This window comes from Roseateles amylovorans (assembly GCF_025398155.2).
Taxonomy (GTDB): domain Bacteria; phylum Pseudomonadota; class Gammaproteobacteria; order Burkholderiales; family Burkholderiaceae_C; genus Roseateles; species Roseateles amylovorans.
In genome coordinates this window covers 2,927,434-2,984,823 of the sequence record NZ_CP104562.2, presented here as the reverse complement: position 1 = coordinate 2,984,823, position 57,390 = coordinate 2,927,434, and the positions used below count along the sequence as shown (strand labels likewise).

Below are 57,390 nucleotides of genomic sequence, written 5' to 3'. Positions count from 1 at the left end.
CGCGCTGAAGTTGTCCTGATTCGGCAGGTCGCGCGCCTCGATGGCCAGGCGCATCGCGTCCAGCCACGCCTCGGGATTCGGGGCCAGGCGCAGCGTGTCGGGAATCACCGTTTCGCCGGCCGTGGCCCACCAGCCGTCACTGCACAGCAGGAAGACATCGCCATCCTCCAGCGGCTCCACCCGGCTGGTGTGCGGCTCAAGATCGTCGTCGATGCCCAGCGCCGCCACCAGGTGGTTCTTGTGCGGATGGTCCTCCGCCTGCGCGGGCGTGATCAGGCCGGCATCGATCAGGCGCTGAACGACGCTGTCGTCGTTCGTCACCATGTCGATGCCGCCGCGCCGCAAGCGGTACAGCCGTGAATCGCCGACATGGGTCCAGAGCGCAAAGTTCCGCTGCGCATCCACGCACAGTGCCACCAGCGTGGTGTGCATGCGGTCCCGACCTGCGGCGTCGATGCCACGGCGCACATCGTCATGCGCCGCCAGCACCGCGTCGGTCAGCAGCTCCGGGCGCCAGGGCAAGGTCGCGTCGCCCAGGCTGAGCTGCATGCGGTGGATCGCGCGACGCGCGGCCTCCGCGCCATTGCGGTGGCCGCCCGCGCCGTCGGCGAGCACGGCATACCAGCCCGGGCCGTTCTCATGGGCGACCAGGGCATCTTCATTGGTGGCCCGTTGGCCACGCTCGCTGCAGGCCGCAACGCGGATCTTGAGCATGTTCTTTTGAGGACCGGGCGCGTCAGGCCGCGCTCTTGCGTTGATTCAATCGTTCGAGCTGTTCTTCATAGGCCTCCAGGAAAGCCTTGCCGAACAGGTTGTGGAAGTCTTCCTGGGCCTCTTCGCGGATCGATTCGAAGTGCGTCAGGTAAAGCTCCCAGAGCTTGGCCTTTCGGTTGAGCGTGAGCACGCTGTCCAGCATGGAACGGCTGGTCAGCTTGGATTCCAGCATCTCCGGCTTGAAGCGCGACAGCACGCCCTCCAGCGCCGCACGGGTGCCGGCCATGGTACCGATGGTGTGGCCCACCAGGTCATGCATCGCATCCGCCATCGCCGCCGGTCCCGGCAGGAAACCCCGCACCGGAGGCTGCAACAGCTGCTCCATCGCCGATTGCGCATCGGGCGAGAACTTCAGCGGATTGTTGTCCCGCGAACGAATCACGGTGACCTGGGCCCGCAGCTCATGCTTGGTGGCCGCACGCACCGCCATCATCTGCAGCGCACCATCCACCGACGAATGCAGCAGTTGCCCGATCACCCGCATCAGGTCCGGATTCAGACCCTGCGGCGGCTCGAAACGCAGCCCCGCGCCTTCGCAGAATGCATTCCACAGCGCGGCAGTGTCGGCCTGCGCGCCGGCAGCGGCGGACGGCACCGCGGCGGTGGCGGCCGGCGGCGCCACCATCGGCGGCGGCGCAACTGCTGCGGAGGCGGGAGGAACGAACGCAGCCGGCGCAGCCACCGCAGCGGCCACCGGAGGCGCCACCGGCGCGACCGGTGGCGTCGCCACGGCCGGAGACGGCATCACCATCGCCGGCTCCAGCGGTGGCGGCACGGTGGCCACAAAGTCAGCCAGCGGATCGTGTGCGGGAATCGCCGCCGCCGGGGCGGTCATGGCCGGCACCGTGGGCGCGACCGGCGCCTCGGCCGGTGGCGAGGGCCGCCGCACCTCTGGCGGACGGAAGGACGCATTCAGCGCCGAAGTGTGGTCCGGCAGCGCGGGCGTGCTGGGCTCGCTGTGCGTCGGCGCCGTACCGGGCAGGCCGAACAGAGCCAGCGGGTCCGACGGCATGGTCTGGTTGGCGCTGTCCCGCACCGATTTCGCGGCTTCCGCCATGAAACCGGCCAGCGGATCGCCACCGCTGCCGGCGCCGGGCTTCAGCCCGAACAGATCGTCAATGGAGCCGCCCCCCGAGCCTTCGCTCGGGATTAGATCGGCAAATGCCCCGCCACCGCCCAGACCCAAATCGCCGAAAGCGCCCTGTTGCGCAGGTCGCGGTGCGGGCGCCGAGCGGGGCGCGTCGAACGGATGCTGGAACGGCGCGCCAGCCGGCGAGGCCGCGCCCACCGGTGTGCCGAACGAGGCGCCGAAGGGATCGGCGCTCGGCGTCGCCGCGCTGGATGGCCGATCGAACGGCGATGGCGCGGGGCCCGTTGACCGGGCGGACGCAGGCGCCGGGGGCGGTGCAAACGGATCGAAATCATCCGGCAGCAGCCCCATGCCCGGATTCGTTGCCGGCGCGGGCGGCGGTGCGGCGAGATGAGTCTGGCCGAAGGCGGACATCGCCGGCGCGGCAGTCGGGGCGGAGACCGGTGCACCGCCCAGCAGGTCGGCAAAGGGATTGCTGCCCGTCATGCCGGACGAGGAATTGGCGCTCACGCCGCCGCCGCCCGGCCCCAGGCCGAAGCCGGCCAGGCCGTCGAAGGGATTGCCGGCCAGCGGATCGAAGCCGCCGGGTGCGGGCGCCGGGCCGCGACCTTGCATGCCGGGGGCGACGGAAGGCGCCGGCGGCGCAACGGGTCGTGATCCGGCGCCAATGTTCGTGTCGGCCTCCTGGCCGTCATCGCTGACCTGTAACAGGTAGCCGCCGATGCGCACTTCGTCGCGGTGGCGCAACGGTAGGGTCTGGCCTTGATGCAGCGGTTGGCCCGCCACGGTGATCGGATTGGCGCTGCCGATGTTGCTGATCAGGTAGCCGGCGCCCCCCACTCGGATCTCCGCCTGCTGGCGCGAAATGTGGCGCTCCGGGTCGGGCAGCGCGAGCGTGTTCTGGTCGGCGCGGCCGATCGTGCCGCCTTGCGCGCCGAATTGCGCGGTGATGGGCTGCGTGAGTGGCAGGTCGTTGAGCGACACCGCGCGCAGGGTGAGAGACATGTTTTCGGCCTTTGGCGTGCCTTGGCGGGGGAGAATGAGCCCCAGCATGGTTGCGCCTCGGCGGGCAGGCTTCAATGAACGAAAGTCATCTGCCGGTCGCTTCCTTATGTCTCATACTGCGACGGCTCGAATCGAGTCTGCCTGTTGATGCCGATGTCGAAATTTCCCCTGCGCACTGCTGCCCCCCTTCTCTTGACACTGCTGATCGCCGCTTGCGCGCCTCAGCCGGTCAAGCCGCCCCCCGCTCCGCCGGAACCGCCCGCGTCCGAGCCGGTGGCGCCGCCGCCCGAACCGCCGCCTCCGCCGCCGCCCACGCCGGCCCAGCAAGTGCAGGCGCAGAAGATGGCGATGTCATCGATCGACATGCTGGAAGCCGGCCAGGAAGACCAGGCCCGTGCCGAACTGCAGCGCGCCCTGGCCCTGGATCCGGCCAACAAGCTGGCCAACAGCCTGATGCGCCAGATCACCGGCGACCCGGTGGCCATGCTCGGCCGTGAATCCTTCGCCTACACGGTGCGCCCGAACGACACGCTCTCGCGCATCGCCGGCCGCTTCATGGGCGACATCTACTCGTTCTACATCCTGGCGCGCTACAACGACATCAAGGTGCCGCGCCAAGTCGCCGGCGGCCAGGTGCTGCGCGTGCCGGGCAAGGCGCCCCCACCCGGTTCGCTGGACCCGGCACCCCCGCGCACCCCGGCCCGCGGTGCGGACAAGACCCCGCCCCCCGTTGCCCAGCCGCCCGTCGCCACGCCGACGCCCCCAGTGGCCACGCCGCCCGCGCCCCCGCCCGCCGTCGAGCTGAGCCCGGCCGAGCGTGCAATGAAAAACGGTGAAGCCAACGAGAAGGCCGGTCGCCTGGATCGCGCCCTGGACGACTACCGCCGTGCCGCAGCCACCGACCATCCCGGGGCGCAAGCCAAGGTGGATGCCGTGCGCAAGCGCCTGATGGACCGCTACACGGTGCAGGCCCGCACCTCCTTCGCCAAGCAGGACCTGGCCGGCTCGATCCGCGCCTGGGACAACGTGCTGGAGTTGGATCCGAACAACGAAGTGGCCAAGCTCGAGCGCCAGAAGGCCATTCAGTTGAAACAGCGGATGGATCAGCTGAAGTGACCGGCTAATCGCCTGAACCCGCTGGCGGCCCCCGCCAGCTCACCGGATTGGCGCCTCGCGCGCCGGTTTCGTGCCCACGCCGACCTGTCGTCAGACGGTCGGCGTTTTGTTTTGGTGCATTCGTGCACGGCCCTGGCCGAATGCCGGGATCGGCCGCCACCACAGCGTTGTGGCAATTTAACGAAGCCGTTTGGGCGGCCCCACTTTAGAGGGCTTTCCTACTGGTCGGTCTTCGCACTCCCCAGTACATTCGCGCCTGCTTACGTGGCACACACCTGCACACGACTGCTCACGCCGTGGGCACGGGCACGGGGCCGACCCCGCCGATGGGTCAAAGAAGAAACAGCTTGGGGGAGGCCGATACGGCCCTGGAGGACAGCACATGAACAACCTGCAGCCCTGGATGGCCATCGCCGGCTCGCTGGCCGGTGTGGCGTTGGGCATTGCCGGCGCCAGTTGGCAGTGGTCACGACGGCTTTCGGTCGTGCAGCGGGCCGCTGACCGCATCCGCGCCTCTCGCGACCTGCTGGATCAGCAAAACACCCAGGCTCGGCGCCAGATCGAGCAGATGCAGGTGGAGATGGCCACCCTGCGCCTGACCGCCGACCGCGTCCGCCGCCGGGAGCCGTTCATCCCCGTGGTACCGGAACCAGCTGCGCCGCCCGCGGCCCGCCCCAGCGTGCTGGAGGTGGAGAGGATGCTGGCGCAAAACGATCAGCGCCAGCCCGCCATGGCGCTGGACGACGGCGATGCCGGTGACCACGGTTTCGCGCCCACCCAGGTCGATCCGCCGGAAACGCCCTGAGCCTCCGGCCGATGGCCGGCTCGGCGACTTGACCGCTCGGCGAATTGGCGACTCCGGCGACTCGGCCGCGTTGTGGCTTTGCCGCCCGGCCGTTCTGCCGCCTGGCCGCCGGACCTCAGCGCTTGTTCTGTTTGGTCGTCGCCACGCCCGTGCCGCCGCCACCGCTGGCGGTGGCCGGCCCGGCGGACGCATCGATCCACTGCCGCATCAGCGTGGTGGCCCGCGCATGCTTGGGATCGATCTTCAGGCACTTCTGCAGCCAGTTGATGCCGCCGGTCCGATCGGTCGTCGCGACCCGCTCGGCCTTGCGCACATAGAGGTCGGCCAGCAGGCGACGGGCGGATGGATCGCGCTTGTCCTGCGCGGACCGCTTTTCCAGTTGCGCGATCGCCTCATCCACTTCGCCCTGGGCCGAGAGCATCGCGATGTGCTCCAGCTCATTGCGATCGGCGCCCGCCGCCGCGGGCGCGACGGTCGATGGGGTGGCCGCCGCAGCGCCTGCCGCCACCTTGGCGCCGGCCTTCGGCGCGGCCGCGGCCTTGGGCGCTGCTCCGTCCGTGGTGCCGCGCCGCAAGGTGATGCGCGACGGCGTCCCGAGGTAGGTGCGGCGGTTGCGCTCTTTCTCGATGGCCCGCAGCGCCTCGGCGGCGGGGGCGTTGTCGGGCTGCAGGGCCAGTGCCGTCAGGTACTGGTTGCTGGCGCCTTCCAGGTCGCCCTTCTTCTGGGCCTGCTGGCCGCGTTGCAGCCGATCGGCCACCGCGGTCTCGATCTGCTTGCGCAGCGCGGCCTGGCTGTCACGGTAGCTGGCGTTGTCGGGACGCAGCAGGGTCAGCACCTCCCAGCTCAGCGCAGCCTCGGCCAGTTGGCCCTGCTTCTCCATGTCCTGCGCACGTTGCAGGTGGGCGGCCTCGAAGGCACCCACCGGCCCCTTGGCCACGGGCGCGGTATCGCGCGCTGTGCCGTCCGCATTCGGGGGCGGCAATGTGCTGCAGCCGGCCAGCACCATCGCTACCACCAGCGTAGCCGCTGGGGTGAACCAACGGCCCGGCGTCATCGTTGCCTGACGGGTCATGGCGTGGGTCCGATGCGGCGGCTGCTTTGCAGACGGGCCTTGAAGGCCTCGAGATCGTGGTCGCCAAAAATCATGGTGCGGCGCAGCATCAGCGGCTGCGCAAAGAAGGCGTTGCCGCCAGGGTTGACAGTGACCGCCAAGCTGTATTTCTGACGCGTGAGCGTGTCCAGCACCTGCTCATTCGCATCACCGTAGGGGTAAGCGTAGTGCCGCACCTGCACCGGCAGCCGCTTCTCCAGCAGGTCCCGCGGGCCGGCGGTTTCCAGCTCCAGGTTCTTGGCGTAGCGCTCATCGCCCTCGCCCGCCGCGCGCTCGATCAGGTTGCGGTGGCTCTTGGAATGCGACTGGATGTCCATGACGCCGGAAGACGCCATCTCCTGCAGCTGTGACCAGCTCAGCGCATCACCGGCACCGATGAAGTCGGTGTAGACGAACATCGTCGCCGGCAGGCCGAGCTTGCGCAGCACCGGGAAGGCGTAGCGGTAGACCGATTCATAACCATCGTCGAAGGTCACCACCACCGACCGCGGCGGCAGCGGCTCGCGCCCCTCCAGATAGCCGCTGAGTTGCCCCAGCCGCAGCACCCGGTAGTTGTTGCGAGCCAGCCATTCCATCTGCGCGGTGAAGTTGGCCGGCGAGACCGCCATCTTCCCGCCTACGGTGCCCACCCGGTGATAGCAGAGGATGGTGACCGTCTGATAGCTGCCGGGCACCACCCCCATCGGATTGAGCGGCTTGAGCGGAATGACCAGCGGCTGGCCGGGATCGACCCGGCTCAGCCCGCCATTGGCATCACTGATCTGCCACTCGTGGTCCTCGTTGCCGAGCAACCGGGCGGCAATGCCCCGCAGCGACTCGCCATTGGCCGGCACATAGATCAGCAGCCGCTCATTGCGCGCAACCACCTCGCCTTGCAGCTTCGGCTCGGTCGGCGCGACCGGCGTGGGCTCCGGCGGCGGCGCGGCCGGCGTGGTGCAACCGGCCATCACCACCAGCGCCGCCAGGGCGATGGCGCTCCAGCCGCCGCGTGCGGCGGATCTCGTCATGGCAGCGTTCACGACCCCTTGCCCTCATGCTTGTCGGACTTGCCGGCCCGCTCGGACTTGTCGGACTTGTCCGCCGACTTGTCCGCCGACTTGTCCGCCTTGGCATCCTTGTCCCGGCTGGACCGGCGCGACTTGTCGTCCCCCGACGTCGTCTTGTCGCGGGAGGCGGCCGTCAGCGCGGCAGTGGTGCGGATGGTGTCGGGCCGGGCCTGACCGGCGGCCAGGGCCTGACGATCCTGCAGGGCCTGGGCCATCTGGTCAAAGGTGGCATAGAGCAGGCCGAACTCATCCTTGCGCTGCTCGCGGATGCGGAAGCCATAGCGGCCGCGCGCGATCTCGCCCAGCGCCTCGTTCATCAACTTGATGGGCCGAGAGAACCAGTTGCCGACGACATACATCGCAATCGCCACCGCCAGCACGGTGATCACCGCCAAGGCGGCCATCAGGGTGCGGGACAGGCGCGCCACGGTTTCGAGCGGTCGCTCACGCAGAGCCAGCGCGAGATGCCCCACCACCTTGTCCTGATAGAGGATGTTGGACTCGAAGCCCAGCACCGGCTCGCCGTTGGCGACATAGCGGGTGCGCTTGACCCCGCCTTGATCGCCAAGCACTTCGCCGGCGGGCGTCTGGTAGGTGCGCCCCACGGTTTCCGGCACGCTGGAAGCGCGCACCACACCGCCACGGTCGGAGATGGTCAGGCTCTGGAAGTCGCCCGTCTTCATGATCTCCTGCAGCGACACGTCCACCGTGACCCAGTCTTCGCCCAGGGCGGGTGTCGCGTTCTGCACGCCGATGAAGCGCGACAGCGCGGCGCCGGTGTCGGCCACCTGCTGCATCATCGCGGCGTATTGGCGCTGGATGATCATGGTGCAGGTCACCGCCATGACCACCGCGACGATGGTCGCCATCATCGCGGTCCACTTCACCCGCAGCGGGATGATGCGCGGACGGTTGGCCGCGCCGGCCTCTTCGTCGAGCTCGGCCAGCACGCGGGTGAGCGCATCGGCCAGATCGGCGCCGGAGGGGAAGCGGTCGTCCGGCGCCTTGGCCAGGCAACGGTCGACCACCCGGCGCAACGATGCCGGCAGGCCGGGACGCAGCTTGTTGAGCGGCGTCGGGTCTTCCTTGGCGATCTTCAAGGCCAGGTTCACCACGCTGTCGCCGCTGAACGGGCGCTGGCCGGTGAGCATCTGGTAGAGCACGATGCCGACCGAGAACAGGTCGGAGCGGCCGTCGATCTTCTCGCCGTTCATCTGCTCGGGCGACATGTACTGCGGCGTGCCCAGCACATCGCCGACCCGGGTGCGTTGCTCTCCCTTGGTCGACTCCATGTGGGCGATGCCGAAGTCCATCACCTTGATGTCGAGCGTGCCGCGCGAGCGGGCGATGTTGCCGGGCTTGATGTCCCGGTGGACGATGCCCCGCTTGTGCGAGTAGTCCAGTGCCCGGGCCAGCTGGATGGCCATGACCACGGTGTCGCGCACCGGCAGCGGCTTGCCGGGCTCGAGCACATCGGCCAGGGATTCGCCGTCCAGCAGCTCCATGGCCATGTAGGGACGGCCGTCGATCTCGCCCACGTCATGCACGGTGACGATGTTGGGATGCGACAGGCCGCCGGACGCGCGCGCCTCGCGCAGGAAGCGGGCGCGGTATTCCTCGTCCTCGCACAGCGAGGCATGCAGGAACTTGATGGCCACGTCCCGCGCGATGCCGGGGTCATGGGCCTTGAACACGCTGGCCATGCCGCCGCGGCCCAGCCGCTCACGGATCTCGTACCGACCAACCTGGCGCACCGGCATGTCCGCCGACGGCGCCCGGCCCGGTCCGACCGAGGTGGTCGAGCCCGGACCCGCGGGTCCGATCAGCGGGCCACCCGGCAAGGTGCCGGCGCCGCGCCAGGCGGCTTCGGCCTGGGCTTGCAGCTCGGGATCGAAGCGGGTTTCGGCGAATTCGGAGTCCTCGCCTTCGGACGTCGGCGCCGCGGCAGCCGCAGCCAGGGCGGCCGCAGAGAGGCCGCTGCGGGCGCTGATGGTCACCGGCGCGGAAATGATGGGCGACGATTCACCCGCCGATGCCGAGGCCGGTGCCACCGCCACCGGCGGCGCCGCCGGGCGAGGCGCCGCTGGCGGAACAGGTTGGGAGGCGGGTTGGGGAGCGGGCTGGGGGACGGGCGTCGGACTGGGCTGCGCCGCCTGCGGTGCGACGGGCGCCGCGCTGACAGCGGCCGGCGCGGCAGGCGCCTGGACGGGTGCCGCCACGGGTGCAACGGCCGGCGTGGGCGTGGCCGCAGCGACCGGGTTGGGGGCCACCGGGGCGGCTGGGGGCGGCGCCTTGAAGACGGCGCTGGAGACCACCACCGTGGCGTCATCCATCGGCACCGGCATGGCGGTCGCCGGCGGCGCGGGAGGTGTCACCGGGGCGGGTGCCGCCGCCGTGGGCGCTGCCACAGGCGCTTCGGCGACCGGTGCCACGGGAGCAACCGGCGCAACCGGCTCCACTGGGGAGGCCGGGGCGACCGGCACCGCCGAGGCCTCCGGCAAGGTCGCGGCCGCCGCATCGGCGGCCGGAACCGGCTCGGGCTCAGACACGGGCAGGGTCGCCGGAGCGCCCTGCTCGGCCTGGGCCGCCTGCTGGGCTGCGAGCGCGGCCGCTTCCGCGGCCTTGCGGGCGCGAAGCGGATGGGTGTTGGGATAGTTGGGGTCGTGGATTTCCGCGACCTCGATCGCTTCCTGCGGCTCGGCCGCGGGCGTGGGGGGGGTGTCGGGCACGGCGGCGCGAGCCGGGGGCGCCGTCAACGGCTCCCGGCGGTTGGCCGCAGTGTCCGCGGGCATGCGGTCCAGCGGGGTGCCGGCCGGCACGATCCGGGTGGCATCCGGATCCATCATCGGGTCAGATTCCGGGACCGCCGGGTCGGTTCCCGGCGTGGCCGGGCGAGAAAATCCATCGGGTCGTGACATCAAACGCCTCGCCGCGGCGAAATGCGCCGCCTACCCCGATCGTCGGCGTCCCTGGCTTTGGGGGCAATGAACGAAAGTCACGAGAACCTAGGTCAGCGGTTACGGAGACGGGGGAAATGGATCCAGACGTAACGAAAAGCCGATCCATCGGCGCAGCGCCGACGGGATGACCCCAATGCAGGTGGCCGAGACACCTGTGACCGGTGACTAAGGTCACTGGCTGGCAGAGAGCGGCGCCGCAGAATCGTCGCTCATGAACAGCTGGAACGACCTGCCTGTCGACGAACACCCTCTGACGTCGCGGACCCCGGTGAGCGGTCCGCCCGGCGCGCTGGCGGGCGTGCCTGCCCGGGGTGGCGCGGTGATCGCCGGCCCTGATCAGGCCGACCTTCCGCCTGTCGCGCCCGGACATGACCCGCTCGACCAGACGCCGCTGGCGGACGAACCGGACTACCGCAGCGTGCTGGTGGGTCGGCTGCTCGGGCTGGTGGACAAGGGACGCACACCGCTGGTGGTGCTGCCACCGCCCCTGTCCACCGCGGGGCGCCTCGCCCGGAGCATCGTGGATCTTCATCACGATCACATCGGCGCCGAGGTGCTGTTGACCTTCGAACAAGCTGACCCCATGCGACCCATCGTGATGGGTGTGCTGCGGGCCGTACCGGCCACCGATACCCCCACCGCAGCGGCGCTGGAGGTGCGCATGGACGGCGGCCGGGTGCTGCTGGACGCGCAGCACGCGCTGGTCCTGCGCTGCGGAAAGTCTCACCTCACGCTGCACGAGGACGGGCGGGTGGAGGTGCACGGCGAAACCATCGTCACCCGCGCGGCTGGAGCGAACAAGGTGCAAGGCGGCTCGGTCCAACTCAACTGAAGCTGCCATGCACAATGGTTTCAGTCCTGCGGAAATCTCCGCGCTGCAGAACGCACCGGTCCTGAACCAGCATGCGGAGGAGGCGGCCTTCCTTTGGATCGCGCGTGAACAGGCCGGCCTGGGGCCCCATTACCGCTTCGACCAACTCGCCACCCTCGATGAGCGCCTGCTGGCGCATCTGGAAGGCTTGCTGCTGTCAGGTTCTACCGGCCTTCAACTGGCGCTGCGGGCTTTAGGTGAGGTGGACGCGGGCACGCTCTTCGTGGCGGCTCACCAGGCCTTCGTCCGCCGCGATGCCGAAGCCATGGGCCACGTCGTGGCGGTCGCACTCAGCGCACCGGCATGGCGCGCGCCGGTCATTGCCGCGCTGTCGTGGGTCCCGCCGAGTACCTTGGAGCCGGTGCTCCCCCGCCTTCAATCCTCGGCGGTGAGTGCGCACCGTGCGCTGGCCTTGTCGGTGCAGATCGAGCGTCGAGTGCATCCCCGGCAGGCCTTGGTCGCGGCCATGGAGGACCCCGATCCGCTGTTGCGGGCCGAAGGTTTTCGCGCGGTCGGCGAACTGGGGCTGACCGGCCATCGCGACCGCCTGCAGGCCGCCGAGCACGACGCCGATCCGGGCTGCCGGTTCTGGTCGGCGTGGTCGCTCGCCCTCGGCGGCGACGAAGGTGCGGCCGAGTCGGCCTACGACGTGAGCCATCAGGCTGGTCAGACCGCGGCCGGCCTTGACATCGCCATGCGAGCCGGTCGCCCGGACTGGGCCAGGGAGACCATCCGTCGACTTGCCACGGAGGGCCGCAGCCAGCGGCTGGCGGTGGTGGGCGCCGGCGTGCTGGGCGATCCGGCCGCGGTGCCGTGGCTGCTGGAACTGTGCGATGAGCCCACCCTGGCGCAGGCGGCCGGCGAGGCGATGGCCTCGATCACCGGACTGGATCTGGAGGATCCGCAATGGCGGCACGATGCGATTGCGCTGGACGAGGTCCATCCTGACGATGTGCATGCGCCGTGGGCCGATCCCGATGCCCTGCGGCGCTGGTGGCAGGCGGAGTTGGCGCGCTTTCGACGCGGGGTGCGCCATCTCGGCGGCCGACCGATCAGCGAAGAGGCGGCCTTGCTCGTCCTGCGCCACGGCACGCAGCGGCAGCGGCGCAGCGCAGCGATCGAGGCGGCCCGGTTGCGCCCCGGCACCGCTGTGTTTCCGACCACCGGACGCGCTGACTGGCAGCACCAGCGTTGGGCGGTGGCATGAAGTTCACCAACGCCACGCCCTATTCCGCCGGTTGGACGCTCGGCTTTCAGCGCGACGGGCGCGAGCGGCTGGTCGCCATCGTGAAGGCCACCTTCCGGATGCCTCGAGATGCCACCGAGCCGGTGCTGCAGCACGAGACACAGCGCGAGCTGATCCGGGAGGACCAGTTCATCGGGGAGCCCGGCTTGAGCGCGCCCACCCGGGAGACGGATTTCGCTCATGCCAAGCCGGCCTGCGATGTGCTGGTGCTCGGCCATGCCCACGCGCCGGCGGGCACGCGGGTCAGGCGTCTGGTGGCAGGCATGCGGGTGGGTGACATGACCAAGCAGATCGCGGTGGTGGGCGATCGGCACTGGCACCAATCCCTGGTGGGTGGGGTGAATGCGAGCGACCCTCAGCCTTTCCGCGAGATGTCGCTCGGCTACGAGCGCGCATTTGGCGGCACCGACAGCACCGCCCTGCCCCGCACGGGGCAGTGCCACAGTCTGCCGACGAATCCGGTCGGACGCGGCTACTGGCGCTTCACCGACCACCTCGAGGGTCAGCCGTTGCCGAATCTGGAAGAGGTCGGGCAGCCCGTGACCCGCCACGACGGTGCCTATCGACCCATGGCCTTCACGCCGGTCGGCCGCCAATGGGCGCCGCGACACGGCTTGGCCGGCACCTATGACGCCCGCTGGCTGGAAGAACAGGCGCCGTTCTGGCCCAACGACTTCGATGAGCGCTACTTCCAGGCGGCCCCTCTGGATCAGCAGATCCCGTATCCGCAGGGTGGTGAACCCGTGGTGCTGCAACACCTGACCCCGGACGGCCGCCGGGCCTTTGCCTTGCCGCGGCTGTCGATGCCGGTCACCTTCATTCCCTACCGCTGCCGCGATATCACGCGCCAGGCGGTGCTCGACACACTGGTGTTCGAGCCCGACGAGGACTGCTTCACCGCGACCTGGCGCGCCGGCCTGGCGCTGGGCAAGAGCGTGTTCGATGTGAAGGAAATCCTCACCGGCGACATGAGCGAAGCCTGGTACCGCGCGCGGCGCTTTCCCAACAAGACCTATCACCGCAGCCTCGCCGAGGCGGTGGCGGCGCGGCGCGGAGGACGGTCATGAGCGGGCTCTGGCTGCGCGCCAGCGGCATGGTGACAGCGCTGGGCTACAACGCACCGGCCTCGTTGGCGGCGCTGCGGGCTGGCGTCAGTGGTGTGCGCACCCGCCTGTGGGCCGACGAAGAAGGCGGCGAGCCCTATGCCTGCGCGCAGGTCAGTCTGCCGCAGCGCTGGGCGGGCGTGGCCTTGCTGGCCGACCTGCTCAGCCCGGCGGTGCTGGAATGCCTACAGGCGATGGAAGGGGTCTCGCTGACCGACATCCCTTTGTTGGTCGGGGTGTCCGAGCCCGATCGTCCCGGCCGCCCGGGCAGGCTGGAGCAGGAACTTCTGGGCGCGGTGGCCGACCGCCTGGAGGCCCGGCTGCACCCGGACTCCGCGGTGTTCCCGTTCGGGCAGGCCGGCGCGGCGCAGGCCATCGCCCTGGGGCAGGCGCTCATCCAAGCGGGCCGCGCGGATCACATTCTGGTCGCCGGCGTGGACAGCTATCTGCACCGAGACACCCTGAGCCGCTATGACCAGCAGCGTCGGCTGCTGTGCACAGGCAATTCGAATGGCTTTCTCCCGGGCGAGGCGGCGTCCGCCGTGCTGCTGTCCCGATCGGCTGGCGATGACGCGCGCACGCTGCGGATTGTGGGCCTGGGCCAGTCCATGGAGCACGCCACCATCGACAGCACCGAGCCGCTTCTCGGACAAGGGCTGACACAGGCGGTGAGAACGGCGCTCGCGGCGGCAGGCATGAGCTTGAGCGAGATCGCTTTCCGGCTCACCGACCTGTCGGGCGAGCACTACAAGTTCAAGGAAGCCATGTTCATTCCGATGCGACTGGACCGCGGCGAGCGATCCACGCCATTGGCGCTGTGGCATCCGATCGAGTATCTGGGGGAGATCGGCGCTGCGATCCTGCCCTGCCTGCTGTCCTGGGCGGACCATGCGATTCGGTGGGGTTACGCCCCTGGACCGCGCGCGTTGTGCCATGTCGGCAGTGATCACGGCCACCGTGCCGCCTTGGTGCTTCAGCATGGATAGCCTTCCGTACGCCCGCCCGCCATCCGCCTCACGCGGCGCGTCGGCGGAACCGCCCTGCCCGTTTGCAAGGAGTTCGTTCGCATGAGCGCCAATGTCTTCGCCAATGGCCGTGAAGTCTCCGCAGAGAAGGACACCACCCACATCTCGGGGGCCATGCCCGATGTCTGCCTGTCGCCTCCCGGACCACCGGCGGGGCCCATTCCCATTCCCTATCCCAACTTCGCCCAGGCCAGCGACACGGCCAAGGGGGCGCGCTCGGTCAAGATCAAGGGAGGCCAGGTGGGCATCAAGAGCGAATCCCACTATGCGACCTGCAAGGGCGATGAAGCCGCGACCCGGTCCTTCGGCATGAATGTCATCGAGCATTGCATCCAGGGCAAGACGGTGTCGCAGGCCTGGTCCTTCAATGTGAAGTTCGAGGGCAAGAACGCCAAGCGTCTGCTCGATCTGTCCACCAACAACAACCGCTGAATGGCGCCATGAACACGTCGATGATGGTGTATGCCGGCAATGTCGCCGACGGACTGGGAAAACCACTGGACTGCAGCGCCCTTCAGCAGCGCAATCTGGAGGAGCGCAAGAAGTTCGTCACCAACAGCCCGAAGCGGGTGCGCACCAAGCTGGACGCCTCAGGCAACCCCACCGGGCCAAAGCCGCCGTGGGAGATGGCGGCGGGCACCGGCATGACCTATTCATCGGCTTACAGCACGATCCCGGGCGCTTCGGGGGTGCGCACCTTCTCCAGCAACAAGCTGTCCGACACCTACATCGACAAGACCGCGCGGGGCGGCACGGCGGCGCAACGTCGGGGGCTCAACAAGGCGATCCGCGAGGACACCTCGTCCACCCACGCCGCGGCCAAGAAGAAGGCCGGCGCGCTTTGCAATGAATATGTGCATCCCGGCGGCGGGAAAGGTGCCCACGCTGAATGCAAGATCTTCAATCAGCTCTCCAACATGATGAAGAGCGGCGCAAAGCTTCAGGGCGGCTCGGTGTTGCTCAACATCGATTGGCGATCCAATGGCAGCGGTGGGCCGCAGTACTCCGGGATGCCGTGCCCGGACTGCTATGCCATGCTTTGCAATGCGGCCAACCAATGTGATATCCAGATCCTGATCTGCAACTTCATGAACCAGCCGGTGGCCTTGCACAAGGCGGACTGCAACCGACAAGGCGGTTACCGCCGGCTGGCCAAGATGGTGGACGGACGCGCCACCAATGGCCGCATGGATCCTCCGCCCGACATCGAGCGAACTGCCCTCCTTCTCTGAACCTCATGACACTCATCGATCATCTCAACGCCTCAGGCGTGGCCCGATTGGGCATCGACTACCAGTGGACCGTGCGAACCGCCGACAAGTTCATGGCCGCACGCTCCGAGGACAAGCCCAAGCTGGCCGACGCGTTCCGGGCCATCAACGACCGTGCCTTGTTCGGCCTGATCATTGCGAACACCGAATGGGTGGTGGCGCGGGTGGCGCAACAGGCAGACCCCATGAAGGTGGGGGACGCGCTGCGCCGCATTGAAGCCGCGTGGGTGGCGCTGGTGGATCCCCGATACGCACAGCTGCCGGAGCCGGATGATGCGGAGGAAGCGGACGGCAACATGGCGGCCGATGGTCCGATCTGGGCCGCCACAACGATGATGGGGGATGCCTTTGCCGAAGGCCTGGAACCGGGCGACCCCGAGTCCATCTTCAACGTGGCCCTGGGCTTGTCCATGCTGGCCGAGCATGTCTGCGGACGGTCTCCCGCTTTCAAATCCTGGTTGCCGGAGCTGCTCAAGCGCTTGCAGCAGACCCATCCTGCCGAACGTGTGCCCATGAGCGCGCAGAAGCCGGCCAGCATCGCCGACTTCCGCCCCGCCGGTGCGCCGTCGATCTTCGATGGCTTGCTGCCCGAGCAGAACCCCTATCTGCGGCCGGCCGCGGAGCTGCTCAAGGCCGGCATGGCAGCGCCCTACCGCCACCAGCCGTGACGCCGCTGCCGCCCAGCGCATTGACCTGTCCGGCGTGGGTGCAGCTGGACGCGAATGCGCGCCGAAGCCTGCGCTTTGTCTGGGACGACGCCCGGGTGGACGCCGACTTTCGGGCGGATGCCGTGCCGCTGCTGGACCAATCCGCGCGCCTGTCGGTCCGTGCCCGCATGGCACTGGCCGTGGCGCTGTATGAATGGCTGGTGTGGCGTTTCGACGGCTTGCAGGACCGGCCCGATCCGGTCCAGGTGCTGGAAGCGAGCTGGTGCGCCACCGTCGATCCGCGCTACCTGGTCTATTTCGAGCTGGAACGCGATGAATGGGTGGGGCCCATTGACGGACCGCTCTGGTGTGGAATGACCCACCTCAGCTTCGGGCTCAACAACGGTGTCCGGCACGAGGGAGATCTGTACGGCGCCTTGAGCTTCCTGTACCGGCTCGTCATGCATGTCCTGCCGCAGCGGGACGGGTTTCAGCAGTGGCTCGATCACACCCTGAAGCGGCTGGCCGCGGTTGCGCCACCCATCCCGTCGGATCCGTTGGACGACCTGTTCGATCAGCGCGTCGGTGAACAGCTCGGGCCGCTGTTCGGCCGCCCGACATTTGATCCCGGCTTGCCTCGGGATGAATCGCAGGATCGGGCGTTTCTCGCCGGGTGTTTCACCGAGTCACTGGCCACCGCCAATCCCTACCTGGCCACACCAGGCGACCTGCGTGATCTGGACTTCGAGGGGGAGCCCTACCGATTGCCTTGACGGACCGCCCGCAACGAGCATCAGCTGTTCTGATTGATGTTGGGCGAGCCCTTCAGGTTCAGGTCTCCGCCCGCCTTGATGTTGATCTTGCCGCTGCCTTGCACATTGATCTGCGCGCCCTTGAGGGTGATGTCCCCGTTGCTCTTCATGATCAACTGCGCGGAGCCGACCTTGAGGACCAGCTCGGTCTCGGCTTCGATGGCCACCTTGGCGCCGCTCTTGACGCCGTAATCGTCGCCCGACTTGAAGCCCATCGTCGAGCCTGCGTCGACGGTGTAGGACGCCCCAGCCTTGTGGCTGATCTTCGCCCCGGCCTGCTCGCTGATGTTGGTGCCGGCGGAGACTGACTTGCTCACCCCGATCTGTTCCGAACTCAGCCCGCCCACGGCCACCACCTTCGCGCCGCCAACCTCCTGCATCAGCGCCGCGCCGACTGCATGGTTCATCGCCGCGCCGACGGTGAGCGCATAGACCGCGCCGATGGTCTCGGTCTTCATCAGCGCCACGGTGACAGTCTGCACATTGCCGAAGCTCTGCGTGTCCGACCCCGCCACCGACAGCGAACGGGTGGCCCCGACGCTCTCGACCTGGTTGGCGCCGATGGTCAGCGTCTCGTTGGCGCCCACCGTCTTGGTCCGGTTGGCGCCGACGGTGAGGTCCTGATTCGATCCGATGCTGATCGTCTGATTCACCCCCACCGTCTGGGTCTGGTTGTTGCCGACCGTCTCGGCATCGTCGACATCGACCTTGTCGGTCCGGTTGTTGTGGATGGTCGAGGTCTGATCGTGCTCGATCGTGGTGGCCATGTCGTACTGGCCGTGGATGGTGATCTTTTCCTTGCCGGCGGTGTCGTCCATCGACAGCTCGTTGTAGCCGGTGGCCTTGTGGCTCTTGGACTTCATCCCGCTCACCACGCCCCCGGCGGGCAGCTCGAACGGCGGCATCTGCTCGGCGTTGTAGACCCGGCCGGTGATCAGCGGCTGATCCGGATCGCCCTCGACGAAATCCACCACCACTTCCTGGCCGATGCGCGGAATCGACACCCCGCCCCAGCCCTTGCCCGCCCACGGCTGGGAGACGCGAATCCAGCAAGAGCTCTTCTCATTGCGTGCGCCGCGGCGGTCCCAATGGAACTGGACCTTCACCCGGCCGTATTTGTCGGTGAAGATCTCTTCGCCCGAAGGCCCGGTGACGATCGCCGTCTGCGGTCCCGGCACCATGGGCTTCGGCGTTCGGCGCAACGGCCGGAATTGCTGGGTGGACGGGATGGATTGAAAAGCGCAGCGCAGATCGGACTCGCCCGAACCCGATTCGCTGGCGGCCTGCCGCAAATGCAGCGTGGTGCCGATCACCAGGTACTTGGCATTCTGGTCGTCACGCGGGTGGCGAGTGAGCGACAGCAAATGGCCAGTGCATACGCCCTGGGCATTGGTGGACGCCTCGAAGCGATCGTGCACCGTCTGGATCTCGTCCAACCGATCCTCGGCGTACTGGGCGCCATCGGCGCCTTGCAGGTAGCCGCCGGGGAAATCGAAGATCTCGCCGTCGGACAGGTCGTAGTTGCGGGTGCGGGCCTGGCTGGTCAGCAGCGAGGTGGATGGCCGTTCGAAATCGAAATCGGTGATCACCACCTTGCCGGCCTTGAGGCTCTGGACCGAGGTCCACTGGTCGATGAAGGCGAGTTGCGGCGGCGTCTGCGCGCCCCCCGCATAAAACGGCAGCGACTCACAGCCCGGCGCGCAATCATGCGCGCTGGCCGAATCGGCCAGCACCAGGGTGTGGCCGGACTCGTCGTGCGTCAGGTACCAGTAGATGCCCTCGTTCTCCAGCAGCCGGGCGACGAAATTGAAGTCGGTCTCGCGGTACTGGACACAGTAGTTCCAGCGGCGATAGGGCCGCTGCAGCTTGAACTCGAAGCGGGCCACGGGATGGTCGTCAAACACCGCCTTGACGATGTCCGGGACCGTCATCTCCTGAAAGATGCGGCAATCGGCGGTGCGCGTCAGCAGCCAGAGCCAGGGCACCATCGTCATTTGATAGACGCTGTGGCGGCCCTCGAAACCGGTCTGCGCGAATCGGGTCACATAGCCGCTGAGATGACGCGGCGTCTCATCGGTCAGTGCGATCGTCAGCGTGGCGGCCTTGCCGAGCAGGTCGCTGGCCTGAATGTCCTTGCGATCGCTGAGCAGGGTCAGCGTGGTCTCACCGAGCTCACTCAAGCCCTCGCGCGACGCGCAGGCGTGCACTCGGAGCGTGTCGTCGGGCAGCGGCGTCTTGAGGCGGAAAGGAGATGGCATGGCGGGGCCGGGCGGGGGCGATAGGCGACCAAACCCCACGGTAGGCCTCGGCCCAAGGGCGGGGAAGCGACCAAAGTCACTCCGACGCCTCAGGAATGCCCTACCCCAGGGCGGCGCCACCGCCCCACTGTCCCGCATGTGCGGGACGTCCGGCCCCTGCGGCCCGACCGACCGCCGCCATCGACCGTCAGAACACCATCGGCAAGGACACGGTCAGGGTGACGACCTGTTCATCGTCGTCGTAATCGGCCGTCAGTTCGAGACCTTGCACATGCCACTGTTCCCATTCGACGACGTCGTCGCCATCGGGATCTTCCTCTTCGCCGTCGGACGGCTCGCCGTAGGCGGCGAGCGCGTCCTCGCGGGTGAGCACCCGGCCGGCGGCCAGGGGCGCGACGCCTTCGTACGGATCGACCTCTTCACTGCCCATCGGGTAGTAGAACAAGCCGCTGAGCACCCGCGGACCGTCGCCACGGGGCGGACCGAAGTCGCTGGTGTGGGTCTCGCGGGTGGAGAAGGACATCACCAGGCCGGCCTGGCGCAGCATGACGAAGTCCGCCTTCAGGTCCTGAATGCGCTTGGGCGTGAGCTTGGCGTCGCCGGAGGCGTTGGCCATGATCGCGGCGATCAGGGCCTCGTCGGTGTTGGTGAGGCCGAGAAGCTGAGGGAGATGGTCGGGGGTCATGGTGCGCGGGGGCGATGCCGTGAGACGAGATGACCGGGATCATAGGCGCGCAGAACCGACCTGCAGCATGAGACGAGGAGACCCGCGAGCCCGGCAAGCCCCGCGAACCCCGCGCGGCATCGACAGGTCCGCCGTCACTGCAGCGCGCGCTGTCGCCATTCCCATGGCGCAGCGGCAGAGGCGTCGCCCCTCAGCGGCCTTTGTCGACCGACGGCTTGCCGGCGCGAGGACCAGCCCGCCGGCGGCCGGGCTTGGGCGCGCTCGGCGGCGGGACCAGCGAGGCCAGGATCTCTTTCCGGCAGGCGGCCAGGATCTCGTCGGCCAAGGGCGAGTCATCCGGGCAGGCGCGTGACATCACCACGGCGCCCACCACATGCGCCAGCACGCTGAGGCCTTTGGCGCGGGCCTCCTGGGCATCGTCCGAATCGAGTGCGGTGCCTTCGAGATTCAGACCCGCCAGGATGCCCTCGATGCCGCCGGCGAAGGTGGCGCGCACCGCCTCTGACTGCCGCGAGGCATCGCCGCCGAGCGCGGCCATGGTGCAGCCCTTTGCGGGCGCATCACGGTGTTCGCGGGAGAGATAGGCCGACACGAAGTTGGCAGCGGTGGCGCCTTCGGACAGGGCCACGGTCTGCGCAATGCCGCAGGCGGCCGACTCCGCCATCAATTCGGCCTTCGATTCGAACTGCTTGTAGAAGCCGCCGTGGGTGAAACCGGCGGCGGCCATCAGATCGGCCACGCCCACGCCGTCATAGCCCCGCTCCCGAAACAGGGCGGAGGCCGTCTGGACCACGTGCTCTCGATTGGCTTGCGCCTGGGCTTTGCTGACCTTCATGTCGGGCTGATCGGCGGTTGCGTGAACAGCGCTCACTATACATAGATGTCGACCATCATCCAAATCTTGACTTTTTGGATGACGGTCATCATCATTGAGCCCATCGACCCAGCCGACGTCCCCGCCCCGTCCAGACGTCAAACCCCGTTCAGGACGGCGGTGCCGTCGGCCAGATCGACCATTTCACAGGCTCCGGTGGGCACTCCCCGCCCTGCGCCCTTCTCACCTACCCATCACGAGTACGTCCATGACCACACGCCCCACCGTTCTCATCACCGGCGCCTCCAGCGGCATTGGCGCCACCTATGCCGAGCGCTTTGCCCAACGCGGCCACGACCTGGTGCTGGTGGCCCGCGACAAGGCCCGCCTGGAAGCCCTGGCCGCCCGTCTTCGCGCCGAGGCCAAGGTCGCTGTCGACGTGCTGCCCGCCGATCTGACCCAGGAGGCCGATCTGGCAGCGGTCGAGGCACGCCTGCGCGACGATGCCCGCATCGACATCCTGATCAACAACGCCGGCATCGCGCAGACGGGCGGCCTGCTGCAGCAGACGCCGCAACGCATCGAGCAACTGATCGCGCTCAACACGACTGCCCCGACCCGCCTGGCGGCCGCCGTGGCACCGCGCTTCGCCGAGACGGGTACGGGCTCGATCGTCAACATCGGCTCGGTGGTGGGCTTTGCGCCCGAGTTCGGCATGTCGATCTACGGTGCCACCAAGGCATTCGTGCTGTTCCTGTCGCAGGGGCTGCATGTCGAGCTGGGATCGAAGGGGGTCTATGTGCAGGCGGTGCTGCCGGCGTCCACGCGCACCGAGATCTGGGAGCGTGCCGGTATGGACATCAATGCGTTGCCTGAAGTCATGCCGGTCGAGGAACTGGTCGATGCCGCTCTGATCGGCTTCGATCGCCGCGAGCTCGTCACGGTCCCGCCCCTGACCGAGGCCGGCCGCTGGGATGCGCTGGATGGCGCGCGCCAATTGCTGCTGTCGGACATCCGGCAGGCCCATGCCGCTGAGCGCTATCACCCGCAGCGCTGATCGCCAACGCGTTCTCGATCCCCTACCCGCCAGCGGAGACACCGTGTGCCCTCTTTCCCGATCCCTCCTGGGCCTGATGGCCCTTTCCGCTGGGCTGTTGACGGCCTGCGCGGCTGTTGACTCGACCGTCCCGCCCGCGGGCGCCCCGGTGGCCACCGTCACCGCCGAGCAGACGACGTGGAAGAACGTTCCCACGCAGGTGCTCACCGCCGGCGGCGTTGACTTCGCTTACCGCGAACTGGGTCAGCCGCATGGCGGGACGCCGGTGGTCTTCCTCGGCCACCTGGCCGCGGTGCTGGACAACTGGGATCCGCGCGTGATGGACGGCTTTGCCGCGCGGCATCACCTGGTCGCGTTCGATAACCGCGGCGTGGGCGCCTCGACCGGATCGCCGGCCAACACCGTGGAACAGATGGCGGACGATGCCATCACCTTCATCAAGGCCAAGGGCTTCCAGCAGGTGGACCTGTTCGGCTTTTCCATGGGCGGCATGATTGCCCAGGAGATCGCGCTGAAGGAGCCGCAATTGGTCCGCAAGCTGATCCTGACCGGCACCGGCCCGGCGGGCGGTCCGGGCATCAGCACCGTGGCCGGCGTGGCGAATCTCGACCTGCTGCGCGCCACCTTCACCGGTCAGGACCCGAAGCAATACCTCTTCTTCACCCGCACGCCCGGGGGGATCGAGGCGGGCAAAGCCTTCCTCAACCGCTTGCAGGAACGGACAGCGCCAAGGGACAAGGCCATCGCGCTCGGGGCCTATGTGGCGCAATTGCAGGCACTGAGCGCATGGGGCCAGAAACCGCCTGCCGACCTGTCGTTGATCCGACAGCCGGTCCTTGTGGCCAACGGCAGCGATGATCGGATGGTGCCGACCCGCAACAGCTACGACCTGGCCGCGCGCCTGCCCCATAGCGAACTCATCGTCTATCCCGATGCCGGCCACGGCGGCATCTTCCAGTATCACGAGGACTTCGTGCCGAGGGCACTGGCCTTCCTCGCGAAGTGACGCCGCAGCGCCAGGAATCAGGACGCAGAGCAACCAGGACCAGGAACCAGGAACCAGCACGACCATGAAAGCTTTTGTTCTTGAGCGCTACGGCAAGACCAGCACGCTCACATCGACAGAGAGGCCGACCCCTGAGATTCGAGACGACGAAGTCTTGATCGAGGTCCATGCGGCCGGCGTGAACTTGCTGGATTCCAAGATCCGGGACGGCGAGTTCAAGTTGATCCTGCCCTATCGCCTGCCCGTGGTGCTTGGCCACGATGTGGCGGGCGTCGTCGTCAAAACGGGCGCCAGGGTGCGCCGCTTCCAGCCCGGTGATGAGGTCTATGCGCGGGCGGACGACTTCCGGATCGGCACCTTCGCGCAGTACGTCCCGGTCAGGGAAGCGTCGCTCGCGCTCAAACCCAGGAATCTGACGATGGAAGAAGCCGCGGCGATGCCGCTGGTGGGGCTGACCGCCTGGCAGGCACTGGTCGAAAGGGCCGGATTGAAGCGCGGGCAGAAGGTCTTTATCCAGGCAGGCTCGGGCGGTGTCGGCACATTCGCGATCCAGTTGGCCAAGCATCTGGGCGCGACGGTCGCGACCACGACGAGCACCACGAACGTCGCGCTGGTGAAGGGGTTGGGCGCCGATGTGGTCATCGACTACAAGAAGCAGGACTTCGCCGAGGTGCTCCGTGACTACGACGTCGTGCTCAACAGCCAGGACGGCAAAACGCTGGAGAAGTCTCTGGGCGTGCTCCAGCGCGGTGGGCAGGTGGTCTCGATCTCTGGGCCGCCGGATCCGGAGTTCGGCCAGGCGATCGGCGCCTCCGGTTTCGTGCGGCTGGTGATGCGCCTGCTGAGCGCCGGGATCCGCCGAAAGGCAAGCCGCCAAGGCAAGCGCTTTTCGTTCCTGTTCATGAAGGCGGACGGCGGTCAGTTGGGAGAGATCACAGCGCTCATCGAGGCTGGCGTGATCCGGCCTGTCATCGATCGGGTCTTCCCCTTTGCGTCGACCAACGAGGCGCTCGACTTTGTGCGCGCCGGCCGGGCGAAGGGCAAGGTGGTGATCAAGGTGAAGTAGGCGCGGATTGCGATCGGGCTTGTTCGTGGCCGGTCGCGACGCCGCCGAAGCTTGTCACGTTGGTTGGCGCCGCGTCGGCTCGCAGGGTTTTCTGCCACCAGCCGACGTCGTGCCAAGCGCCATGCTTGTAGCCGACGCCCCGGTACACGCCGATCGGTTCGAAGCCGAGGGCTTGATGCAGCGCGACGCTGCCCGCATTCGGCAAGGCGATGCCTGCAAAGGCCTGGCAGTAGCCGAGCTCACGAAGAATCGCCAACAGACGCTCGTACAACGCCCTGCCGATGCCGAGGCCGCGCTGGTCGGCCCGGATGTAGACGGTGGTGTCTACCGACCATTGATAGGCCGGACGCTCCCGGTGCTTGCCCGCATAGGCGTAGCCACAGACCTCTCCGGCGGCATCTTCTGCGACCAGCCAAGGCAGCGCAGGCAGCGTGCGGTCGAGCGAGCAACTGCCAATAGAACCCGGCATCTTCCGCGTGCCGTCGCACCAAAGGCAGCACGACGGGCCGCTCTTCCGATGCTGGAAAGCGCGGTCTCGGGGGCGCTTGGACTGACATTCAGCAGCTCCGGACAGCAGAGACGATCACAGCAGACGGTGCCATTCGTTTCCGTCGTGGATGGCGGCCCCATTAAGGCCCGCCACCATCAGGATGCCGTCAGCTGTCGACAGATTTCCGGAGCAGGCAGAAGCCAATGCGGGCACATCCGCATCGACCAACTTGCCATCCTTGCCGACGGTCCACAGGCCGTACTCCGAAGTGCACCAGAGTTGCTCCTGGTACCAGACGATGTCTTTGAAGGGGACGCTCATGTTGTCTTGGTGGATGACTTCCCATTCATCCTCCCGGCCGCGCATGAGGCCACCGGATTGCAGCCCTACATACACATGGCCATCACCGGCGCAGCATAGAGTTTCCATCATCATATTGGTGGGAACTTGGCATTGACGCCAAAACCGGCCGTCAAAGCGCCAGAGATCCCCCTCACCTCCAGCGGCATAAATGTCATTAGCATTGAAGCCAGCGATTGCGTCAAAACCAAATCGGCTGGCCTTCTTGGGATTTGGTGGATCCGGCAGGTTGTGGCGGATGGATTCCCACTCCCTCGCATCGTTCAGAAAGCACACATGACGCCAACCTCCGCCAACATAAAGTCGACCGTTAATTGTGGCCATACAGTCGGCGCCCGTTCGGAGTGGCCCGTTGGGAGATTCCGCGATATCGGGCCACTTCTCATCGCCTGCGTCACCGTGAACGGCCACACCACTGATACGGCCCAACATCACAGAGGTTTTTCCCAGGTTCGGCGCCACACCGAGCATTGGAAGGACAAAACCTGCATATCTGCGTGCTTTCCAAGAACCCTCTTCGCCGAAGCGGACTGTCCCGAGCACGCGGTTTCCATCGTCCTCGCTAACGCGATTGAATAAGATGAAGCTGCATGTATTTCTATCAATGACTGCACAGTCATAGAACCAGCGATCCTTGAAAGATCTTTGAATGTAAGAATCTTCAAGTTGATAAAAACTCATTCTTCATCTCCTTCAACGTCGGAATGCAGACTCAATCGCTGTCGGGCTCACCATCGAATAGCAGGTGCCATTGGCGACCGTCATACAGACTGGCGCCAGACATCCCGGCGACCAAGAGCCGACCGCCATCCGGCGAGACATCAAGCCGATGCGCGTGCAATGCGCATCGGACCGGCATCGGGTCGTGCGCCGTTCGGTGGGCAGCCACCATGCGGCCTTCCTCCAACACAAAGCAGCCGGCCAGATCATTGGTGCAGTACAGGCGCCCTTTGAACCAGACCGAGTCCTGATATGGAAGTGAGAGATCCGCTTCCACCAACTGAGTCCACTCGCTGTCCTTTCCCTTCCAGACGCAGCCGCGATGATCGGTCACGTACGCTGTGCCGTCAGGGGCAACGGCGACCGTGTGGAGATCCCGTGTGCTTGGAAAGCGCGCGCGGCCCCAGCGGCCTTGGTGGCGCCGCCACAATGCGCCACGGCTTCCCACGGCGTACATATCCTCTTCCGAGAGACCAGCCAAGTCTTCGAACGACGAAGCGTTGATGGCTGCCAAAGCCGTTTCACGGTCGCTGCTGCCAAGCTCCGCGGGAATGGGAATCTCTGAATGTTCCTGCCATTCCTGCGGGCCGATCCGCTGGAAGATTCTGAACGGTCCGCCCACCGCAAAGACCGTCATTCCCACCCTGACTGTCTTGAGGATTGCGCAGCCGCACTCGCTGTAAGCGGATGGTGCAAGTCTGCGCACCTCAAACGGGATGTCTTCCTCTCGGCCCTTGTGGCTTTTTGGCCGATACCCATAGACATGCCGTCCTATCCCGACGGCGACGAATTCACCCAGCGGAGACCAAGCGGAAGACAGATTCGCGCCGACACTCAGCGCATTGGCCGACAGAGAAAAGAAACGCGTCTCCAACGGATTGCCGACCTTCACCGCCAGCAGACGAATCTGAAACCCGTCCTCCATCTGGGCGTCCGGGGCGAGCTCCTCGAAAAGCAGAAATCCCAAGCGGCCATCTTCGAATCCGATGGTGCAGTCGCGAACCATGTAGCCGGCCATGAACCGGTTCCAGTTGGGGCGATCGAACAGAGGGGGGTGAACAGTCATGCTCATGGGTGGGTTGCATCCTCATCTTCGTCAGGTGCCGCACTACAACTGGCATCGCCCGCACAGCGGCATCGTCGGCGTCTCACCGATGACCAGGCTCAATGCTTCAGAACATAACGTCTTGACGCTTCACAACTAGGCCAGGCGGTTTTCCCGCCAGACTTCGATAGAGGGCCTTGTCGTCGTAGATCAGGACAAGGCCGTGACGTCATCGTCCTCGATCTCGCTCGTGCGAGCATTCATCAGAGCTTTGTGAGGGTCGCGCTCGAATACAGGTCTTCTTCCAGCGGTGTGAGGACGGCTTCGAATCCTGTGGGAATCCAACCAAGCATCGAAATCGCCCGCGGACGGTGAACGTCCGACGAATGTCATGAGCTCCTGCGTTGAAAGACTCATCGCCGCGCCCCCATTCAGCGCTCAAGTGGCGCGACATGTTCGCGATTACAGGTTGTAAAGCTCTTTGGCGTGAATATCGATCACCGTAATGCCGATCGACTTGAGTTTGCTCATCGCATCGTCTTCAAATCGGCAGGTGACCCGCAAGCCGGAATGAAAGAAGGTGGCATTGTGATTCTTGGCCTTCCGCGATTCGCCAAGCGCGGCACGCACCTTGGCAATATCCATGTCCCAAAACAAGCCGAATGGGAGTTTATGCGGCGCGCCGGCATAGGCGTCGAACCCGGCGAGCAAATAGGCCTCATCGGACTTTGCCGGCATAGTACGGTCTTCCTTGAAGCTGACATTGGCGGCGAATTCAAGAGCGAGCTGTTCGTCGGGCGTGCGGACGAAGACGGTGGCATCTGGCCCCTTGGGTCGGCTCTTGATCTGGAGCTCCTGCATAACGTCATCAAAGGCGTCATTGACAGGAGAATCAGCAAAGAAGGGAATGAGCTTTTCCAGGTTCATGACGGTCAACTAAAATGAGTGATTACAGATGTGGCTTCACGGAATGGTGACTTCGCACCGCGTCCTTCACGTACTGGTCAAAGTCAAAAGCTTCAAGTTCCTTGACCGCTTCAGCATATTTCTCACTGCAGCCATGGTCCTTCGTATCCATTGAATTCTGAATGGATTCGGCATCCTTCTTGAAGGCTGCCTTGAGGCCCTTGGAATCGTCAGAAACTTGGGGCTGATTGTTCTTGTGCCTCAGGTTCGACCTTCCTTGTGAACATCTTCAGGGACCGTGATCGTCTTGGCATTGTTATAGACACGGTTCAGAACGGATTCCCGTTGCTTATCGTTCAGTTCAGACCAGACGTCGATCTTCTTCAGATAGTCCTCGGCTGCCTTCTTCAATGCAGCGCCGGATGGGACATGGTCGGCATTCAATTCACCTAGGGAAGGTCTGGAAAAACTCAGCGGCGACTCGCTCTCGATGGCCGAGTGAAACTTGGACGCGTTGCTCAGATGGAACGTGGCAACCGTGAGGCTAGCCATAAACACCCAAGGCCACATGCACCATAGAAGGTGGCTAGAAGCGCATGCCCAGAGGCAATGCCGAACAACTTAGCTGCGATGAGTGCCAGTCCGCAAAATACTCGGCAGCCAAGTCCCTGCGGGAGGGAAGGATCGAGTGCGAAAATCATGTTAGTGCTAGCCACGAAGGCTCCGACGCCTATTACGAGGAGCAGCCAGGCAAACCACTTGTATTGACGGTCCATCATGCGATGGTAGCTCCCGTTGTCGCTGTAAGTCGCGACTTCGCTGCCACACACACCAACCGTCATGCAACGTTCGTTGTAGCGGATGGACACCCACGCGCGCATCATTCAAAAAGCAAACATGGCGCCGGGGAACTAAGAGGCTGAGCGAGCAGCGGCAGGTCGAAGGGTGCCACAAAGACTCCCGTCTGTGCTCGACCTTTGAATGCACTCGGCCTATTTAAGAGGCCCACGGAGCGTGAGTGATTTCATTCACTCGTAGAGATCGCCGTTGAAGAGGATGGACCACGTCCTGCCATCAAACATCGTAGCGCCGTACATTCCCGCCACAAGCAATCGGTTTTCATCGGGCGACACATCGAGTCGATGGGCGTGTATGGCGGTTTCAGCTGGCATCGGTTCACGCTTTGCCCGATGGGCCGCAATCATCTCCCCGTCTTCAAGGACGAAGCATCCGTAGGCGTCATTGGCGCAATACAGTCGCCCCTTGAACCAGACCGAATCCTGGTAGGGCAGCATTTGATCGGCCTGAACAATTCGTTCCCATTGGTGATCATTTCCCTGCCAGACCGACCCACGTGCATCGGTGATGTGACCTGCCCGGTTTCTCCGAGACGTTGATTTCCAGAGAAGATGGCTCTATCCCAAGAGGAGCCCATGAGAAAGAGTCGATTCACGGAAGAACAGATGGTGGCGATCCTGCGCGAGGCGGACCGCACCACGGTGGCGGAAGCGGCCAAGAAGCACAAGGTCAGCGAGCCCACGATCTACGCTTGGCGCAAGCACTTCGGCCAGCTTGAAGTGGCTGACGTCAAGCGCCTGAAGGCCCTGGAGCTGGAGAACAGCCGGCTCAAGAAGCTGCTGGCTGAGCGTGATCTGGACATCGAGGTCCTGAAGGAGATCAACGCAAAAAAATGGTGAGCCCGCCGGCTCGACGCGCCCAGGTCGCCTTCGCTCGCGAGCGCGGCCTGAGTCTGCGTCGGGCTTGCGGGCTCGTCGGCATGTCCCGGGCCACGCCCAGCTACAAGCCGCGCATGCTGGCCAAGGATGCGCCAGTGATCGAGGCGATGAAGGAGTTGTCGGCCCAGTACCCACGCTACGGTTACCGGCGCATCCGCATCTTCCTGCGTCGGCGCGGCTTCGAGCTGAGTTGGTCGCGCACGCATCGGCTGTGGCGACAGGCGGGTCTGCTGGTGCCCAGGAAGCGTTCGCGCAAACGCATTGCGTCCCAGCGGCCGCGCGTGCACACGCCCTTCAAGGCCAACATGGTCTGGGCCTACGACTTCGTCTTTGACACGACGGCCACGGGCCAGCAGCTCAAGTGCCTGACCGTCATCGACGAGTACACCCGCGAGTGCCTGGCCATCGACGTGGCCGGCTCCATCCGTTCCAAGCGCGTGATCGAGGTGCTGTCACGCCTAGTGAGCGTGCACGGAGCGCCGCTGTTCATGCGTTCGGACAACGGGCCGGAGTTCGTTAGCCTGGCCATCCTGGAATGGATCGCCGGCGCCGGAATCGCGACCGTGCTCAACGACCCGGGCAAGCCCTGGCAGAACGGTACCGACGAGAGCTTCAACGGCAAGCTCCGCGACGAATGTCTGTCCGTTGAATGGTTCCGCTCGCGCCGCGAGGCCAAGGTCGTCATCGAGTCCTGGCGTCAGCACTACAACGAGGTCAGGCCGCACAGCAGCCTGCAATACTTGACCCCGACGGAGTTCAAGCAGCAACTCCATCAAGTCCTGCAACCCGCCGTCTTCTAGGAACTACTGTCTCGAAATTCCCGAGCAGGTCAGATGTATGTCGTACCATTTGGCTCGACTGCCACCGTATGAAGCGATAAATCTCCAGGAAACTTCATCCGTTTCCAGGCCTCACCTTGACGTCGCCAGACCGTACCTTCGCCGCCTACTGCGTACATATCCTGAGGGGAAGTTCCAGCCAGATCTTGAAATGTGCTGTTCGTCACCGCGTCCATCATGGTCTCGCGATCAGAACTGCCTATTTCGGGAGGGATGGCAATGTCATCGTGCTCCTTCCAGCGCTGAGCGTCCATTCTTTCAAAAATGCGAAATGGGACGCCGACAGCGAAGACCGTGCACCCCACCCGAACCGTTTTTGTGATCGCTGCATCAAACTCGTGATAAGCATCCGCCGAAAGCTTTCGGCCTTCAAATGGAATAGTTTCCTCTCGACCTTTATAGGCCTTGGGCTTGTACGAATATGTTTCACGTCCGATGCCGACGGCTACAAACTCTTCGTTTTGAGGTGCCCACGCGCTCGCCAAGCGAGCTCCCACCCCTAAGCCATTGGCAGACATGGAGAAGAAGCGCTTATCCATGTCATTGGACAGTTTGACCGACAGGATGCGAATCTTGAAGCCGTTCTCCAGTGAGGCACCTTCTTCAAGCTCTTCATAGAGCAGGAACCCCAAGCGGCCCTCTTCAAAGCCGATGGTGCAGTCCTTGACGACATAGCCTTTCAGAAATTCAGTCCAGCGAACTTCGTCAATCATCATTTCAAATCCTCAAATTAAAGATGATCCGCGTCGCATGGGCGCGACCAGTAAGCCACAGTGTCTCCCACCGAGGGGCCAACGGCGCTCGCATCGTCTGCCGCGCAGCGGTGTCGTTCATCGAGCAGTCGACTGGCGGGCCAGTTCGCCGATGCTGAAGAGCCGCGACCAGGATCCACCGTCATGCAGGGCCGCGCCGTGCGGGCCAGCCATCAGCATGACACCGTCGGCCACGGACAGGTTTCCTGCGCAGTTGGTGATCTCGATCGGTGCGGCGCTTGGGCGAACCTGGCCGTCCTGGATCTCCCATAGACCGTAATCGTTGGTGGCATAGACACGATCGTTGAACCAGACCATGTCACGGAATGGCAGGCTCAGATTGCCTTGATGAATCAACTCCCACTGATCGCCGCGGCCACGGAAAACGCTTCCGGACTCTGCGCCGATATACACATGGCCGTCTGCGCCGCAGCACAGCGACTCGATCCATTGGTTGGAGGGGAAGGCAACCTGGTGCCACGCGCGGCCGTCATAGCGCCAGACATCTCCCTGGCCGCCGCCGGCGTACAGGTCCGACTCGCTGAATCCATCGAAATCATGGAAACCGATTTCTCCGCGACCTTCCGGCGGAAGCGGTCCCACCTCTATCCACAGACCAGGGCCGTTTCGATAAAACACGCTGCGGCCCCCTCCGCAGCCATACAGGCGTCCTGCGAACGGCTTGATCTTGGCAATGTTTCCCCGGCAAGGACCATGACCTTTCCCGCCAGGAACGTCCCGTTCGTCGTTCGAGCCCTGCAGCATTTTGGCCAGCACCTTGCCTCGGCCATCAACGGCCACGCAGACGATCTCCGCTTCTCTGGGGCCCGAACACATCAGGCCGGAATACCCATCCATGAAAGTCGTGATCCAGCGCTTCTCGGCATTGAGCTCAAGCTTCGTCAGGCGCGTTTGGAGTTCTTCAGCAAAGGGACGAGGCTTGTGGTCGTCCCAATCCTGCAGGCTGATGAAGAAAAACAGGCCGCGATCGATGACGGCGCAGTCCCGGATACTGCTGCCTTCAAAGCGCTTTGCGTAGTCATCTGGGGACAAGATATCCATCAGCTGGGTCATTGCTCGTTCACGCGTTGATGGTCGATATGGCGCCCTTGCCGAAGCCAACGGACGGGATTGCCCGAGGACTTTTCGTCTGAACCAGGTTTTGAGTGCCGCGACGCTGGTCAAGCCGACGGAGTGGTTCAGCCCGAAGGGATCGAACACGGCTGCGGTCGTAGAGATGAAAGCCGGGCTGAGTCTTGAATCCGTCCTTTAAATGCCCCAAGCGCTTTGCCACGATGAATTCATCGTTCATCTCAACGGTAGTCGAAAGCGCTGAACAAGCGCGTCCAGGTCTCGCCGTCGTAGAGGCAGGCCCCGTGCGGTCCAGCGGTCAACAGGTGATTGCCGTCTGGGCTGATGTCGATACGCCCCGTCACCATCGAGCTGGGTACTCCCTCTTCGACGTCACCAAGCGGTACCACTTGCTTGTTTCTGTTGATGACGTACAGCCCCTCCTGCGCGCCGAACAGCATGCGGCCTTTGAACCAGAACGCGTCGACGGGTTGCGATCCCCAGCTGAGTTCGCTCGTCGCGACTTGGGTCCAACTTTCTTCGCGGCCCGCCCACACGTTGCCGTGCAGGTCGGTGACGTAGACCTTGCCATCGCCGGCGCAGCAGACTGTCTCCAGTTGGGCATTGGTCGGCAACGGACATTGTTGCCAAGTCTTGCCATCAAAGCGCCACAAGTCACCTGCCCCGCCTGCGGCGTAGAAGTCGGTCTCGCTGAAGGCGCTTAGGTCTTTGAACCCAAGTACTCGTCCCCAATCCGTACGGGAGGTCGTGTAGTCGGCCGGCATAGGGGCTCCACGACCTTCGGCATGAAGATCAACCCACTTTTCAATTCCTTCCCGACGGTAGAGACAACGATCGCTGCCGATTGCGTAAATCTTTCCCGAAACCCTGGCTACACGATTAATCACCACAGTGTCGCCCGCCTCATTGGAGAGGCTGATCAAACTTTCAATTGCCGACTCTTCACCTCGACGCTTAGAGTCAGAGGAGTAGACCCTACTCCTTGAATCGACAGCCACATATTCCTCTGGATTGAAACCACGAGCAATAGACGAAAATGTCATTTCCCCTGTGTCGTAATAGCCAATTCTTGGGGCAGTCGGACCATCAAGACCCAAAACCAAAAAACGCGTACGAGGGTAAACATCTCGCGAACTTTTCTGCTCCACGAGAAGAAAACAAAACCGATCGGCATTATTAAATGCACAGTCGAAAATCGAATAACCCTTAACATTCGCCTCAAAAGTCGCTTTTGAGAAAATTTTCATGGATTATTCCAAATTTCCATTTTTATACCATACCCTCCGCCAGGATCACCTGACTCGACTCCTCACCGGATCACTTCTTTTCGCCCCAATGCTGAGCACCTGACGGAAGCCGGACCACCGAGGGGGCCAAGGGCGCTCGCATCGTCTGCCGCGCAGCGGCGTAGTTCATCGAGTTGTCGACTCACGGCCCAGTTCGGCGATGCTGAAGAGCCGCGACCAGGATCCACCGTCATGCAGGGCCGCACCGTGCGGGCCAGCCATCAGCATGACACCGTCGGCCACGGACAGGTTTCCTGCGCAGTTGGTGATCTCGATCGGTGCGGCGCTTGGGCGAACCTGGCCGTCCTGGATCTCCCATAGACCGTAATCGTTGGTGGCATAGACACGATCGTTGAACCAGACCATGTCAAGGAATGGGAGGCTCAGATCGCCTTGATGAATCAACTCCCACTGATCGCCGCGGCCACGGAAAACGGTTCCGGACTCTGCGCCGATATACACATGGCCGTCTGCGCCGCAGCACACCGACTCGATCCATTGGTTGCACGGGAAGGCAACCTGGTGCCACGCACGGCCGTCATAGCGCCAGACATCTCCCTGGCCGCCGGCGGCGTACAGGTCCGACTCGCTGAATCCATCGAAATCATGGAAGCCAACTTCGCCCGGCCCCTCTGGTGGCAACGGGCCGATTTCTTCCCAGCGGTCCGGGCCGACTCGTCGGAACAGGCTTCGGGCGCCGCCGCATCCGTACAACCACCCCGCGATTTGCTTGATGTTGCGAACACTCCCTCGCTTGGGGCCGTGCCCCATGCCGCCGGGGATCTTCTTTTCGACGGCCGTCACTCCGCTTCCCTTCACATAGACCTGTCCAGACCGGTCGACGCAAATGTTCTGACACAACGGCTTCACGCTGGCGCCCACCATCATTCCTGCAAATCCTTCCAGATGATCGGCGCCCCAGCGATCCTCATCGCGGAAGTAGCAGATGTATCGAGTCTTCAGTTCCTCCTCGAACGGCTGCGGTTTGGTGTCGTCCCAATCTTGCAGTGCAATGAACACCAGAATATTTCGGTCCCGAAGGACGGCATCACGAATGCCAAATCCCTCGAAATAGGCCTTGTAGTCCTGAAGTCGCAGCAATCATTTCTCCTCAAGGAATGTCCGCCAAATAGCCGGAATTTTGCTGACCATTGCAACCGCTCCGATTCCGCGCCTTCACCATCAGGCCCCTGGAGGCGTTCCGGTGCTGGGATGGGCAAGCGCGTGAGGGGTGGTCGAGCTGAGCCGCCAACCAAGACACGACCAATTCCACGTCTGTCTGAAGGCTGAAGGTTTCCAAGCGATCCGGCGTGAGCTGCGACGACTGCAGCGAACCATCCAGTTGCCTCCAGTAGAAGGCCGCATTGTCAAGCGACATCGAGAACTGCCCCCCTAACGACATTCAGAATTGACCCCCTGGGTTGATGATCAGATCACTGCGGCGGGAGCGGTGTTGTCTCTCACGAGGCCGGACTTGCGTTTGGCCTTGAGCCGGTAGCTGTCGCCGCGGATCGTGACGACGTGGCTGTGGTGCAGCAGGCGGTCCAGGATGGCGGTGGCGACCACCGCGTCGCCGAACACGCCACCCCACTCCGCCACGGATCGGTTGCTCGTCATCAGCGTGGCACCGCGCTCATAGCGACGGCTCACGAGTTGGAAGAACAGGTGCGCCGCGTTGGCCTCGAACGGCAGGTAGCCGAGTTCGTCGATGACCAGTAGCTTTGGCTTGGCGAAGTGCGTCAGCTTCTCCTCCAGGCGGCCTTCGTCGTGCGCGCGCACGAGCTGCGTTACGACGCTGGTCGCCGAAGCGAACAGGGTTGAGTAGCCGCGCAGGAAGGATGGCCTCCCGGCCGAGCGAGACCGCCAGATGCGTCTTGCCGACGCCAGGGGGGCCCAGAAGCAGCACGGTGTCCCCGTTGGCGACCCAGCGTGAGGTCGCTAGTTCGCGCACCAGCTTCGGGTCGATGGACGGCTGCGCATCGAACTCAAAGCCTTCCAGCGTGCGTACGCAGGGGAACTTGGCGATGGACATGCCCATCTGGATGCGGCGCTCGTCCTTGCGTGCCACCTCGGCGGCGCACAGCAGTTGCAGCGCCTCGCGCAGCGTCATGTCGGCGCGAGAGGCCTGATCCAGCAGCGTGTCGAGCTGGTCGCGGATGGCGGTCAGCTTCAGCCGCGTCAGCATGCCGCCGAGTTCGTCCACAGGCATGGCTTGTTCGGTCTTCTTGACGCGTGCCATTACCAGGCTCCCCCGACCAGCGCCTCGTACTCGACGAGGTCGCGTTGCAACTCGGCAGGCGCCGCAGCGGACGGCGGCGCCAACCGGGTCGCGCCGATGAACTGGCTGCCGACGATGCCGGCCAGGTGACTGCGCTCGATGACGCTGCTGCGACGCAAGGAGCTCTGCGCATGCCGCGCCACTTCCTGGCCGGCGTACAGCACCTGCACCTCGCAGTCGGACACCACGACGCTGACTTGCTCACCGATGAGCTTCCAGGGCACGGAATAGCGGGAGGTGTCCAGCTCGATGCAGGCGTCGGTGTGCACGCGCCGCACGAGTTCGCGCATTTGCAGGAACGGCGCCTTTGACGGCAGCGGACGCAGGGACCGACGCTCATCGCGCTCGAACCGCTCGATGGGTGGCTCGCCGGTCGTGCCGTGCATGCGCACATCAGCCACGTCGCGCATCCAGCGGTCCAGGTGGGCTTGCAGCGTGTCCAGGCTGGCGAACGTGTGCCCTGCGATGGCGTTGCGCTTGACGTAGCCGACCCCGCGCTCGTCCTTGCCCTTGGTCTGGGCCCGATACGGCGCACAGGCCCGAGGCGTCACGCCCCAGTAGCTGCAGAAGGCGCGGAAGCGGTCGTTGAGCTTGACCTCGCGCGTCTGGCGGTTGTGCTCCTCCACGAGCGCCTTGGCGTTGTCGATGAGCACCTCGTGCGGCACGCCGCCGAAATGCCGGAACGCGCCCTCCAGGCCGAGCAGCCAGGCCGACTGGCGCTCATGCAGGCTCAGTAGCACGTAGGTGCGACGGCTGTAGCCCAGCGTTGCGACGAACAGGAAGACGCGCGTGAGTTCCTCGCCGACCTGCACGTGGGTGCTGCCAAAGTCCACCTGCAGTTGCAGGCCAGGCGCCGTCTCGAAGCGCACGTGGGCGAGCGCCTGAGCACGCAGCGCCACTCGCATCGGCGCTACGGCGCGCTGCACGGTGCGCAGGCTTACAGTGATGCCAAACTCGCGCTGCAGCTCCTGGCGCACCACGTCGGCATTTCCCTTGTGCTGGCGAAGACGCTGCTCCAGCCACGCCAAATGCGGCTCGAGCAAGCTGGAGCGCCCCGACACGTCCATAGGCTTCCAGCCGCCACTGCGCAGGTACTCCCGCACGGTGTTGCGGCTGCAGCCCAGTTCCTTACTGATGCGCTTGGCTCCCCAGCCCTGCGCTTGCAGCGCCAGCATCCTCTGCACCTCCTGCGGAGCCAACATCGTCTGCCTCCCACCGTCGTACATGACGCGGGAAGGATCGGTCACAACGTCCGTCATGCGGACCTCCTTCTAGTGAAGGGGGTCAGTTCTGGATGTCGTCAGGGGGGCAGTATTGGATGTCGCCTGACACGCATCCTGCACGTGACGACGCAGCACCTGCTCGAAGCGCAGTGCCGCGATAAATTCATCATTCATCTCAACGATAGTCGAAAGCGCTGAACAAGCGCGTCCAGGTCTCGCCGTCGTAGAGGCAGGCCCCGTACGGTCCAGCGGTCAACAGGTGATTGCCGTCTGGGCTGATGTCGATACGCCCCGTCACCATCGAGCTGGGTACTCCCTCTTCGACGTCACCAAGCGGTACCACTTGCTTGTTTCTATTGATGACGTACAGCCCCTCCTGCGCGCCGAACAGCATGCGGCCTTTGAACCAGAACGCGTCAACGGGTTGCGATCCCCAGCTGAGTTCGCTGGTCGCGACTTGGGTCCACTTTTCTTCGCGGCCCGCCCACACGTTGCCGTGCAGGTCGGTCACGTAGACCTTGCCATCGCCGGCGCAGCAGACTGTCTCCAGTTGGGCATTGGTCGGCAACGGACATTGTTGCCAAGTCTTGCCATCAAAGCGCCACAAGTCACCTGCTCCGCCTGCGGCGTAGAAGTCGGTCTCGCTAAAGGCGCTTAGGTCTTTGAACCCAAGTACTCGTCCCCAATCCGTACGGGAGGTCGTGTAGTCCGCCGGCATTGGCGCCCCGCGACCCTCAGCGTGAAGGTCTACCCATTTCTCGATACCTTCCCTACGGTATAGACGACGATTGCTTCCGATTGCATACACCTTGCCAGCCACCCTCGCTACCTTCCGAATGGTGACCATGGCTCCAACAGGGGTCTTGAGGCTAATCAGATCCTCAATACTTCGCTCAAACTGATTTGACTTCCCATTCGCGCTGTATACATTGCTTACAGTATCAACGACAACATATTCAGTGGGATCAAGCCCGCAAGCAATGGTTGCGAAAGAAAGATCTTCAGCCTGCGCCCTACGGATTCCGGCCTCTGCGGCCTTATCTGCAATAACGGTTAATATTCTCGTCTTTGGCAGAATGTCAAAACTACCCTTCTCCTCTACAAGCACAAAACAAAAACCCTGCCGACGGAAAATCGCACAGCCAAAGAATGTGAAGCCTTCGAAATACTTCTTCCAAATCGATTTCTCAATAATCATATGCGTCTCGCCAGTCACATCCCGCAATTGTCATCCACAACCTTTGCCCCTGGCTCACCCGAATGTGGAGTAACCTCAGCGCCATCCTAGCCCCCACTGCATGGAGCTTTTTTACAATAGGCACCCGACTAATCCATGATACGGGCGACGAGGATCCGCTCCTAAATTTCTTCTAATGCCGCCAGGCCCCTCTGCCACGACATTTACGGCAGTTCCGTCGACGTATCGATGAAATGGGCCGCCGTCAATACGCCTATCACCACGGGGAAAACGTAAGCCGACGGAGTGGTTCAGTTCGAATGGAACGCAGCATCCTCGGCGTGCCGGCGCACCAGCGGCTCGACGACCTTCGGCAGGCCGGGCCAAGCAATCGGCGGCAGGCTCATTTGGCCTCGTCGAGCAGCAGCTTGCCCATTTGGCCCGCTGTGAAAATGCTGTGCCACTTGCCGTTCTCGCGGAAACACGCCCCACCAAGGCCCGCCATCAACATGACGCCATCGGCAACGTACAAATTGCCGCTGCAGACGCTGATCTCGGAAGGGAGCAGATGATTCCGAAACTCCACCTTGCCGTCTTTGATGGTCCACAGGCCGTTATCGCTGGTGGCCCAGGCACGGTCTTCGAACCAGACCATGTCTTTCCAGCCGAGATAAATTCCACCGGCGTTGATTTGCTTCCAATTGTCGCCGCGGCCCATGAAGGTCAGCCCCTCGTAGCCGGAGATGTAGACCATGCCGTCGCCCCCACAGCACACGGTATTTAGCCATGCATTTGTGGGTAGTTGGATTTGGCGCCAAGCTGATCCGTTGAAGTGCCAAACGTCCCCTTTTCCACCGGCAGCATAGATGTCGGTTTCCGAGAACATATCGAAATCGACGAACCCCTCTCTCCCGCTTTCCGGATGGCTCAACGGATATCCACCCACTAGCGTTTTGTGACTGCGGTAACTATCCGGCCCTAAACGCTCGGTAAACCCTCGATAACCGCCTGCAAGAAATGCTTTACCATGAAAAGTCTTAATACGACGAACTCCCGCATGGACCGGCGCATCAGGATTTTTTCGAGGATCAATTGGATTCTCGAATTCATCACGACCTGAACCGATGACGTATACGCGATCCTCATGACTTTCGTAAAGTAGGAATTGGCTCGTTGGGACAGTCATAGCACCCAATTGCAGAGGTCCCCAATTGCCCAAGTTCTCTGCACCCAAGCGTTCACCTTCGGCATCGTCTCGGTAAAAAACGGCAAGCCGCTTTGGACGCAGCGATCTGTCCCATTTATTTCGCTCTTCCTCCTCAACCTCCTTGTCCGAAAAGACACGGTCTAATGCGAAGCCAAAAATGTTCCGTTCGCGAATCGCGCAATCCACGACGAAATATTTTTCGAGCACGTCTTTGTACTCCTCCACTGTGATGAGCATTATTTCTTTGCGCCCTTCTTTGAAGTGCCTTGGAATCTCTGCCGACGCCCCTGAATCCGAATAAGCGGCCAAGCCCCTTCCGAAGCAACTTTTATATTGTTTATCAAGCTGTGGTTCAAGAATTCAATTACGTCATCAGGCTCATGATATCTGCATGGGCCTTGTGAGGGTTGTCCTTGAAACCCTGGACGCCCGACTTCGCCTGCTCCTTGACGTTCTTGATATCCATGATGGCGTTCAATGCAGCTTGGCCATTCGGGCAGATGGGCGCAAGTTTCCTCGCTGTAACGACCAAGCCCGCCGTGGCCCACGCGCCCATTGCAGGGAATCGTCAGAGAGGTCGGCGCCAAGGCGTCAGAATTGACGAGCTTCGAATGTTGCCTCCGTCGGACGGACCTGCATTCATCAAGCCAGAATCCGCAACCGCTTCATGACGCGGCGGGATTGGCAAAACCTACTAGCGGTTCAACGCCAGAAGCGCCGGCAAAGGGATCACGGGCGTCGTCCTCTCGGTCCGATTTATTCGTGATGGGCGGGCAGTTATAGATCGGATGAGTTCGAGCCACTGATCAAAATCAGCAGCCGCGAGCGAGCGGCCGACAAAACTCAGCAGATCATCGGTGGATATTTGCATCGATCCATGCGATTAGGCCAGCCCTTGACTGACATGGTTGTCTTCTTTCAACCCGACTCGCGCAAACTTGAGCACCTTGCCATCGGCATCTGCGAACTTGAGTTGAATCACCATCCCGTCGATCAAATAGCTCGCAAAGAGGCCTGGGAACTTCGGGTTCGCGCTGTCCCGCCGAACCCGTGGGCTACCGAGTACCGCTTCGATGCCCTCGATGGACCGGGCCGCGCCGATGCCAAAGGGGAGCTCCCCCAGAAACACTCCCTTATGTGGGTCAAAATCGAAGTAGATTTCATGGAATACGAACTGGCCTTCACTTTTCCGTGCCATGCCCTTTGCTTCCGCAGAGTCTTCAAAAGTCAATGCCAGGCCTGGTTCTGAAGACTTAACCTTGTACGGATAGCTGTCAGACAGCTTCGGACGCATCTTGATCTCATTCTCGATCAAGAATTCATCGAACGCATCATGCACGGATGAATGGCCCAAGAAGGAAACCAGAATTTTTATATCCATCAATACCCTTTAAATCTTTAAAATTTCGATCAATCAAGCTATTTATTGATTATTTCATCGATATATTTTCCAAAATTATAATCAACAATCAGCTTGATTCAGAATTACCCAGATTAAAAAGCATCGACAGCTGGGCAGATCCAGCGACGGGTTTGTTCTAAGGAAACTACCGAGGTTGCATTCTGCCGCGAAGATCTACGTTGCCATGAACAACGAGGTACGATAGACCTGATAGTCAATTAAGCTAAACATGACATGAAGGTCATATTTACCCATGTGCCAAAGATATGCCCCAGTATCCGGCGCCTGAGTGATCTTGTCGGGCCGCCGCCCAACCCGCGCTTCCACTACAGCAGGCGTATCATGGAACTCAATTTGATGAGGCATCCGACCATCGAATCCCTCGCTCCCCATGTCCCCGCGACGGTTGAATCGAATCCCCGTCAAGACGGAAGGTGCCTGACCGCGGTCACCAACATACAAAGTCACTCCGCGCGTTGGCATGTAATGGGTAATCTCGCCTGCGTTGCTTAAGTCGAACAGATTTGGCGCCCAGCCGATGGAAGCAAGTGCGTCACCAGCAATCGGTCCGACCAGTGAGCGTCCCACCGCTTTGTGCGCCATGTCGGCAGGGCCCCGCTCATTGTCATCACGTTGGCGATCCTTACCCAGCATACGACGGTCATACATATTCTGGCGACGGATGTGCACGACGCCAAGATCGTCATCCCCTTCAAGAAAACTGGCATTGAGGATCCAATCGTCCACGGCCCAGAGCAGGCAGATCAAGTCCCGAACCTTCCGACGTGCTAGGGGATCGCCCAACAACTGTATTGCTTCGGTTGAAGATTGGCCAAAGCGCAGTTGGGCCGGCAACTCACCTTCGTACCCGCGATAGTTCTGAAAACCGGAAGCAAAGAAGGCGACCTCGCGCAAGACAAATGGACCGGGATCAAGCGGCGGGACTTCGTCAGGCTTGCCAACAAGCGACCAATAGAGGGCTTTTCTATCATAGATGAGCGCCAGACTGTGTCGCTCCACCTCGTCCACCTCGCTAGCCCGCGCATTCCGGCCCGCACGATAGGAATCGCGTTTGAAGCATTCATCTTCCTCCGCCGTGAATGGCCGATGACGAATTCTCTGCTGACTGAGCCATTCGTCCATTTCAGGCCCAGCAGGCGAGCGGCCGATGAAGGCTAAAAGCGAGTCGGTGGAGAACATGCCTCTTACAACCCGAAGCGTTGCTTCGCGTAGATGTCGATCAAAGAGACAGTCGCCGAAGTCATTTCTTGCATTGACTTGTCCTTGAAACGGCACACAACCTGTAACCCTTCGTGCACGAAAGTGGCATTGGATGCAGCGATCCTCTTCGGCTCGCCAAGCCTTGATTTAATCTGATTGGCCGTCATCGCCCAATCCAGTGCAAAGGGAAGCTCCGCCTTGCCGGGCTCTCCATAAATAGAGACCAAAATGTAACCACCCGGTGTTTTGGGTTCGGTCGCATAGAACTCCTGGAAAGCCGCATTCGAGCTGAATCCAAGAATGAAGCCCTCATCAGGACTTTTCACAAAGACTGTCGGATCATCCCCCTTGGGTCGCTCCTTCAGGCCGGCCGCCTCCAACTGTTCATCGAATCGATCGTTCACAGTGGAATGCGCAAGGAATTTGATAAAGCTCTCAATGTTCATGGCCAACCTATTCAAACTAGCTGCTTATACGAGGCAATGGCAATTCACCAAATCGTCTACACCGCTAATTCCTGCAAAGACGGTGTTTGAACGACGTCGCGATCGCGGATAGCAGGCGTTGCGGCTTCGCTGCGTGTGATCTGGATGAGCGAGACCCAATATCCTAGGCGGGATTCAGTAGTGCGCTTCTGAACCGTTACTTCAGCGCGGTCGAGACCTTGTCCTGGCGGGTCCCGAACCGATCACGTACTTCGTGTTCGTAGCAGATTCCGGCCCACTGTCCGCCTCCCTTCGTAGTGCAAACTGCCATGTGCGTCCCTGTGCCCCGGGTGAGAGCCCGTTGGCCGCGCGGGCAGCATCGGCTGCAAATTACAGCAGACGGTGCCATTCCATGCCGTCATGAATGGCAGCCCCGTTGAGCCCGGCAACCATCAGGATGCCGTCTGCCGACGACAGGTTGCCAGCGCATGCCGAGACCAACCCGGGCACGTCGGCATCGACCAGCTTGCCGTCCTTCCCCACCGTCCACAGGCCGTATTCCGACGTGCACCACAGCTGGCCCTGGTACCAGACGATGTCTTTGAAGGGGACGGTCATGTTGTCTTCGTGGATGACCTCCCAGTCGTCTCCGCGCCCACGCATCAGGCCGCCCGACTGCAAGCCGACATAGACGCTACCGTCACCCGCACAACACAGACTTTCCATCGTCATGCAGGTGGGGACTTGACACTGGCGCCAGGCCTTGCCGTAGAAGCGCCAGAGGTTGCCTTCGCCGCCGGCGGATCACTGCGCAGTCATAGAACCATCGGTTGTCGAAGATTCTTTGGTGAAAACGATTCGGGAATGTCTAATTGCTTGGTCAAAAGTAATCTCCAGAACTGTTCTGAATGCCAGTCCGAACGTCAGTGATTTCCGAAGACACGGACTATCTGAAAGGGCTTCCACAGATCATCGGCCCTTCGACGCTCGGGCGAGTTCGGAAATGCTGAACAGTCTCGACCACGATTGACCGTCGTGCACCGCGGCCCCGTAGGCGCCAGCCATCAGCATGACACCGTTGGCCACGGACAGGTTTCCCGCGCAGTTGGTGATCTCGATCGGTGCGGCGCTTGGGCGAACCTGGCCGTCCCGGATCTCCCACAAACCGTAATCGTTGGTGGCATAGACACGATCGTTGAACCAGACCATGTCACGGAATGGCAGGCTCAGATCGCCTTGATGAATCAACTCCCACTGATCGCCGCGGCCACGGAACACGGTTCCGGACTCTGCGCCGACATACACCTGGCCATCTGCGCCGCAGCACACTGACTTGATCCACTGATTGGAGGGGAAGGCAACCTGGTGCCACGCACGGCCGTCATAGCGCCAGACATCTCCCTGGCCGCCGGCGGCGTATAGGTCCGACTCGCTGAATCCATCGAAATCATGGAAGCCGACTTCGCCCTGCCCCTCTGGTGGCAACGGGCCGATTTCTTCCCAGCGGTCCGGGCCGACTCGTCGGAACAGGCTTCGGGCGCCGCCGCATCCGTAGAGACGATCATTCAACTGCTTGATGCTATTGACCGCTCCACGCAAAGGCCCGACGCCCTGCCCTCCAGGGACGTTGTTTTCCATCCCGCCACCATGCGCCCGCCTGACATACACCTGACCCAAGCCATCCATGGCCAGGCCGACGTCGCCACTGCCTTTCAGCCCGGCGCACTTGAGACGACTGAAGCCGGTGAGCCCGGCAGTCACCCAGGGCCTTTCCGAATCGATCTCCAGCTTATGCAGCCTGCTACTCAGCTCACTCTCAAAAGGGCGCGGCCGGGCATCGTCCCAATCCTGCACAGCAACGAACAAGTAGCAGCCAGGTGAGACCACGGCGCAATCGCGTATGCCGAACCCTTCAAAGCGCTTTTGATAGTCATCCAGAGAGAGGCAGGCATTCATGCGATGGCCTTCGATTCATGTCCATCAATCCGACTTCGGCAGGAGGCAGCCGAATCTGACCACCGACCTCGCAAGTCTCGACCGTCAGCAATGGTCATGTGGCGACCTGACCATGAAGACTTCTCTGCAGGGGCATCGATCGCTTTGCGGTAGCGATCGATGATTGCAATTCCGATGGCCCCACAGCACACGCCTGATGCCGACTTACCCGCCAGCAGCCCAGGACTCAGAAACAAACTCCTTCCACAGCGGCGGCAGCTCGATCCATTCGCCTTGGTGCGGGTCTAGCAGGCGTGACCCATCCAGCACTAGCGGCTGCAGCTTGACTTGCTCGGACGGGACTGCTTCCGGTGCGATTTCAATGACAACCGCCGCCTGCACGCAGGTGCCCTGGCGCCACCGCAGAAGCAACGGCAGATCCGGTGCAATGAAGCCATCCAGGAATTCGGCGTGATCCTCCAGATCCAACCAGAGAGGCAATACGTGACCAGGAAGTTGTCCCGACAATTGCTCAAAAGCCGGGCGGAGCCGCTGGCATTTGCTGCACCAAGCGGCAGCACCAATCAAAACCAGCAATTCAGCTCCGCTCTGTCGGAGCCGCTGAGCAATCGCCCTCGCATCCGCCCAAGGATCGCTTATCGTCATGCTGTCGCCGCCAGATGAAGGGCTTGCAAGGCATGCCGCTGCTTCCACAATGGAGCGCGAACATGGAAGCTATGTTCAGGCGCTCCGTGATCGAGCGCCAAGGAGGCCACATGGCGCACGGCCTGGGGGGCGTCGTTCAGCACTTCCGCCGCAAGGGCCAGCGAAACGGCTTCCCCACTCAGCAACCGGGTGTCATCGGGGATCTGGATGTCGAGGTCTGCGTGAAGTTTCCTGATAGCGTCGACGGCAGGACGAGGCAGTCCAGCATCGTATAGCGACGGCACGTTCACCCCCTCCAGCCCCACCGATTCATCCTCTTCCAGATCAGCCACAGTTAGACCATTGAGGTCCAGATCCCACCCAGTCAACGTCTGCCACACCCAAGCGGCAAAACGCTGGTGCTGAGGGTGATCCAATTGAGCGAGAACATAGTCCAGGTGAGCAGGATCCCCATGATGAAGCGCCACCCTCAGCCCCGCCCTCGGAGGTAACTGCTGAAGGAGCAAGTCGATTCCGGAATGTCCTCGCGGTGCGGCGTGCCCGATGTGAGCGAGCCAGCGGTCCAGGCGCCGCCAGCCTTGCTTTTGGTGCCAACCTGTGACCTTTTGAACCTCTGCCATTTGCTCAACGGTGCTGCGCCACAAGGCACTGAGCGCGGTATCGCTGGCTTCGCCCCTTAAGGCCAAACTGATGGCGGCCTCAGCCCGCACGCAACGATCTTCGGCTGCCAGACATTGTCGAAGCACATCTGCCACAGGTTCTTCACGATTCGCAGAACAGGCAGCCCAGCGGCAAGCAGCCGATTGCACAAACGGATCGGCATGCCTCAGCCAAGACTCCAAGGACCGGATGCCCAACGCGCGCGCCGGCAAGTCGACGAGGGCCGCTGCACGCAATGCCACTACAGTGCGAATCACGGATTCGTCCGACGATGTCCATCGCTGCATTAACGCCGTGCTGCGGTCCATCGGCAACCAAGCCAAAGCGGACACAGCGCCTCGAATCAAGCCGTCCGGATTCGCTTGAATGACTGGCCAGACCTTCTCCCAGAGTGAGGGGTGGTCCACCTGAGCCGCCAGCCAAGACACGACAAATGTCTCGCCTGTCTGTCGCCAGCGAAGGAATGCGTCCAACGCAAAATCCCACCCGTCGCGTCTAGCGTGTAGCAGGCCGTCCAAATGGGCATGCATCTGCAGGCTGAACTCGTCCAAGCGATCTGGCGTGAGCTGCGACGACTGCAGCGAACCATCGAGCTGCCTCCAGTAGAAGGCCGCATCCTGTACGTGACGACGTAGCACCTGCTCGAAGCGCGGTGCCACGATGGATTCATCGTTCATCTCAACGATAGTCGAAAGCGCTGAACAGACGGGTCCAGGTCTTGCCGTCGTAGAGGCAGGCACCGTACGGTCCAGCGGTCAGCAGGTGATTGCCGTCCGGGCTGATGTCGATACGACCCGTCACCATCGAGCTGGGAACGCCGTCTTCGACATCACCAAGCGGCACCAATTGCTTGCTTCCGTTGATGACGTACAGCCCCTCCTGCGCCCCGAACAGCATGCGGCCCTTGAACCAGAAGGCGTCAACGGGTTGCGATCCCCAGCTGAGTTCGCTCGTCGCGACCTGGGCCCACTTTTCTTCGCGACCCGCCCAGACGTTGCCGTGCAAGTCAGTGACGTACACCTTGCCGTCGCCGGCGCAGCACACTGTTTCCAACTGGGCGTTCGTAGGAAGCGGACATTGAGTCCAAGTCTTTCCATCGAATCGCCACAGGTCGCCTTCACCTCCCGCGGCGTAGAAGTCTGTCTCGCTGAAGGCGCTGAGATCTTTGAATCCAATCACTCGACTCCAAGAACCGCTGAGTTTCGATTCCATATAGTCTGCTGGCATGGGAGCGCCAACACCTTTCGAGTGAAGGTCTACCCATTTCTCTACGCCCTCACGTCGATACAACCGACGGTTGCTACCTACCGCATACAACTTTCCTGCGACTCTCACCACTCGCCGAATGGTTACCATCGTTCCAACAGGAGTCTTAAGACTAATAAGATCCTCAATTTTTCGCTCAAATTGATTGGACTTGCCACTCGCGCTGTATACATTGCTACCCGTATCTACAACAACATATTCAGTCGGGTCAACCCCACACGCAACGCTGGAGAACGAGAAATCTTCCGCTTGCGACCTGCGAATGCCAGCCTCGCCCAGCCTATCTGTCGCCAATGTTATCAGGCGCGTCTTAGGAAGTACATCTCGACTATCTTTCTCTTCAACCAGAATGAAGAAAAACCCCTGCTGACGGAATATTGCACAGTCAAATACCGTATAACCGTCGAAATACTTTTTCCAAACTGAATCTTCAATGATCATATATAACCCCAGAGATTACATCATACCGTCATCATCGGTAACTCTCGGTCCACCCCCTGGCTCTCCAGAGTGCGGGGTGACCTCAGCCTTATCCAAATCGCCGCAGCCGTGCGCCTTTTTGTAATACGCGTCCAATTGAGCCTTGATGCAGTCCGGATTACAGCCAAAAGGCGTTCCCAACAGTTTTGAGATCTCCGTAGACGCAGTTTCGTAGCTCATACTTTGGGCTGAGCGATGGTCCGCTATGAACTCGTTGGTGACCTTGTGTGCGATTCCGTGACTGCCGTTTGTAGCTCTATTTGTAGTGCCTTCCAAACAAATGGTCGGAGCATCGCCATGCTTGTATTTCTTCCAGCAATCTCGATGCCCACCCTTTTTCATACTGACTTTTCCAGTCTTGGGATGGGTTTCTGGAGCATATTTATAGAACATCGCATCCGGCAGCACATGATGCCCGGTCTGCCCCGGACAGCAGCCGTTACCCTGCGCAGTCTTATCGGTATCCTTGTACGGAATCAGCATGCACTTGCGTGCCTTGATGCAGGGGTTCGCATAGGCAATACCCGCCTGCGTGGAGGCCATCGCATCTTCAACCTTGCCCTTGGTGAAACTCATCACCTCGCTCAGTTTCTCCTGCGCCGCATTTAGCGTTTTCTCCACCGCGTCGAAGCGCTTGGCCATGTCATCCGTGGCGATGGCACCGGCCACATTGCCGATCAGCTTACCCAACCCTTCGTAGGCACTGACTCGCCCCACCACTGCCATCAGGGCCGGGAAACGGGACATCGCAGCACGCTTTGCCGCTTTTTCCGCTGCAGCGCCCATCGTCTCGTTGAGATGTTCCTTGTAATAGTCCTTGGCGAAGTTCTGCAGCTTTTCCATCGCCTCATTCTTGACCTTCTCGACGACTTCCTTCTCGTTCTTGATCGTATCGGCGATCTGGTCTTCAAACTTCTTGATATTACTCCCACCCTCACCGCCACCCGGCTTGTTCCACAAGCCCGTGCAGTGGTTCTCCATCCATTGGTTCTTGGCGTTCGGCTTGTACTTGCTGGAGATTTTCCCGACGCCATCAATGGCGCGAAGAGCGCCGCGGAACTTGCCTTGGAGCCGATTCACCAACGAGCCAGGCTTATGCTGGGCTCCGTCGGTTTTTGCCTTGGCGAAGGAGTCCTTGCCTTCTTGAACACCTTCATCCTTGTCGCACTTCTCATGGATGCGATCGCTATCGGCCTTGCAGGAAGGTGGAAGGCTCTGTTTGTCGAAATACGGGAAAGTGGCCGTATTTGTACCGGACGCCGCCTGCTTGGTGGGCTTTTTGTGCGGCTGCTGGCCGCGGTCGGAGGGATCCTCGGACCTGCGCCTCTTATTCGTGCTGCCGGTTGCGCCCTTTGGGATTGTGAGTGCCATTGCAACGATCAGCGGTGGTTGTGGGTGGTCGGGTCAAGGTGCCGACAGACGTTCAAGCCTTCGAACTTGACGTTAGGTGACCAGTCCACGAAATAGCTCTTGCCCTTGATTACTTGGGTCGCGACACCCTTCTGGAAGGCAGGCGTGGCCGGCTCGTTGCCAACGCTGTTGGCCAAGAACGAGACATCTTTAACCGCCACGGGCTTGCGCTTGATAAAGACCGTCTTCGTTCCATTGGTCAATTCCTTGGCGAAGGCTGTATTGGGATATGGAAGAACCACTGGACCGGCGGGGGGCGGGGGTGGACTCCAGCAAGGATCCGGAAACGCGGGCGCAGTAAAGCCGTCAGCCGCCTGAGAGCAGGCTTCGCGCGAGTTGATGAAGACGTTGGTGCCCATGACTGGTCAAGTAAGAGTGGCGCAATGCATGCCGATTCAGTTCGCTCGGAAGGCGACGACCGCCGCGGCGCGCAGGTCGCCATCGCAGGCGCAGTGCAACAGCCCAGTCATCGCAGGGGCATACGGTGGGCGTCCAAGCGCAGGACTTAGGGCATGAAGATAGGCAAGCATGGCCGGACCGGTCGCAGCGCCTACCTCACCGATGCAGTCGGCCAGAGTCTGCACGGGCAGCTTGTGTCCTCCCACAGGAGTGACACGTGCCAACGCGCTGGCGGCTTCCTTCGCAAACCAGGCCTCCCCGTTTTGATCGCTGAAACGGAATCCGATTTGCTCGAAGGCCAGTCCAGACCTTTCCATGGCGGCACGCAGCGCATCCGTCAGACCGACACTGCGAGTCGGTACGCTGCCATCGCTACGGCCGGGCTCTTGACCAGCCCCCCAACCGAGCACATGCAACCGGGTCTGCCCCACCGGCGCCGGCAACTGTGGACGTAATAAGAGCGTTGCGGCCGCTTCTCCGGGGATAAACCCATCCGAGTTTTCGCCCACCAGCAGCCGCTGCGCACGCAAATACTGCCCGATGTCGGCAGACTCGAGCAACGTGTCGGCGCCAAGCACCAAAGCAGCCCGTCCAGGATTGGCCGACAACCATTGCTCGGCATGGGTAAGAAGCGCAGGCAAGCCTGCCTTGCCCAACGCGAACAACTTGGAATCCGGATGGAAGCTCCCACCCATCAGAGTCTGCGCATGCTCGTAAGCGGCGCGATACCAACCCGGATTGGCACCCCGCCGCGCCGGCTCCGGCCCCAGCCAGAAAAGTGGCAAATCCGACACTTGGTGGCGCTGCTGCGCACCCTGCAGACAATCCTCAACGGAGGCATGTATCCACTGAGCAAGGCGCCGTGGCCCCCAGAGATCGTTGTCCACCTTAAGCCTTGCGACGACCACAGGCAGCCCCGTCGAATCACGGAACTCGCTGCGCTGGAAGTGATCCACTCGCGCACGCACAGCATGAGCCGCACTGGCCAACGTTGCGCCAACCGAGCAGCACAGTCCCGCCGATTCCACGACCAACGCCATCAGGCTGCCTCCCCGCAATTGATGCATCGACCTTCCATCAGGTCCAACCACCACGCCGGATTAACAGCGCCAACAGCAATGGTGTCGAACTCTTGGATGCGTCGCCGGATAGGCACACTGGCTCGCCACACCACCGAGAAGCGGTCCTCATCGGGCTCGAAAAACACCGTATCCACCACCGGCTTCGGCGACTCGACGCTGTAATCGGTACGGAGCACATGAACCTTATGAAGATCAAGTCGCGGCAGTTTGAAGCGCACCAGGGGCCTACCAGCGACCATATGCTGAAGCGTCACCTCTTCGCCGCCTGTGGGGTAGACCATCTGCTGGTCTTCGGGTGCACACTGATAAAAGCGTTCGTCGAAGTCGATCGGTGGCAGCGGGAACTGGTCACGCTTCCAGGCTGCGTCATAGGTACCTGCATAACGGCGCCGCCACTCGCTGTCGCGCGGTACCGCAGAAAACGCCGCCGGCGTTCGGGCTGACCGGGGGGATTCCACTGGCTCCCCGGGGACCTCAAGCGAAGGAAGCACCTGCCCATGGCTCAGAGCCAAGCGATCCGCCTCGAACCATCCCAGACCGGCAGGATTGGTCGGATGCGGCGCCGGAGCATACTGTTCGCTATCGATCGGACGCTGAGAACCTCCCCATGCAAAGCCGTAGTGCAATGGCACCGAGATCACCGGGCGGATCTCCGTCATCATGGCCTGGCCCATGCGAACGCGCCACTCGCGCTGGCCTTTGACAAGCAGACGTTTGTTCAATGCGCCAACTTGCCAAAACACTTCGAGCTGCGTGAACGGCTGTCCGTCCGGCGAGTACGCCTGCGCAGCAAAGAGCACGTCGCAACGCGCCTTGAACCGCGCAAAATCATCACCGTAACGCATTGCGCTATCGCCAGGTTCACCGTGGTACTGATCGACGAACGCCAACGGCTGAGGCGGCATTGGCCGAGGCCTCTGTCCCTCTTGGGGAATGCGCCATGTGGCCTTGCTGACGACGACGAGATGCTCCCGTCCCGAGCTGTCCACGCTCACTGTGGCACTGCTGGCCAAATTCTCCGATGCGGCGACGATCTGCATACAGTCAACCTGTTCAGTTCACGCTCACGGAAGCGCCCAGAATCCTCTGGGACATATCTGCTTCACTGGTGATGTTCTGCCCGCGAAGATGAATGCGTCCATCCGACGTCATCACAATCGCTGAATCCCCGCATCGCAATTCGATTTCCTCATCCGCTTGAATCACGACACGTCGCTTCCTGTCCACTGAAGCCTCGACCGGAACGCCGGACACACTTCCATTTGGACGCTGCGGCTGGGGCTGCATCACCCCCATGATGATCGGCTTATGAGGGTTCCCCTGTTCGAAAGAGACCGCCACTGCCAATCCAAATTGCGAGAGATCCACTATTGCGGCGCATCGTGCCACTCGGGCGTTCAGCCCCATCGACGTGACGCTGATCAAGGCGTCGCCATCGGGAGTCTGACCCGCGAGTTCTCCGACGACGACGCCGTTGATCAACTGAGGCTCTGTCAATGTGCGACCTTCCAACATCTGCTGCAGAAGTTCGCTACCTGGGTCGTTCTGCGGGGCCGAGGTCGGCTCTGCCTGGGAAACGCTGCGTTTCATGATCAGTTGTCGTAGATCGTCTTAGCCTTGACGGTGATGTCACCATCGGCTCGGAAGTTTTGCGCGTCGGTTGTGCCCACACTGAAGGTGTGGCCGTTGATGATGATCGTTCCATCCTCTTTCATCACCATGTTGGCTTTACCCACCGTGAAGCTGATTTCTTTGGCGGCCGTCAGTGCATAGCTTCCCGAGTTGACGCTGACCGTGTAGTCCCCCCCCAGAACCGAGACCTGCTTGAAGAGGCCCACCTGTTCGGTTTGCAGTCCTCCGACGGTGGTGTTCATGGCCGCACCAACCGTGGTCTGATAACCAAGGCCAATGGTCAGCGCCTTCGCCAACCCGATCGTCTCGGTTTTCATTAACGCGATGGTTTCGGACTTGGCTCCTCCAACCGTGACCGAACGATTAGACCCAATGCTGATCGTTTCATTGACGCCGACGTCCTCTGAACGATTCATCCCGATCGAGATTTTTTCGTCCAGGTCGACGCGTTCAGTGCGGTTCTTGTGGATCGTGATCGTCTCGTCCAGATCCACCGTTTCGGTCCGGTTCTGATGCACCGTGATCGTCTCATCCAGGTTCACCGTTTCCGTCCGGTTCCCCTTCACCAGCGTCGTCTCATGCCGGTCAATCGTCTTGGTCCGATCCCGCCCGACCCAATGCGTCTCGTCGTTCTCGACCTCGATGTCCTGATTCTTCTCCGCGTGGATCCAAAGCTGCTCATCGCCCTTCTTGTCCTCGAACCGGATCGCGTTGGCATTGCCATAACCGCCACCCTTGGTCGACCGGGTCAGGAAGCCGCTCTGAGTCGCATTGGCCGGCAGGTCCCACGGCGGCAGGTTCTCGCCGTTGTAGGTGCGTCCGATGATGATCGGTGCGTCCGGGTCCCCTTCCAGGAAGCCGACGATCACCTCCTGCCCGATGCGCGGAATGTGCACCCCGCCGAAGTTGGAGCCCGCCCACGGGTGCGCCACGCTCACCCAGCACGAGCTCTGCTCGTTGTGCTGGCCGCGACGGTCCCAGTGGAATTGCACCTTCACCCGCCCGAACTTGTCGGTGTGGATCTCCTCGCCCGCCGGACCGGTGACGATCGCCGTCTGCGGCCCCGGCACCATCGGCTTGGGCGTGCGGCGCAGCGGCCGGTACTGTTGGGCCGCCGGAATGCAGTTGAAGCTGCAGCTCAGATCGGTCGATCCCGAACCCGCCTCGCTCACCGCCTGGCGCAGATGCAGCGTGGTGCCCGTGACCAGGTATTGCGCATTCTGGTCGTCGCTCGGGTGCCGGCTCAGCGACAGCAGGTGACCGGTGTGGACGCCCTGCGCATTGGTCGCGCCGTCATACAGGTCGTAGGCGCTTTGCAGCTCGTCGAGCCGGTCCTCCACATACTGCGCGCCATCGCCGTTCTGGATGTAGCCACCCGGGTAGTCGAAGATCTCGCCGTCCGACAGGTCGTAGTCCCGCTTGCGGGTCTGGCTGGTCTGCAGCGAGCTGGACGGGCGCTGGAAGTCGTAGTCGGTGATGACCACCTTGCCCGGCTGCACGCATTGCACGTTGGACCATTGCGCCACATGCTCCAGTTGCGGCGGCACCTGGCCGTCGCCACCGTAGAACGGCAGCGTGGCGCAACTGGGGATCGCATCGTGCGCGCTGGCGGAATCGCACAGCACCAGCTTGTGACCGGCCTCGTCGTGCTCGATGTACCAGTAGATGCCCTCATGCTCCAGCAGGCGGGCAATGAAGTTGAAATCCGTCTCCCGGTACTGCACGCAGTAGTTCCAGGTGCGGTAGGGACGCAACAGCTTGAGCTCGAAGCGCGCCACCGGATGGTCGTCGAACACCATCTTGACGATGTCGGGCACCGTCATTTCCTGGAAGATCCGGCAGTCCGCGGTGCGCGTCAGCAGGTAGGGCCAGGGCTTGAGCGTCATCTGGTAGACGCTGTGCTTGCCCTCGAAGCCGCTGCGCGCAAATCGCGTCACATAGCCGCTCACATGCCGGGGCACATCGTCACGCAGCGCCACCGTCAGCGAGGCGGGCTTGCCTAGCAGCTCGGTGGCCTGAATGTCCTTGCGTTCACTCAGCACGGTGAGCGTCGTCTCGCCGAGGTCGCTCAGCGCTTCGCGCGACACACAGGTGTGCACACGCAGCGTGTCTTCGGGCAAGGAGGTCTTGAGGCGGAAAGGTGTCGGTGCGGGCATGGGCAAGGCCTGATCGTCCAGCCCTCAGACTAGGGGCAAGCCCTGTCACCGGGAATTGTCGAAAGTCACTTCGGCCGTCCGGGACCCGATCGACCCCCGCCATTTCAGGGGGGCCTTGCAAATCGTTACAGCCATGAAACCTCAGAGCAGCCCCAGCGCGCCACCCCGGCGACCTGTGACACCCACCGTCAGCGCCCTCGCCCACCCCGGATCGCGTCTGCAACCGCCCGCTGAAGAGCAGGCTGAAACGGCCGCCCCGCGGCGTCAGGTCATCAGCAGGAACTCCTGCCCGTCCCGGGTCTCGGCCACGTCCTCGCGCCATTGACGCGGGTCATTCACCTCGTGCCACACCACGCCCTCAGGCCAGCGCCGGCCCTGTCCGTGGAAACGATCACGCAGCGTCCCCACGATGCTTCGGGGGCTGGGCCAGGAGGATTCTCCGATTTCCACCAACAGGTTTCCCTGATCGAGCTCCTCGAGCAGGACTTGGCGGAGACCGTCAGGCAGCCGATACACCAGCCAGATCCAGTCCCTCGCCCCCATCGGATCTTGGCGACGGGCACGGATCTCCACCGCGAACGAACCGGCCAAGGTCGCCGCGTCCGCTTCGGACATCGACTGCCAGTTCAATGAGCACCGGAACCGAAGCTCGCCCGCCGACGGAAACCGGCTCCAGCTCGCATGCGGCGCGGTGGAAGGGCCGAGGGCACCCCGGCGTCCGCGAACCGACATGGTTCAGATCCTCAACCGATCCCGCACCCGCAACCAATCCTTGCGGGTGGATCTGGTCCACCAGCGGATCCGCAGCTTGCGCGCGGTCGGATGCATCGGTCGTGACTGCAGCCGGTCCAGTCGCCCCTGGATGCTGGTGATCAGCCACTCGTCGTCAAAGGCGGCCCAGGCACCGCCGGGCAGCACGGTGAGATTGCGCCAGCAGACCGGAGCCACCTCTTCCTCGTAGACACGCTGCAGCTCGGCGGCGCCGAAGCCGGTCAGCCGGAGTTCACGGGCGATGGCGGTGATGTCGTCATCGTCCAGCTCGGTGTCCAGGAACAAGGTGGAAAGGGCTCGCCAGGCACGCGCCCGCTGGGCTGGCGTTTCCCGCAGGGGCGGCTGCGCAGCGGCTGACGTCGGCGCACCGCCGCGCCCGGCTTCACGGCCGCCAGCCTGCCCACGACGAAGCGCCCGCGCGAAGCGGGCTCTGAAATCGGACCACACGATCTTCTTGTTTCCGTCTTCCCAACGCGAACGACCGCAACATGCGGCGTGGTCCGCGAGACGACGCCCTGCGTCGCCCCCCACCATCATCGCTCCAACCTTCAGTCGAACACGTACTCGAAATCCCCATCCTTGACCGCCAGCGCCACACGCTCAATCGAATGGCCCTCGGTCAGACGCGTCAGGTATTCGCGGCTGATGCGCGGCAGCACGGTATTGGTGAGGATGGCGTCGATGACCCGGCCGCCGCTCTCCACTTCGTTGCAGCGGCTGATGACCAGCTTGACCACGTCGTCGTCGAAACTGAACGGCACGCCCAGGTTCTCGCTGACGCGCCGCTGGATGCGGCCCAGCTGCAGGCGGACGATCTGGCCCAGCATCTCCTCGTTGAGCGGATAGTAGGGAATCGTCACCAGACGACCCAGCAGCGCCGCCGGGAAGATCTTCAGCAGCGGCTCGCGCAGCGCCTTGGCAATGCCTTCGGGCTCGGGCATCAGCTCGGGGTCGGCGCACAGCTTCATGATCAGGTCGCTGCCCGCATTGCTGGTCAGCAAGATGATGGTGTTCTTGAAGTCGATGTAGCGGCCCTCGCCATCCTCCATCCAGCCCTTGTCGAAGACCTGGAAGAACAGCTCGTGCACATCCGGGTGGGCCTTTTCCACTTCGTCCAGCAGCACCACGCTGTAGGGCCGGCGACGCACCGCCTCGGTCAGCACGCCGCCCTCGCCGTAGCCCACGTAACCGGGGGGCGAGCCCTTGAGCGTGGAGACGGTGTGCGCCTCCTGGAACTCACTCATGTTGATGGTGATGACGTTCTGCTCGCCGCCGTACAGCGCCTCGGCCAGGGCCAGCGCCGTCTCGGTCTTGCCGACACCGGAGGTGCCCGCCAGCATGAACACGCCGATCGGCTTGTTGGGGTTGTCCAGCCGGGCGCGCGACACCTCGATCCGGCGCGCGATCATGTCCAGCGCATGCCGCTGACCGACCACGCGCTGATTCAGCGTCTCCGCCAGTTGCAGCACCGCCTGCAGTTCATTGCGGACCATGCGACCGACCGGAATCCCGGTCCAGTCCTGAACCACGGCCGCCACCGCCTGCTCGTCCACCGTCGGCAAAATCAGCGGCGCATCGCCCTGCAGCTCGGCGAGTTGGCGACGCAGGTCCTGCAGCTCGGCCAGCAGGGTCACACGCTCGTCATCCGAAGGCGCGCCCTCACCCGACTTGCGCAGCAGCGCATGCAGCGCCAGCACGCGGTCGACCAGCGCCTTCTCCTTCGCATGCCGCTCCTCGAGCTGGGCGCGACGGGTCTGGGCCTCATCCAGCTCGGTGGCGACGCGGCGCTGCCGATCGCCCACATCGAGGCCGATGGCGGCTTCGCGGCCGATGATCTCGCGCTCGACGTCCAGTGCCTGGATGCGGCGCAGGCAGTCCTCGAGCTCGGCCGGCGTCGCATGCTGGCTCACCGCGACCCGGGCGCAGGCAGTGTCCAGCAGGCTCACCGCCTTGTCGGGCAACTGGCGGGCCGGGATGTAGCGATGCGACAGCCGCACTGCGGCCTCGATGCCCTCGTCCAGCAGCGCCACCCGGTGGTGCTTCTCCAGGATCGACGCGACACCGCGCAGCATCAGCACCGCCTTGGCCTCATCGGGTTCGGGCACCTGCACCACCTGGAAGCGACGGGTGAGCGCCGGATCCTTCTCGATGTGCTTCTTGTATTCGGCCCAGGTCGTCGCGGCAATGGTGCGCAGCTTGCCGCGCGCCAGGGCCGGCTTGAGCAGATTGGCCGCATCGCCGGTGCCGGCCGCGCCACCGGCGCCGATCAGGGTGTGGGCTTCGTCGATGAAGAGGATGATGGGTTTCGGGGAGGCCTGCACCTCGTCGATCACGCCGCGCAGGCGGTTCTCGAACTCGCCCTTCATGCTGGCGCCGGCCTGCAGCAGGCCGATGTCCAGCATGTAGAGCGACACATCCTTGAGCTGCGGCGGCACATCGCCCTGCGCCAGGCGCAAGGCAAAGCCCTCCACCACCGCAGTCTTGCCGACGCCGGCCTCGCCGGTGAGGATCGGGTTGTTCTGGCGACGGCGCATCAGGATGTCGACGATCTGGCGGATCTCCTCATCCCGGCCGGCCACCGGATCGATCTCGCCGTTGCGAGCGCGCTCGGTCAGGTCCACCGCAAAGCGCTTGAGCGCCTCCTGCTTGCCCATGGCCGCAGGCGCGATCGCGCCGCTGGCATCGCCGGGCGCGGCGCCGGGCTCGGCGGCCCGCATCGCCGCCTCCGGCGAGCCTTCGAGCAGGCGCAGGAAGTTCTCGCTCAGGTCGTCGACATTCACCCGTTCGAACTGCTTGGAGATGCCCAGCAGCGCATTGCGCATCGAGGCCGTCTTCAGCAGGCCGACGATCAGGTGACCGGTGCGCACTTGCGTGTCGCCGAACATCAGCGAGCCGTAGACCCAGCCGCGCTCCACCGCGTTCTCCACCCAGCTCGACAGGTCGGTGACCGAGCTCGCGCCGCGCGGCAGCCGGTCCAGCGAGGCCATCAGGTCGGCCGACAGCTGG

53 protein-coding genes and 1 pseudogene (2 of these 54 cut by a window edge) are annotated in these 57,390 nt (G+C 63.1%); 14 read left to right on the top strand and 40 right to left on the bottom strand.

Features of this window, described 5'->3' with window-relative positions; all coding sequences use genetic code 11:
- On the bottom strand, positions 1 to 714 hold the 5' portion of the coding sequence (locus N4261_RS12620; protein ID WP_261760484.1) for a PP2C family protein-serine/threonine phosphatase. Its footprint begins 138 nt before the window's first position; 714 of the gene's 852 nt are visible here — the first part of the coding sequence; the start codon lies at positions 712 to 714; the stop codon falls past the left edge of the window.
- A 22-nt stretch (positions 715 to 736) separates the two neighbouring features.
- On the bottom strand, positions 737 to 2,869 hold the full coding sequence (gene tagH / locus N4261_RS12615) for a type VI secretion system-associated FHA domain protein TagH (protein WP_261760483.1): 2,133 nt from the start codon (positions 2,867 to 2,869) through the stop codon (positions 737 to 739).
- A 192-nt stretch (positions 2,870 to 3,061) separates the two neighbouring features.
- Here tagH and N4261_RS12610 point away from each other — a divergent pair, with 192 nt between their 5' ends.
- Positions 3,062 to 3,985 (top strand): LysM peptidoglycan-binding domain-containing protein, encoded by a 924-nt coding sequence (locus N4261_RS12610; RefSeq protein ID WP_261760482.1) that lies wholly within the window; start codon positions 3,062 to 3,064, stop codon positions 3,983 to 3,985.
- 382 nt (positions 3,986 to 4,367) lie between these two features.
- Complete coding sequence (locus N4261_RS12605; protein WP_261760481.1) at positions 4,368 to 4,790, top strand: hypothetical protein; 423 nt, start codon at positions 4,368 to 4,370, stop codon at positions 4,788 to 4,790.
- Positions 4,791 to 4,905: 115 nt separating this feature from the next.
- Here N4261_RS12605 and N4261_RS12600 read toward each other — a convergent pair whose 3' ends face one another.
- The 3 genes from N4261_RS12600 to N4261_RS12590 are packed head-to-tail and all read right to left on the bottom strand — an operon-like array spanning position 4,906 to position 9,793.
- Positions 4,906 to 5,862: a tetratricopeptide repeat protein gene (locus N4261_RS12600; protein WP_261760480.1), complete on the bottom strand. Its 957-nt coding sequence runs from the start codon at positions 5,860 to 5,862 to the stop codon at positions 4,906 to 4,908.
- A complete protein-coding gene (locus N4261_RS12595) occupies positions 5,859 to 6,908 on the bottom strand; it encodes a polysaccharide deacetylase family protein (protein WP_261760479.1) in 1,050 nt (349 codons plus the stop codon). Before N4261_RS12595 ends, N4261_RS12600 begins: the two co-directional genes overlap by 4 nt.
- A gap of 8 nt (positions 6,909 to 6,916) precedes the next feature.
- Complete coding sequence (locus N4261_RS12590) at positions 6,917 to 9,793, bottom strand: protein kinase domain-containing protein (RefSeq protein ID WP_261760478.1); 2,877 nt, start codon at positions 9,791 to 9,793, stop codon at positions 6,917 to 6,919.
- Between the two features lie 325 nt (positions 9,794 to 10,118).
- Here N4261_RS12590 and N4261_RS12585 point away from each other — a divergent pair, with 325 nt between their 5' ends.
- The 8 genes from N4261_RS12585 to N4261_RS12550 all read left to right on the top strand — a co-directional run bounded on the left by N4261_RS12585 (position 10,119) and on the right by N4261_RS12550 (position 16,843).
- Complete coding sequence (locus N4261_RS12585; RefSeq protein WP_261760477.1) at positions 10,119 to 10,739, top strand: DUF6484 domain-containing protein; 621 nt, start codon at positions 10,119 to 10,121, stop codon at positions 10,737 to 10,739.
- A gap of 7 nt (positions 10,740 to 10,746) precedes the next feature.
- Positions 10,747 to 11,985: a TIGR02270 family protein gene (locus tag N4261_RS12580; protein ID WP_261760476.1), complete on the top strand. Its 1,239-nt coding sequence runs from the start codon at positions 10,747 to 10,749 to the stop codon at positions 11,983 to 11,985.
- Positions 11,982 to 13,091, top strand: a complete 1,110-nt coding sequence (locus tag N4261_RS12575; protein WP_261760475.1) for a DUF2169 family type VI secretion system accessory protein — start codon at positions 11,982 to 11,984, stop codon at positions 13,089 to 13,091. Before N4261_RS12580 ends, N4261_RS12575 begins: the two co-directional genes overlap by 4 nt.
- Positions 13,088 to 14,113, top strand: a complete 1,026-nt coding sequence (locus N4261_RS12570; RefSeq protein ID WP_261760474.1) for a beta-ketoacyl synthase N-terminal-like domain-containing protein — start codon at positions 13,088 to 13,090, stop codon at positions 14,111 to 14,113. Before N4261_RS12575 ends, N4261_RS12570 begins: the two co-directional genes overlap by 4 nt.
- An 81-nt stretch (positions 14,114 to 14,194) precedes the next feature.
- A complete protein-coding gene (locus N4261_RS12565; protein ID WP_261760473.1) occupies positions 14,195 to 14,584 on the top strand; it encodes a PAAR-like domain-containing protein in 390 nt (129 codons plus the stop codon).
- 8 nt (positions 14,585 to 14,592) lie between these two features.
- The gene (locus N4261_RS12560) at positions 14,593 to 15,384 is read left to right on the top strand and encodes a hypothetical protein (protein WP_261760472.1); all 792 of its coding nucleotides are present in this window, start codon (positions 14,593 to 14,595) and stop codon (positions 15,382 to 15,384) included.
- 5 nt (positions 15,385 to 15,389) lie between these two features.
- Entirely contained in the window at positions 15,390 to 16,091 is a 702-nt protein-coding gene (locus tag N4261_RS12555; protein ID WP_261760471.1) for a hypothetical protein, read from the top strand.
- Positions 16,088 to 16,843: a hypothetical protein gene (locus N4261_RS12550; RefSeq protein ID WP_261760470.1), complete on the top strand. Its 756-nt coding sequence runs from the start codon at positions 16,088 to 16,090 to the stop codon at positions 16,841 to 16,843. The genes N4261_RS12555 and N4261_RS12550 overlap by 4 nt, the downstream gene beginning before the upstream one ends.
- Positions 16,844 to 16,863: 20 nt before the next feature.
- On the opposite strand, the gene N4261_RS12545 is transcribed toward N4261_RS12550, so the two are convergent.
- From N4261_RS12545 to N4261_RS12535, 3 genes are all read right to left on the bottom strand, one after another.
- Entirely contained in the window at positions 16,864 to 19,140 is a 2,277-nt protein-coding gene (locus N4261_RS12545) for a type VI secretion system Vgr family protein (RefSeq protein ID WP_261760469.1), read from the bottom strand.
- Between the two features lie 187 nt (positions 19,141 to 19,327).
- A complete protein-coding gene (locus N4261_RS12540; protein WP_261760468.1) occupies positions 19,328 to 19,825 on the bottom strand; it encodes a hypothetical protein in 498 nt (165 codons plus the stop codon).
- 190 nt (positions 19,826 to 20,015) lie between these two features.
- Positions 20,016 to 20,660 (bottom strand): TetR/AcrR family transcriptional regulator, encoded by a 645-nt coding sequence (locus N4261_RS12535; RefSeq protein WP_261760467.1) that lies wholly within the window; start codon positions 20,658 to 20,660, stop codon positions 20,016 to 20,018.
- 247 nt (positions 20,661 to 20,907) lie between these two features.
- On the opposite strand from N4261_RS12535, the gene N4261_RS12530 reads away from it, so the two are divergent.
- The 3 genes from N4261_RS12530 (at position 20,908) to N4261_RS12520 (ending at position 23,768) form a co-directional block, all read left to right on the top strand.
- Entirely contained in the window at positions 20,908 to 21,696 is a 789-nt protein-coding gene (locus tag N4261_RS12530) for an SDR family NAD(P)-dependent oxidoreductase (RefSeq protein WP_261760466.1), read from the top strand.
- A gap of 76 nt (positions 21,697 to 21,772) precedes the next feature.
- Positions 21,773 to 22,702, top strand: coding sequence for an alpha/beta fold hydrolase (locus tag N4261_RS12525; protein WP_261760696.1), 930 nt, complete (start codon positions 21,773 to 21,775; stop codon positions 22,700 to 22,702).
- A 64-nt stretch (positions 22,703 to 22,766) separates the two neighbouring features.
- Positions 22,767 to 23,768, top strand: a complete 1,002-nt coding sequence (locus N4261_RS12520; protein WP_261760465.1) for an NADP-dependent oxidoreductase — start codon at positions 22,767 to 22,769, stop codon at positions 23,766 to 23,768.
- On the opposite strand, the gene N4261_RS12515 is transcribed toward N4261_RS12520, so the two are convergent.
- From N4261_RS12515 to N4261_RS12485, 6 genes are all read right to left on the bottom strand, one after another.
- Positions 23,755 to 24,237, bottom strand: coding sequence for a GNAT family N-acetyltransferase (locus N4261_RS12515; protein WP_261760464.1), 483 nt, complete (start codon positions 24,235 to 24,237; stop codon positions 23,755 to 23,757). The genes N4261_RS12520 and N4261_RS12515 overlap by 14 nt on opposite strands.
- A 114-nt stretch (positions 24,238 to 24,351) precedes the next feature.
- Positions 24,352 to 25,299 (bottom strand): hypothetical protein, encoded by a 948-nt coding sequence (locus tag N4261_RS12510; RefSeq protein WP_261760463.1) that lies wholly within the window; start codon positions 25,297 to 25,299, stop codon positions 24,352 to 24,354.
- Between the two features lie 31 nt (positions 25,300 to 25,330).
- Positions 25,331 to 26,410 (bottom strand): beta propeller repeat protein, encoded by a 1,080-nt coding sequence (locus N4261_RS12505; protein WP_261760462.1) that lies wholly within the window; start codon positions 26,408 to 26,410, stop codon positions 25,331 to 25,333.
- A gap of 435 nt (positions 26,411 to 26,845) precedes the next feature.
- Positions 26,846 to 27,310: a hypothetical protein gene (locus tag N4261_RS12495; protein WP_261760461.1), complete on the bottom strand. Its 465-nt coding sequence runs from the start codon at positions 27,308 to 27,310 to the stop codon at positions 26,846 to 26,848.
- A gap of 240 nt (positions 27,311 to 27,550) precedes the next feature.
- On the bottom strand, positions 27,551 to 27,847 hold the full coding sequence (locus N4261_RS12490) for a hypothetical protein (protein ID WP_261760460.1): 297 nt from the start codon (positions 27,845 to 27,847) through the stop codon (positions 27,551 to 27,553).
- A gap of 470 nt (positions 27,848 to 28,317) precedes the next feature.
- Positions 28,318 to 28,584, bottom strand: a complete 267-nt coding sequence (locus tag N4261_RS12485; protein WP_261760459.1) for a hypothetical protein — start codon at positions 28,582 to 28,584, stop codon at positions 28,318 to 28,320.
- Positions 28,585 to 28,722: 138 nt separating this feature from the next.
- Here N4261_RS12485 and N4261_RS12480 point away from each other — a divergent pair.
- Positions 28,723 to 29,825, top strand: a protein-coding gene (locus tag N4261_RS12480; RefSeq protein ID WP_261756600.1) for an IS3 family transposase whose coding sequence is annotated in 2 segments (ribosomal slippage) — positions 28,723 to 28,981 and positions 28,981 to 29,825 — 1,104 coding nt in all. Because the reading frame shifts where the segments join, the coding sequence is not laid out codon by codon here.
- Between the two features lie 29 nt (positions 29,826 to 29,854).
- On the opposite strand, the gene N4261_RS12475 is transcribed toward N4261_RS12480, so the two are convergent.
- From N4261_RS12475 to tssH, 26 genes and pseudogenes are all read right to left on the bottom strand, one after another.
- Positions 29,855 to 30,580, bottom strand: coding sequence for a hypothetical protein (locus tag N4261_RS12475; protein ID WP_261760458.1), 726 nt, complete (start codon positions 30,578 to 30,580; stop codon positions 29,855 to 29,857).
- 114 nt (positions 30,581 to 30,694) lie between these two features.
- Positions 30,695 to 31,837 carry a beta propeller repeat protein gene (locus tag N4261_RS12470; protein ID WP_261760457.1) on the bottom strand — a complete coding sequence of 381 codons (1,143 nt, stop codon included), beginning with the start codon at positions 31,835 to 31,837 and terminating at the stop codon, positions 30,695 to 30,697.
- A 92-nt stretch (positions 31,838 to 31,929) separates the two neighbouring features.
- Complete coding sequence (locus N4261_RS12465) at positions 31,930 to 32,955, bottom strand: beta propeller repeat protein (RefSeq protein WP_261760456.1); 1,026 nt, start codon at positions 32,953 to 32,955, stop codon at positions 31,930 to 31,932.
- A gap of 165 nt (positions 32,956 to 33,120) precedes the next feature.
- The gene (locus N4261_RS12460; RefSeq protein ID WP_261760455.1) at positions 33,121 to 34,095 is read right to left on the bottom strand and encodes a WD40/YVTN/BNR-like repeat-containing protein; all 975 of its coding nucleotides are present in this window, start codon (positions 34,093 to 34,095) and stop codon (positions 33,121 to 33,123) included.
- A 327-nt stretch (positions 34,096 to 34,422) separates the two neighbouring features.
- The gene (locus N4261_RS26060) at positions 34,423 to 34,773 is read right to left on the bottom strand and encodes an ATP-binding protein (protein WP_290428859.1); all 351 of its coding nucleotides are present in this window, start codon (positions 34,771 to 34,773) and stop codon (positions 34,423 to 34,425) included.
- A 118-nt stretch (positions 34,774 to 34,891) separates the two neighbouring features.
- Positions 34,892 to 35,179 (bottom strand): annotated as a pseudogene (locus N4261_RS26055) (ATP-binding protein); the annotation flags it as partial.
- Positions 35,180 to 35,232: 53 nt separating this feature from the next.
- Positions 35,233 to 36,531: an IS21 family transposase gene (gene istA, locus N4261_RS12450; RefSeq protein WP_261760454.1), complete on the bottom strand. Its 1,299-nt coding sequence runs from the start codon at positions 36,529 to 36,531 to the stop codon at positions 35,233 to 35,235.
- Positions 36,532 to 36,670: 139 nt separating this feature from the next.
- Positions 36,671 to 37,693, bottom strand: coding sequence for a beta propeller repeat protein (locus N4261_RS12445; protein WP_261760453.1), 1,023 nt, complete (start codon positions 37,691 to 37,693; stop codon positions 36,671 to 36,673).
- 382 nt (positions 37,694 to 38,075) lie between these two features.
- Positions 38,076 to 39,188, bottom strand: coding sequence for a hypothetical protein (locus N4261_RS12440; protein WP_261760452.1), 1,113 nt, complete (start codon positions 39,186 to 39,188; stop codon positions 38,076 to 38,078).
- A gap of 574 nt (positions 39,189 to 39,762) precedes the next feature.
- Positions 39,763 to 40,260: a hypothetical protein gene (locus N4261_RS12435; protein WP_261760451.1), complete on the bottom strand. Its 498-nt coding sequence runs from the start codon at positions 40,258 to 40,260 to the stop codon at positions 39,763 to 39,765.
- A gap of 195 nt (positions 40,261 to 40,455) precedes the next feature.
- Positions 40,456 to 41,481 (bottom strand): hypothetical protein, encoded by a 1,026-nt coding sequence (locus N4261_RS12430; RefSeq protein WP_261760450.1) that lies wholly within the window; start codon positions 41,479 to 41,481, stop codon positions 40,456 to 40,458.
- Positions 41,482 to 41,486: 5 nt separating this feature from the next.
- A complete protein-coding gene (locus N4261_RS12425) occupies positions 41,487 to 41,948 on the bottom strand; it encodes a hypothetical protein (protein ID WP_261760449.1) in 462 nt (153 codons plus the stop codon).
- 369 nt (positions 41,949 to 42,317) lie between these two features.
- Positions 42,318 to 42,659, bottom strand: coding sequence for a hypothetical protein (locus tag N4261_RS12420; protein WP_261760448.1), 342 nt, complete (start codon positions 42,657 to 42,659; stop codon positions 42,318 to 42,320).
- 237 nt (positions 42,660 to 42,896) lie between these two features.
- The gene (locus N4261_RS12415) at positions 42,897 to 43,883 is read right to left on the bottom strand and encodes a WD40/YVTN/BNR-like repeat-containing protein (protein WP_261760447.1); all 987 of its coding nucleotides are present in this window, start codon (positions 43,881 to 43,883) and stop codon (positions 42,897 to 42,899) included.
- 204 nt (positions 43,884 to 44,087) lie between these two features.
- A complete protein-coding gene (locus N4261_RS12410; protein ID WP_261760446.1) occupies positions 44,088 to 44,459 on the bottom strand; it encodes a thioredoxin domain-containing protein in 372 nt (123 codons plus the stop codon).
- Between the two features lie 65 nt (positions 44,460 to 44,524).
- A complete protein-coding gene (locus tag N4261_RS12405) occupies positions 44,525 to 45,865 on the bottom strand; it encodes a hypothetical protein (protein WP_261760445.1) in 1,341 nt (446 codons plus the stop codon).
- A gap of 1 nt (position 45,866) precedes the next feature.
- A complete protein-coding gene (locus tag N4261_RS12400; RefSeq protein ID WP_261760444.1) occupies positions 45,867 to 46,895 on the bottom strand; it encodes a hypothetical protein in 1,029 nt (342 codons plus the stop codon).
- 15 nt (positions 46,896 to 46,910) lie between these two features.
- The gene (locus tag N4261_RS12395) at positions 46,911 to 48,305 is read right to left on the bottom strand and encodes an HNH/endonuclease VII fold toxin-2 domain-containing protein (protein WP_261760443.1); all 1,395 of its coding nucleotides are present in this window, start codon (positions 48,303 to 48,305) and stop codon (positions 46,911 to 46,913) included.
- 8 nt (positions 48,306 to 48,313) lie between these two features.
- Positions 48,314 to 48,703 carry a DUF4150 domain-containing protein gene (locus N4261_RS12390; protein WP_261760442.1) on the bottom strand — a complete coding sequence of 130 codons (390 nt, stop codon included), beginning with the start codon at positions 48,701 to 48,703 and terminating at the stop codon, positions 48,314 to 48,316.
- Positions 48,704 to 48,739: 36 nt separating this feature from the next.
- The gene (locus N4261_RS12385) at positions 48,740 to 49,783 is read right to left on the bottom strand and encodes a hypothetical protein (protein ID WP_261760441.1); all 1,044 of its coding nucleotides are present in this window, start codon (positions 49,781 to 49,783) and stop codon (positions 48,740 to 48,742) included.
- A complete protein-coding gene (locus N4261_RS12380) occupies positions 49,783 to 50,865 on the bottom strand; it encodes a DUF2169 family type VI secretion system accessory protein (protein ID WP_261760440.1) in 1,083 nt (360 codons plus the stop codon). Before N4261_RS12380 ends, N4261_RS12385 begins: the two co-directional genes overlap by 1 nt.
- A gap of 13 nt (positions 50,866 to 50,878) precedes the next feature.
- Entirely contained in the window at positions 50,879 to 51,415 is a 537-nt protein-coding gene (locus tag N4261_RS12375; RefSeq protein ID WP_261760439.1) for a DUF6484 domain-containing protein, read from the bottom strand.
- Between the two features lie 2 nt (positions 51,416 to 51,417).
- Positions 51,418 to 53,613 carry a type VI secretion system Vgr family protein gene (locus N4261_RS12370; protein WP_261760438.1) on the bottom strand — a complete coding sequence of 732 codons (2,196 nt, stop codon included), beginning with the start codon at positions 53,611 to 53,613 and terminating at the stop codon, positions 51,418 to 51,420.
- 264 nt (positions 53,614 to 53,877) lie between these two features.
- Positions 53,878 to 54,228, bottom strand: a complete 351-nt coding sequence (locus tag N4261_RS12365) for a hypothetical protein (RefSeq protein WP_261760437.1) — start codon at positions 54,226 to 54,228, stop codon at positions 53,878 to 53,880.
- Positions 54,229 to 54,348: 120 nt separating this feature from the next.
- Positions 54,349 to 54,918: a DUF7079 family protein gene (locus tag N4261_RS26235; protein ID WP_435532039.1), complete on the bottom strand. Its 570-nt coding sequence runs from the start codon at positions 54,916 to 54,918 to the stop codon at positions 54,349 to 54,351.
- A 14-nt stretch (positions 54,919 to 54,932) separates the two neighbouring features.
- On the bottom strand, positions 54,933 to 57,390 hold the 3' portion of the coding sequence (gene tssH, locus N4261_RS12355; protein ID WP_261760435.1) for a type VI secretion system ATPase TssH. The gene runs 194 nt beyond the window's last position; only the last 2,458 of its 2,652 coding nucleotides appear in the window; the start codon falls outside the window, past its right edge; the stop codon is at positions 54,933 to 54,935.

Excerpts from the sequence above, each read along its gene's own strand:
- N4261_RS12570 (WP_261760474.1), top strand. The coding sequence starts at position 13,088 with ATGAGCGGGCTCTGGCTGCGCGCCAGCGGCATGGTGACAGCGCTGGGC.
- N4261_RS12475 (WP_261760458.1), bottom strand. The coding sequence starts at position 30,580 with ATGATGATTGACGAAGTTCGCTGGACTGAATTTCTGAAAGGCTATGTC.
- N4261_RS12560 (WP_261760472.1), top strand. The coding sequence starts at position 14,593 with ATGAACACGTCGATGATGGTGTATGCCGGCAATGTCGCCGACGGACTG.
- N4261_RS12585 (WP_261760477.1), top strand. The coding sequence starts at position 10,119 with ATGAACAGCTGGAACGACCTGCCTGTCGACGAACACCCTCTGACGTCG.
- N4261_RS12400 (WP_261760444.1), bottom strand. The coding sequence starts at position 46,895 with ATGATCATTGAAGATTCAGTTTGGAAAAAGTATTTCGACGGTTATACG.
- N4261_RS12565 (WP_261760473.1), top strand. The coding sequence starts at position 14,195 with ATGAGCGCCAATGTCTTCGCCAATGGCCGTGAAGTCTCCGCAGAGAAG.
- N4261_RS12540 (WP_261760468.1), bottom strand. The coding sequence starts at position 19,825 with ATGACCCCCGACCATCTCCCTCAGCTTCTCGGCCTCACCAACACCGAC.
- N4261_RS12380 (WP_261760440.1), bottom strand. The coding sequence starts at position 50,865 with ATGCAGATCGTCGCCGCATCGGAGAATTTGGCCAGCAGTGCCACAGTG.
- N4261_RS12530 (WP_261760466.1), top strand. The coding sequence starts at position 20,908 with ATGACCACACGCCCCACCGTTCTCATCACCGGCGCCTCCAGCGGCATT.
- N4261_RS12575 (WP_261760475.1), top strand. The coding sequence starts at position 11,982 with ATGAAGTTCACCAACGCCACGCCCTATTCCGCCGGTTGGACGCTCGGC.
- N4261_RS12505 (WP_261760462.1), bottom strand. The coding sequence starts at position 26,410 with ATGAGCATGACTGTTCACCCCCCTCTGTTCGATCGCCCCAACTGGAAC.
- N4261_RS12365 (WP_261760437.1), bottom strand. The coding sequence starts at position 54,228 with ATGTCCGAAGCGGACGCGGCGACCTTGGCCGGTTCGTTCGCGGTGGAG.
- tagH (WP_261760483.1), bottom strand. The coding sequence starts at position 2,869 with ATGTCTCTCACCCTGCGCGCGGTGTCGCTCAACGACCTGCCACTCACG.
- N4261_RS12395 (WP_261760443.1), bottom strand. The coding sequence starts at position 48,305 with ATGGCACTCACAATCCCAAAGGGCGCAACCGGCAGCACGAATAAGAGG.
- N4261_RS12580 (WP_261760476.1), top strand. The coding sequence starts at position 10,747 with ATGCACAATGGTTTCAGTCCTGCGGAAATCTCCGCGCTGCAGAACGCA.
- N4261_RS12425 (WP_261760449.1), bottom strand. The coding sequence starts at position 41,948 with ATGAACATTGAGAGCTTTATCAAATTCCTTGCGCATTCCACTGTGAAC.
- N4261_RS12525 (WP_261760696.1), top strand. The coding sequence starts at position 21,773 with ATGGCCCTTTCCGCTGGGCTGTTGACGGCCTGCGCGGCTGTTGACTCG.
- N4261_RS12495 (WP_261760461.1), bottom strand. The coding sequence starts at position 27,310 with ATGAACCTGGAAAAGCTCATTCCCTTCTTTGCTGATTCTCCTGTCAAT.
- N4261_RS12405 (WP_261760445.1), bottom strand. The coding sequence starts at position 45,865 with ATGAACGATGAATCCATCGTGGCACCGCGCTTCGAGCAGGTGCTACGT.
- N4261_RS12545 (WP_261760469.1), bottom strand. The coding sequence starts at position 19,140 with ATGCCATCTCCTTTCCGCCTCAAGACGCCGCTGCCCGACGACACGCTC.
- N4261_RS12590 (WP_261760478.1), bottom strand. The coding sequence starts at position 9,793 with ATGATGGATCCGGATGCCACCCGGATCGTGCCGGCCGGCACCCCGCTG.
- N4261_RS12485 (WP_261760459.1), bottom strand. The coding sequence starts at position 28,584 with ATGCTGCCCTACCAGGATTCGGTCTGGTTCAAGGGGCGACTGTATTGC.
- N4261_RS12385 (WP_261760441.1), bottom strand. The coding sequence starts at position 49,783 with ATGGCGTTGGTCGTGGAATCGGCGGGACTGTGCTGCTCGGTTGGCGCA.
- N4261_RS12595 (WP_261760479.1), bottom strand. The coding sequence starts at position 6,908 with ATGACGAGATCCGCCGCACGCGGCGGCTGGAGCGCCATCGCCCTGGCG.
- N4261_RS12535 (WP_261760467.1), bottom strand. The coding sequence starts at position 20,660 with ATGAAGGTCAGCAAAGCCCAGGCGCAAGCCAATCGAGAGCACGTGGTC.
- N4261_RS12420 (WP_261760448.1), bottom strand. The coding sequence starts at position 42,659 with ATGACGATGGAAAGTCTGTGTTGTGCGGGTGACGGTAGCGTCTATGTC.
- N4261_RS12370 (WP_261760438.1), bottom strand. The coding sequence starts at position 53,613 with ATGCCCGCACCGACACCTTTCCGCCTCAAGACCTCCTTGCCCGAAGAC.
- N4261_RS12415 (WP_261760447.1), bottom strand. The coding sequence starts at position 43,883 with ATGAATGCCTGCCTCTCTCTGGATGACTATCAAAAGCGCTTTGAAGGG.
- istA (WP_261760454.1), bottom strand. The coding sequence starts at position 36,531 with ATGACGGACGTTGTGACCGATCCTTCCCGCGTCATGTACGACGGTGGG.
- N4261_RS12435 (WP_261760451.1), bottom strand. The coding sequence starts at position 40,260 with ATGGATATAAAAATTCTGGTTTCCTTCTTGGGCCATTCATCCGTGCAT.
- N4261_RS12465 (WP_261760456.1), bottom strand. The coding sequence starts at position 32,955 with ATGAAAATTTTCTCAAAAGCGACTTTTGAGGCGAATGTTAAGGGTTAT.
- N4261_RS12600 (WP_261760480.1), bottom strand. The coding sequence starts at position 5,862 with ATGACCCGTCAGGCAACGATGACGCCGGGCCGTTGGTTCACCCCAGCG.
- N4261_RS12445 (WP_261760453.1), bottom strand. The coding sequence starts at position 37,693 with ATGATTATTGAGAAATCGATTTGGAAGAAGTATTTCGAAGGCTTCACA.
- N4261_RS12520 (WP_261760465.1), top strand. The coding sequence starts at position 22,767 with ATGAAAGCTTTTGTTCTTGAGCGCTACGGCAAGACCAGCACGCTCACA.
- N4261_RS12515 (WP_261760464.1), bottom strand. The coding sequence starts at position 24,237 with ATGCCGGGTTCTATTGGCAGTTGCTCGCTCGACCGCACGCTGCCTGCG.
- N4261_RS12555 (WP_261760471.1), top strand. The coding sequence starts at position 15,390 with ATGACACTCATCGATCATCTCAACGCCTCAGGCGTGGCCCGATTGGGC.
- N4261_RS26235 (WP_435532039.1), bottom strand. The coding sequence starts at position 54,918 with ATGGTGGGGGGCGACGCAGGGCGTCGTCTCGCGGACCACGCCGCATGT.
- N4261_RS12430 (WP_261760450.1), bottom strand. The coding sequence starts at position 41,481 with ATGTTCTCCACCGACTCGCTTTTAGCCTTCATCGGCCGCTCGCCTGCT.
- N4261_RS12510 (WP_261760463.1), bottom strand. The coding sequence starts at position 25,299 with ATGAGTTTTTATCAACTTGAAGATTCTTACATTCAAAGATCTTTCAAG.
- N4261_RS12605 (WP_261760481.1), top strand. The coding sequence starts at position 4,368 with ATGAACAACCTGCAGCCCTGGATGGCCATCGCCGGCTCGCTGGCCGGT.
- N4261_RS12390 (WP_261760442.1), bottom strand. The coding sequence starts at position 48,703 with ATGGGCACCAACGTCTTCATCAACTCGCGCGAAGCCTGCTCTCAGGCG.
- N4261_RS12375 (WP_261760439.1), bottom strand. The coding sequence starts at position 51,415 with ATGAAACGCAGCGTTTCCCAGGCAGAGCCGACCTCGGCCCCGCAGAAC.